The 57,671-nt window shown below is 34.5% G+C and carries 59 protein-coding genes and 1 other annotated feature (1 of these 60 running past the window's edge); of the genes, 17 read left to right on the top strand and 42 right to left on the bottom strand.

What is annotated here, in order from left to right:
* Positions 1-752 (top strand): transposase (locus H8911_RS00720; RefSeq protein ID WP_186998372.1); only part of this gene is annotated, 752 nt, incomplete at its 5' end.
* A gap of 412 nt (positions 753-1,164) precedes the next feature.
* On the opposite strand, the gene H8911_RS00725 is transcribed toward H8911_RS00720, so the two are convergent.
* On the bottom strand, positions 1,165-2,034 hold the full coding sequence (locus tag H8911_RS00725) for a DMT family transporter (RefSeq protein ID WP_186998373.1): 870 nt from the start codon (positions 2,032-2,034) through the stop codon (positions 1,165-1,167).
* Positions 2,035-2,090: 56 nt separating this feature from the next.
* Between H8911_RS00725 and H8911_RS00730 the strand changes: the two genes are divergently transcribed.
* The 7 genes from H8911_RS00730 to H8911_RS00760 all read left to right on the top strand — a co-directional run bounded on the left by H8911_RS00730 (position 2,091) and on the right by H8911_RS00760 (position 6,579).
* Positions 2,091-2,291: a hypothetical protein gene (locus H8911_RS00730; RefSeq protein WP_186998374.1), complete on the top strand. Its 201-nt coding sequence runs from the start codon at positions 2,091-2,093 to the stop codon at positions 2,289-2,291.
* 54 nt (positions 2,292-2,345) lie between these two features.
* Entirely contained in the window at positions 2,346-2,627 is a 282-nt protein-coding gene (locus H8911_RS00735; RefSeq protein WP_117924863.1) for a hypothetical protein, read from the top strand.
* Between the two features lie 8 nt (positions 2,628-2,635).
* Positions 2,636-4,375: a molecular chaperone HscC gene (locus H8911_RS00740; protein WP_186998375.1), complete on the top strand. Its 1,740-nt coding sequence runs from the start codon at positions 2,636-2,638 to the stop codon at positions 4,373-4,375.
* Positions 4,372-5,001 carry a J domain-containing protein gene (locus tag H8911_RS00745; protein ID WP_186998376.1) on the top strand — a complete coding sequence of 210 codons (630 nt, stop codon included), beginning with the start codon at positions 4,372-4,374 and terminating at the stop codon, positions 4,999-5,001. Before H8911_RS00740 ends, H8911_RS00745 begins: the two co-directional genes overlap by 4 nt.
* Positions 5,002-5,103: 102 nt before the next feature.
* Positions 5,104-5,289: a hypothetical protein gene (locus H8911_RS00750; protein WP_186998377.1), complete on the top strand. Its 186-nt coding sequence runs from the start codon at positions 5,104-5,106 to the stop codon at positions 5,287-5,289.
* A 59-nt stretch (positions 5,290-5,348) separates the two neighbouring features.
* On the top strand, positions 5,349-5,501 hold the full coding sequence (locus H8911_RS00755; RefSeq protein ID WP_186998378.1) for a hypothetical protein: 153 nt from the start codon (positions 5,349-5,351) through the stop codon (positions 5,499-5,501).
* Positions 5,502-5,646: 145 nt separating this feature from the next.
* Positions 5,647-6,579 carry an ROK family glucokinase gene (locus H8911_RS00760; protein ID WP_186998380.1) on the top strand — a complete coding sequence of 311 codons (933 nt, stop codon included), beginning with the start codon at positions 5,647-5,649 and terminating at the stop codon, positions 6,577-6,579.
* A gap of 38 nt (positions 6,580-6,617) precedes the next feature.
* Here the strand turns inward: H8911_RS00760 and cls are convergent, their stop codons facing one another.
* From cls to H8911_RS00795, 7 genes are all read right to left on the bottom strand, one after another.
* Positions 6,618-8,138, bottom strand: a complete 1,521-nt coding sequence (gene cls, locus H8911_RS00765) for a cardiolipin synthase (RefSeq protein ID WP_186998382.1) — start codon at positions 8,136-8,138, stop codon at positions 6,618-6,620.
* A 2,131-nt stretch (positions 8,139-10,269) separates the two neighbouring features.
* Positions 10,270-10,518, bottom strand: a complete 249-nt coding sequence (locus H8911_RS00770) for a hypothetical protein (RefSeq protein WP_186998383.1) — start codon at positions 10,516-10,518, stop codon at positions 10,270-10,272.
* Between the two features lie 55 nt (positions 10,519-10,573).
* Positions 10,574-11,419 (bottom strand): patatin-like phospholipase family protein, encoded by an 846-nt coding sequence (locus H8911_RS00775; protein WP_186998384.1) that lies wholly within the window; start codon positions 11,417-11,419, stop codon positions 10,574-10,576.
* Between the two features lie 49 nt (positions 11,420-11,468).
* Positions 11,469-12,380: a hypothetical protein gene (locus H8911_RS00780; protein WP_186998386.1), complete on the bottom strand. Its 912-nt coding sequence runs from the start codon at positions 12,378-12,380 to the stop codon at positions 11,469-11,471.
* A gap of 9 nt (positions 12,381-12,389) precedes the next feature.
* Positions 12,390-13,235, bottom strand: a complete 846-nt coding sequence (locus tag H8911_RS00785; RefSeq protein WP_186998387.1) for a DNA/RNA non-specific endonuclease — start codon at positions 13,233-13,235, stop codon at positions 12,390-12,392.
* 165 nt (positions 13,236-13,400) lie between these two features.
* Positions 13,401-14,132 (bottom strand): type 1 glutamine amidotransferase, encoded by a 732-nt coding sequence (locus H8911_RS00790; protein WP_186998388.1) that lies wholly within the window; start codon positions 14,130-14,132, stop codon positions 13,401-13,403.
* Positions 14,129-15,373, bottom strand: a complete 1,245-nt coding sequence (locus H8911_RS00795) for a MurT ligase domain-containing protein (RefSeq protein ID WP_367947724.1) — start codon at positions 15,371-15,373, stop codon at positions 14,129-14,131. Before H8911_RS00795 ends, H8911_RS00790 begins: the two co-directional genes overlap by 4 nt.
* A gap of 184 nt (positions 15,374-15,557) precedes the next feature.
* Between H8911_RS00795 and purB the strand changes: the two genes are divergently transcribed.
* Positions 15,558-16,988, top strand: coding sequence for an adenylosuccinate lyase (purB, locus tag H8911_RS00800; protein WP_186998391.1), 1,431 nt, complete (start codon positions 15,558-15,560; stop codon positions 16,986-16,988).
* Between the two features lie 28 nt (positions 16,989-17,016).
* Here purB and H8911_RS00805 read toward each other — a convergent pair whose 3' ends face one another.
* The 16 genes from H8911_RS00805 to truB form a co-directional block, all read right to left on the bottom strand.
* Positions 17,017-17,637, bottom strand: a complete 621-nt coding sequence (locus tag H8911_RS00805; RefSeq protein WP_117925638.1) for a M48 family metallopeptidase — start codon at positions 17,635-17,637, stop codon at positions 17,017-17,019.
* A complete protein-coding gene (locus H8911_RS00810; protein WP_117925639.1) occupies positions 17,637-18,470 on the bottom strand; it encodes an Mrp/NBP35 family ATP-binding protein in 834 nt (277 codons plus the stop codon). The genes H8911_RS00805 and H8911_RS00810 overlap by 1 nt, the downstream gene beginning before the upstream one ends.
* Before the next feature lie 3 nt (positions 18,471-18,473).
* Complete coding sequence (locus tag H8911_RS00815; protein ID WP_186998392.1) at positions 18,474-19,376, bottom strand: tyrosine-type recombinase/integrase; 903 nt, start codon at positions 19,374-19,376, stop codon at positions 18,474-18,476.
* A gap of 19 nt (positions 19,377-19,395) precedes the next feature.
* Positions 19,396-20,049, bottom strand: coding sequence for a tRNA1(Val) (adenine(37)-N6)-methyltransferase (locus H8911_RS00820; protein WP_186998394.1), 654 nt, complete (start codon positions 20,047-20,049; stop codon positions 19,396-19,398).
* Positions 20,046-21,215: a DNA polymerase IV gene (gene dinB, locus H8911_RS00825; protein WP_117925642.1), complete on the bottom strand. Its 1,170-nt coding sequence runs from the start codon at positions 21,213-21,215 to the stop codon at positions 20,046-20,048. Before dinB ends, H8911_RS00820 begins: the two co-directional genes overlap by 4 nt.
* Positions 21,208-22,842, bottom strand: coding sequence for a DNA repair protein RecN (gene recN, locus H8911_RS00830; protein ID WP_186998395.1), 1,635 nt, complete (start codon positions 22,840-22,842; stop codon positions 21,208-21,210). The genes dinB and recN overlap by 8 nt, the downstream gene beginning before the upstream one ends.
* A gap of 104 nt (positions 22,843-22,946) precedes the next feature.
* Positions 22,947-23,678 (bottom strand): TlyA family RNA methyltransferase, encoded by a 732-nt coding sequence (locus H8911_RS00835; RefSeq protein ID WP_186998397.1) that lies wholly within the window; start codon positions 23,676-23,678, stop codon positions 22,947-22,949.
* Positions 23,671-25,533 carry a 1-deoxy-D-xylulose-5-phosphate synthase gene (gene dxs / locus H8911_RS00840; protein ID WP_186998398.1) on the bottom strand — a complete coding sequence of 621 codons (1,863 nt, stop codon included), beginning with the start codon at positions 25,531-25,533 and terminating at the stop codon, positions 23,671-23,673. The genes H8911_RS00835 and dxs overlap by 8 nt, the downstream gene beginning before the upstream one ends.
* A gap of 88 nt (positions 25,534-25,621) precedes the next feature.
* Positions 25,622-26,470: a polyprenyl synthetase family protein gene (locus H8911_RS00845; RefSeq protein ID WP_222620920.1), complete on the bottom strand. Its 849-nt coding sequence runs from the start codon at positions 26,468-26,470 to the stop codon at positions 25,622-25,624.
* The gene (xseB, locus tag H8911_RS00850; protein WP_117925646.1) at positions 26,457-26,666 is read right to left on the bottom strand and encodes an exodeoxyribonuclease VII small subunit; all 210 of its coding nucleotides are present in this window, start codon (positions 26,664-26,666) and stop codon (positions 26,457-26,459) included. Before xseB ends, H8911_RS00845 begins: the two co-directional genes overlap by 14 nt.
* A gap of 1 nt (position 26,667) precedes the next feature.
* The gene (gene xseA, locus H8911_RS00855; RefSeq protein WP_186998400.1) at positions 26,668-27,999 is read right to left on the bottom strand and encodes an exodeoxyribonuclease VII large subunit; all 1,332 of its coding nucleotides are present in this window, start codon (positions 27,997-27,999) and stop codon (positions 26,668-26,670) included.
* Entirely contained in the window at positions 27,996-28,373 is a 378-nt protein-coding gene (gene nusB / locus H8911_RS00860) for a transcription antitermination factor NusB (protein WP_117925648.1), read from the bottom strand. The genes xseA and nusB overlap by 4 nt, the downstream gene beginning before the upstream one ends.
* Positions 28,374-29,270: a 5'-nucleotidase gene (locus tag H8911_RS00865; protein WP_186998402.1), complete on the bottom strand. Its 897-nt coding sequence runs from the start codon at positions 29,268-29,270 to the stop codon at positions 28,374-28,376. It abuts the gene before it with no gap.
* A gap of 34 nt (positions 29,271-29,304) precedes the next feature.
* Complete coding sequence (locus tag H8911_RS00870; RefSeq protein ID WP_186998403.1) at positions 29,305-29,634, bottom strand: Asp23/Gls24 family envelope stress response protein; 330 nt, start codon at positions 29,632-29,634, stop codon at positions 29,305-29,307.
* A gap of 38 nt (positions 29,635-29,672) precedes the next feature.
* Complete coding sequence (gene ribF / locus H8911_RS00875; RefSeq protein ID WP_244975702.1) at positions 29,673-30,650, bottom strand: riboflavin biosynthesis protein RibF; 978 nt, start codon at positions 30,648-30,650, stop codon at positions 29,673-29,675.
* Positions 30,650-31,474, bottom strand: coding sequence for a tRNA pseudouridine(55) synthase TruB (gene truB, locus H8911_RS00880; RefSeq protein ID WP_186998405.1), 825 nt, complete (start codon positions 31,472-31,474; stop codon positions 30,650-30,652). Before truB ends, ribF begins: the two co-directional genes overlap by 1 nt.
* Positions 31,475-31,753: 279 nt before the next feature.
* Here truB and H8911_RS00885 point away from each other — a divergent pair, with 279 nt between their 5' ends.
* Complete coding sequence (locus H8911_RS00885) at positions 31,754-32,335, top strand: hydrolase (RefSeq protein ID WP_186998406.1); 582 nt, start codon at positions 31,754-31,756, stop codon at positions 32,333-32,335.
* A 45-nt stretch (positions 32,336-32,380) separates the two neighbouring features.
* On the opposite strand, the gene aspS is transcribed toward H8911_RS00885, so the two are convergent.
* From aspS to H8911_RS00940, 11 genes are all read right to left on the bottom strand, one after another.
* Positions 32,381-34,117, bottom strand: coding sequence for an aspartate--tRNA ligase (aspS, locus tag H8911_RS00890; protein ID WP_186998407.1), 1,737 nt, complete (start codon positions 34,115-34,117; stop codon positions 32,381-32,383).
* Positions 34,118-34,119: 2 nt separating this feature from the next.
* The gene (gene hisS, locus H8911_RS00895) at positions 34,120-35,427 is read right to left on the bottom strand and encodes a histidine--tRNA ligase (RefSeq protein WP_186998408.1); all 1,308 of its coding nucleotides are present in this window, start codon (positions 35,425-35,427) and stop codon (positions 34,120-34,122) included.
* 38 nt (positions 35,428-35,465) lie between these two features.
* Positions 35,466-35,655 (bottom strand) — a binding site (T-box leader).
* A complete protein-coding gene (locus tag H8911_RS00900; RefSeq protein WP_117926353.1) occupies positions 35,655-36,389 on the bottom strand; it encodes a YebC/PmpR family DNA-binding transcriptional regulator in 735 nt (244 codons plus the stop codon). Its footprint overlaps the feature before it by 1 nt.
* A gap of 59 nt (positions 36,390-36,448) precedes the next feature.
* Complete coding sequence (locus H8911_RS00905) at positions 36,449-37,435, bottom strand: PhoH family protein (RefSeq protein ID WP_186998409.1); 987 nt, start codon at positions 37,433-37,435, stop codon at positions 36,449-36,451.
* A 12-nt stretch (positions 37,436-37,447) separates the two neighbouring features.
* Complete coding sequence (gene rpsU, locus H8911_RS00910; protein WP_003865021.1) at positions 37,448-37,627, bottom strand: 30S ribosomal protein S21; 180 nt, start codon at positions 37,625-37,627, stop codon at positions 37,448-37,450.
* A 78-nt stretch (positions 37,628-37,705) separates the two neighbouring features.
* Positions 37,706-39,148 carry a UDP-N-acetylmuramoyl-L-alanyl-D-glutamate--2,6-diaminopimelate ligase gene (locus H8911_RS00915; protein ID WP_186998410.1) on the bottom strand — a complete coding sequence of 481 codons (1,443 nt, stop codon included), beginning with the start codon at positions 39,146-39,148 and terminating at the stop codon, positions 37,706-37,708.
* A complete protein-coding gene (mtaB, locus tag H8911_RS00920) occupies positions 39,139-40,428 on the bottom strand; it encodes a tRNA (N(6)-L-threonylcarbamoyladenosine(37)-C(2))-methylthiotransferase MtaB (protein WP_199593293.1) in 1,290 nt (429 codons plus the stop codon). Before mtaB ends, H8911_RS00915 begins: the two co-directional genes overlap by 10 nt.
* 7 nt (positions 40,429-40,435) lie before the next feature.
* A complete protein-coding gene (locus tag H8911_RS00925) occupies positions 40,436-41,155 on the bottom strand; it encodes an RsmE family RNA methyltransferase (RefSeq protein ID WP_186998412.1) in 720 nt (239 codons plus the stop codon).
* Positions 41,155-41,883: a pseudouridine synthase gene (locus H8911_RS00930; protein ID WP_117926343.1), complete on the bottom strand. Its 729-nt coding sequence runs from the start codon at positions 41,881-41,883 to the stop codon at positions 41,155-41,157. The genes H8911_RS00925 and H8911_RS00930 overlap by 1 nt, the downstream gene beginning before the upstream one ends.
* A gap of 3 nt (positions 41,884-41,886) precedes the next feature.
* The gene (gene scpB, locus H8911_RS00935; RefSeq protein WP_117926341.1) at positions 41,887-42,432 is read right to left on the bottom strand and encodes an SMC-Scp complex subunit ScpB; all 546 of its coding nucleotides are present in this window, start codon (positions 42,430-42,432) and stop codon (positions 41,887-41,889) included.
* Between the two features lies 1 nt (position 42,433).
* Positions 42,434-43,165, bottom strand: a complete 732-nt coding sequence (locus H8911_RS00940; RefSeq protein WP_186998413.1) for a segregation and condensation protein A — start codon at positions 43,163-43,165, stop codon at positions 42,434-42,436.
* Positions 43,166-43,255: 90 nt separating this feature from the next.
* Between H8911_RS00940 and H8911_RS00945 the strand changes: the two genes are divergently transcribed.
* Genes H8911_RS00945 through H8911_RS00965 form a run of 5 tightly spaced genes read left to right on the top strand, consistent with a single transcriptional unit; the run spans position 43,256 to position 47,548 of the window.
* Positions 43,256-43,960, top strand: coding sequence for an N-acetylmuramoyl-L-alanine amidase family protein (locus H8911_RS00945; protein WP_117926339.1), 705 nt, complete (start codon positions 43,256-43,258; stop codon positions 43,958-43,960).
* A gap of 52 nt (positions 43,961-44,012) precedes the next feature.
* Entirely contained in the window at positions 44,013-44,525 is a 513-nt protein-coding gene (locus H8911_RS00950) for an NUDIX hydrolase (protein ID WP_117926336.1), read from the top strand.
* A 4-nt stretch (positions 44,526-44,529) separates the two neighbouring features.
* Positions 44,530-45,726 (top strand): ATP-grasp domain-containing protein, encoded by a 1,197-nt coding sequence (locus tag H8911_RS00955; RefSeq protein ID WP_117926335.1) that lies wholly within the window; start codon positions 44,530-44,532, stop codon positions 45,724-45,726.
* Positions 45,723-46,478 carry an alpha/beta hydrolase gene (locus H8911_RS00960; protein WP_186998414.1) on the top strand — a complete coding sequence of 252 codons (756 nt, stop codon included), beginning with the start codon at positions 45,723-45,725 and terminating at the stop codon, positions 46,476-46,478. The genes H8911_RS00955 and H8911_RS00960 overlap by 4 nt, the downstream gene beginning before the upstream one ends.
* Complete coding sequence (locus H8911_RS00965; RefSeq protein WP_186998415.1) at positions 46,475-47,548, top strand: metallophosphoesterase; 1,074 nt, start codon at positions 46,475-46,477, stop codon at positions 47,546-47,548. The genes H8911_RS00960 and H8911_RS00965 overlap by 4 nt, the downstream gene beginning before the upstream one ends.
* Before the next feature lie 2 nt (positions 47,549-47,550).
* On the opposite strand, the gene H8911_RS00970 is transcribed toward H8911_RS00965, so the two are convergent.
* The 7 genes from H8911_RS00970 to H8911_RS01000 form a co-directional block, all read right to left on the bottom strand.
* The gene (locus H8911_RS00970) at positions 47,551-48,585 is read right to left on the bottom strand and encodes a threonine aldolase family protein (RefSeq protein ID WP_117926331.1); all 1,035 of its coding nucleotides are present in this window, start codon (positions 48,583-48,585) and stop codon (positions 47,551-47,553) included.
* A gap of 62 nt (positions 48,586-48,647) precedes the next feature.
* Positions 48,648-50,198 (bottom strand): acyl CoA:acetate/3-ketoacid CoA transferase, encoded by a 1,551-nt coding sequence (locus H8911_RS00975; protein ID WP_117923897.1) that lies wholly within the window; start codon positions 50,196-50,198, stop codon positions 48,648-48,650.
* A gap of 21 nt (positions 50,199-50,219) precedes the next feature.
* The gene (locus tag H8911_RS00980) at positions 50,220-50,999 is read right to left on the bottom strand and encodes an enoyl-CoA hydratase-related protein (protein ID WP_117923895.1); all 780 of its coding nucleotides are present in this window, start codon (positions 50,997-50,999) and stop codon (positions 50,220-50,222) included.
* A 63-nt stretch (positions 51,000-51,062) separates the two neighbouring features.
* Positions 51,063-51,899 carry a 3-hydroxyacyl-CoA dehydrogenase family protein gene (locus tag H8911_RS00985; RefSeq protein WP_117923893.1) on the bottom strand — a complete coding sequence of 279 codons (837 nt, stop codon included), beginning with the start codon at positions 51,897-51,899 and terminating at the stop codon, positions 51,063-51,065.
* 20 nt (positions 51,900-51,919) lie between these two features.
* A complete protein-coding gene (locus H8911_RS00990; RefSeq protein ID WP_117923891.1) occupies positions 51,920-52,951 on the bottom strand; it encodes an electron transfer flavoprotein subunit alpha/FixB family protein in 1,032 nt (343 codons plus the stop codon).
* Between the two features lie 15 nt (positions 52,952-52,966).
* Positions 52,967-53,761 carry an electron transfer flavoprotein subunit beta/FixA family protein gene (locus tag H8911_RS00995; RefSeq protein WP_117571807.1) on the bottom strand — a complete coding sequence of 265 codons (795 nt, stop codon included), beginning with the start codon at positions 53,759-53,761 and terminating at the stop codon, positions 52,967-52,969.
* Between the two features lie 21 nt (positions 53,762-53,782).
* Positions 53,783-54,922, bottom strand: coding sequence for an acyl-CoA dehydrogenase (locus tag H8911_RS01000; RefSeq protein ID WP_117571806.1), 1,140 nt, complete (start codon positions 54,920-54,922; stop codon positions 53,783-53,785).
* A 288-nt stretch (positions 54,923-55,210) separates the two neighbouring features.
* On the opposite strand from H8911_RS01000, the gene H8911_RS01005 reads away from it, so the two are divergent.
* Together H8911_RS01005 and H8911_RS01010 are read left to right on the top strand one after the other, a co-directional pair.
* Complete coding sequence (locus tag H8911_RS01005) at positions 55,211-56,416, top strand: acetyl-CoA C-acetyltransferase (protein ID WP_186998416.1); 1,206 nt, start codon at positions 55,211-55,213, stop codon at positions 56,414-56,416.
* A gap of 135 nt (positions 56,417-56,551) precedes the next feature.
* Positions 56,552-57,671, top strand: partial view of an acetyl-CoA C-acetyltransferase gene (locus H8911_RS01010; RefSeq protein WP_117923889.1) — the 5' portion only. It continues 65 nt past the right edge of the window; the window shows 1,120 of its 1,185 coding nt (coding positions 1-1,120); it begins with the start codon at positions 56,552-56,554; its stop codon lies beyond the right edge, outside the window.

Here is a 57,671-nt window from a genome sequence, read left to right on the forward strand (position 1 = left end):
ATGTTCCAGATGAAGAAGATGTTGAAATAAAAGAATACATCCGTATGATTCATGATTTCAAAAAGGAATTAAAAAGAGTTAAGCAGGAAATCTGCGCATTTGTATTGCGTCATGGCTATCAATATGATGGTAAATCAAAATGGACAATTCGCTATATGAATTGGATCAGAGAATTGGAAATGTCAGAAATTCAAAGAGAAACCTTAAATGAATATATTGCAGAAATGGAAAATTTAAACGATAAAATCAATCGATTCATGAATCGTATTGATGAGATGTATCAAAGTGAAAGATACCATGAAAAGGTATCTAAATTAAGATGTTTTAAGGGTATAGAAACATTTGCAGCCATGACTATACAGGTAGAAACAGCTGATTTTGAACGTTTTCCAAGCGCAAAAGCATATGCATCCTATACTGGACTTACAACAGGAGAACATTCTAGTGGCGATAAAAATAACCGAATTGGTATTACAAAGCAAGGAAATACAGTGATTAGAAAAACACTGGTAGAATGTGCACAATCTTTGGTGAAAGGAAACGTATATGCGAAAAAATCACAAGGGTTAAAAAGTCGTCAAAAAGGAATGGATGTAAATATTATTGCATATGCGGATAAGGCAACAGAACGTTTGAAGAAGAAATACCAAAAATTGATTGAACGAAATGTGCCTAGAAATAAGGCAATAGTCGCTGTAGCTAGAGAGTTAGCATGTTTTATTTGGGGAATGGAAACAGGAAACATCCATTAAAATAAAAAATAAGTGAAAGGAGATGTGAAGAAAGACTTTTAGAAAGACAAAGGATTGATGATATAGAGGAACTTCGTAAATAATGAAACAGGTCTGATTATTTACGATTCACCTCTTAAGGCAATAGTGGTACACGAATCAAATCGCGAGGAGGACTGTACGAAAAAGCTATTGATCCACGATATGAGATTTACAAAACCTGCTCGACGGACCATTAACCTTAGGTACCCAATCCACGAATAACAGAGTGGTTAACTGTCGATAGATTTGTTTAGGAGTTCCTCTATGTCATCAATCTAAAACTGAATATTTTTAGAATATGAGTGTAATTTTGTCTTGACAAAGGTCACTTCATAACAGGTGATGAAAAAGAAGCTGAATCGATTTTAAGGGAAATTAAAAAAAGAATCGGTTAAGATTCTTTCTTCTTGTATTCAGATATAATTAATCCGGATAAAGTAAGTATGGTTCCAAGAACAATACATGGCGTAATCTTTTCATGTAGGATAATTACTGAAAAGATAATTGTGGCAATGGGGTTTAAATATACATATTGATTGGTTCTAACACTTCCTAATATGGAACAAGAATAGTTCCAAATCACAAAACATCCTGCACAAGCTACTACACCTAAGAAAAGTAGATTTAATAGATTGAGTGGGATTAGAATCTCATCCATGGATACATCAAATCCTAATATTGGAAGGCTGATTGTCATAAAGAAAAGTCCCCGCGCAAAGATTCGTTTCGTATTTTGAATGGAAGTATGTCCTAATTCATTGACTTTCTTTAATACAACACTATAAATAGCCCACATGATGGCTGCCACAATGGTAAGAATATCTCCTTTTGGAGATAGGTGCATTTGTTGGCCATTGAAGCTAATGAAGAAGATTCCAATAAAGGCTACAATAAATCCTACCACAAAGTTCATTTTAAAAGGCTCATCCTTAAAACATAAATAGGCAAGTATCGAAGTAAAGAATGGAGCTATCGATATTATGACACCTACATTTGTGGCATATGTATAGACTAGAGCTGTACTTTCTATAAAGTAATATAAGAAAACACCGGTTAATCCACTTAGAATATACCAAATCTCATCTTTTCTATTTTTTAGTTTTAATATTTTAGGACTTAAAATGCATAGCGTTAAAAAACCAATTAAAAAGCGTATAAATAACAGTTCAATGGGTGTGAAACTATCTAAAAGAATCTTACTCGATACAAAGGTAGAACCCCAAATCATAATGCACACAAAAGCTAAAATATGTCCGATCATTGTTTTATTTTTCATGCCAAATAATTATAACAAGAAAGTGAAGGGAAGTGTAAAAAATGAAGAAATTAGATCCTGTTGTCATTATTGTCGATGTGTTATTACTTATTGGATGTGGATGCATGTTCTTATATGGAAAGATGTCTGCTCATTCATTGTTTATTGTTGGTCTTGTTTTGATTGCACTTTTAGTCGTTTATCTTTATGTCACAAACTATAAAGATAATCATTATGGAGGTAAATTCCATCAAGACTTTTAGGCGGTAGAAATACCGCTTTTAATATGCTATATTTAGATTAAAGAAGGTAACTTTATGGGCGGATTGTGCGTATTACTATTAATGATGTTTTGTGTAGGATGGATCTTATGTGTGTTTTTTCTATCGATGTTGATTCCACTATTGATCCTCTATAATGGAATTGTTGGTATTGTATGTTTTATTCTATATTTTGTATTACGCAAGAAATCTGTCTTTACCAAATATACAGAAGGCTATAAACATGTATTATCATCCATACTAAAATATGGATTGATTGTTTATGGAAGTATTTCACTTGTATTTAGTATCATTTTAGCTATTTTAAATTTTTGTTAGGAGAGAATATGACAATATTAGGCGTAGATTTAGGAACAACCAACAGTTTAGCGGTTGTCTATAAAGAAGGAAAACCCGTATTGATTCCTAATGCGTATGGTGAATATGTAACTCCAAGTGCTGTCAGTATTTTGGATGGTAAGATTGTTGTTGGGAAATTGGCCAAGGAAAGACTCATTACGCATCCAGAATGTAGTGCATCTTTGTTTAAGCGAAATATGGGCACAGATGTTACTTATACATTAGATAAGAAAGAGTATGATTCGGCAACACTTTCTTCTTTTATCTTGAAACAATTGATTGAAGATGCGCAAAATTATTTACATGAATCTATCGATGAAGTTGTGATCAGTGTTCCGGCTTATTTTAATGCGCGTCAAAGACAAGATACAAAGCGAATAGGCGAACTTTTAGGAATTAAAGTGGAGCGTTTGATCAATGAACCAAGTGCTGCAGCCATCGCATGCCATATGGACGATGAATATGAAACATTCGTCATGTTTGACTTTGGTGGAGGAACTTTAGATGTTTCGGTTGTCGACTGTTTTGAAAATGTGATTAGCATCAATGCGATTAGCGGAAACAATCATTTGGGTGGTACAGATTTTGATCGAGCTATGGCCGAATACTTTTGTTTCAAAAATGGGTTAAACTATAATATTTTGGATTTATCATTCCAACAAAGTATTTTACGTGCTTGTGAAAAAGCCAAAATTAAGTTGAGTACACAAAGTGTGGCTGAAGTATCTTTAGTTCATTTAAATAAGAATTATAATTGTATATTTGATGAAAATGTATTATTTAATACTACACATTCCTTACTAGAATCTTGTAAAAATGTGATTGGTAAGGCCGTAAAAGACAGTGGTTTTTCAGCTAGTGAGCTTGATAGTTTGATTCTTGTAGGAGGCTCAAGCAAAATGCCGGTACTTCAACATTATTTATCAGACGCTTTAAATATTCCTGTATTAAAAGAAGAAAACATGGATTCTTTAGTTGCGCTTGGACTTGGAAAATACATTGGTATTAAACAAAGGGATGAAAATATTAAAGATGTAGTTGTGACGGATATTTGTCCTTTCTCCTTAAGTACTTCTACTTACAATGAACAAAATCCAGGCTTAGAATTATCAACCGTGCTTATTCCTAAGAATTCAGTTTTACCAACAAGCAAAAAGATGACTTTGCGTACCGTGCATAAAGGGCAAACCAAGGTCAATATTAGTGTGTTTCAAGGGCAGGCTATGTATGCGAAAGAAAATTTATTTTTAGGCCAAGCTTTTATTCATGTTCCTAGAAATATGCATGATTATGAATCGTTCGATTTAATCTATTCGTATGACATTAATTCTATGTTGTATGTAGAAGCCATTGTACATTCTACCCAGGAACATTATATTTTTAGAGTATCAAAAGGCGATGTGTTAGAAAAAGTAGATGCTTCTGTTCGTTTGGATTCCATCAAAGAAGTATCTTTAGCTTTATATCAAAATAATGAAGTGGATGCTCTGCTTGCTCGTATTGAAAGAATCTATCAAGAAGTGGATGAGGAAACACAAGATTATTTAATGCGTCTTCATTCAGAATTCACAAAAGATATGGAAACTTTGATCAACAATATTCAAAAAAGGAAACGTCTTATAAATCAAGTTTCACAAATCTTGAATCAAATCGAAGAAAGTCAAAATGTAGATTCTTTAGATATCTTTAGTCAAGAAGAGGATGAAGAAGGAGAATATTTAGCATGAATGCGTGGGAAATATTAGGAATTGAGCCTACAAAGGATAAAAAAGAAATAAAAAAAGCTTATGCGAGACTTTTAAAACAGTATCATCCTGAAGAGAATCCGGAAGAATTCAAACAAATTCAGGCTGCTTATCAACAGTGTCTACACCCAGATCAAGAAATAGAGTCTGTTTCATTTGAACAAAATAAACAAGATATTCAAACACAATCCATTTTGACTAAAGAGGATACAATCATTCCTCCACCTATTCCTAAAGTAGAAACATTGTTTGTGAAGAATGAAAAGGATATTGTTGTTTATCAGGATATATTGAATTCGATTGAAAAAAGTTTGCCTAAAAAGATTGGGTCTAAAGAGATTGTACAAGTTTTTACAGAACCTAAAATCATGCCGTATTTAGAGGATGAATTGTTCTGTAGAAGATTAGAAGACATCTTTTTATCTCGTAAATTAAAATATATTAAGAATTTTAGAGATCCTATTTATATGTATTTAGGAAAGTATGGTATGTCAAAATTATCAAATGCGATGGATTATTCAAATGTCCCATTATATAAAAGGCCAGCCTTTACAGCTTTTATTGTGGTTAGTGTCATTCTTTTAGAGGTGATATTGGACATTCTTTAACAATCACAAGAAAAAAACAAGAATCTTCATTTGTATATAATGTATGATATGATCAACTCTAAAAGGCTAGAAATAGCCTTTTTATTATGTTAATGTTTACTTATGAAAACATATTTAACTTTAGGAAAATCAATTCCTCATAAATCAAATTATGATGGATCCTTATACAAGTCTTATGTAACTTCATTTTTTTCGTATACCAAATCACATCATACAATCAATGATTTCTATGACGAAGAAGGGAATGTATATATTCCTGAAGTTTATTCATTCTGTGAAAAAAAGTAGATCCAGACACAAATGAATTATTTGTTCGTACTGAATTCGAATTTGAAGATGATGAAGATATGGATGCTTTTCTTCATAAACTCCTCTACTTTAAAGAGCCAGAATGGTTTCATGATTTAACACATGAAGAAATTGTACAATTGAATTGTGTTTTTGAACAATATGAACCTGTTTTAGGATCACTTATCGAAAGAAAAACGGCAAATCAATAGAGCATTCTGGTGATTATGCACTATGTGATGGCACTCCATATGGATGTAAAAGATATACAAAACTAATTGTGGATAATTTACTTAAACAAGTGATTGATTCTTTTTGAGAATTCTAATAAGCTATTATTAAAGGAGAAATTTAAATATGCAATATGGATTTGGAGTAGATATTGGTGGTACTACAATAAAGATTGGATTGTTTTCAGTGGATGGAGACTTGATGGAAAAATGGGAAATTCCAACAAACAAAACAGATAATGGAAAATATATTCTTACTGAAATTGCTGATTTTATTAATCGTACTATTGAAACGAAAGGTATCGAAAAAAGTGATGTGATGGGTGTAGGTTTAGGTGTACCAGGACCAGTAAATAAGAATGGTTTTGTGAGTGTATGTGTGAATTTAGGATGGAATTCATTGAATGTTGAAAAAGAATTTCATCAAATTTCAGGACTTAAAGTTAAAGTAGGTAACGATGCCAATGTGGCAGCTCTTGGTGAAATGTGGCAAGGTGCTGGGAAAGGATATCAAGATGTATTAATGGTTACACTTGGCACTGGTGTTGGTGGCGGTTGTGTTTTAAATGGACAGATTGTTTCCGGAATTCATGGTGCTGGCGGAGAAATCGGACACATGCCTGTAAGGGATGATGAGAAAACTCCATGTAACTGTGGAAATCATGGATGTTTAGAACAATATGTTTCAGCTACTGGAATTGTTACTCAGGCTAAGAAGATGTTAGAGAATGATAAACGTCCTTCTAGTTTACGTGATTATGATTGTTTAGAAGCTAAACACATTTATGACGAGGCTAAAAAAGGGGATGTCATCGCTAACGAATTAGTGGATTCCACTTGTAAAATTCTCGCAAAGGCATTGGCACAAGTCTGTAGTGTGATTGATCCAGAAATCATTGTGATTGGTGGTGGCGTTTCTAAAGCTGGAGATATCCTAACTTCAAGAATCAGTACATTCTTTAAAGAGTATGCATTTCATGCATGTAAAAATACACCAATCGTTTTGGCTAAACTTGAAAATGATGCCGGAATGTATGGTTGTGTAAAATCATTATTTTAATTCTACTAAAAATGCAAGGATTCAGCCTTGCATTTTTTCTATAATAATGGTGAGAATATACGAATAATGCTTAAAAATAAACCTTTCACAATATTCACATGGGTATCTTCTACTTGAATTTTTTTACAATGTTCTAATGTATCAAAAAAGTTTTGTTTCACATCCATGATCTTCTTAGATTTATACAATAAAGTGCCATTTTCAAAGTGTAGGTATAAGGAGCGATAATCTAAGTTGATTGTTCCTACTGTGGCATATGTATCGTCACAAATAAAGACTTTTGAATGTACAAAACCAGGCTCATATTCATGAATTTTAACGCCGCCTTGAATTAATTGTTTATAATATGTAGTTCCCATATCATGTACTATCTGTTTATCGGCAATACCGGGCATGATGATTCTAACATCAACACCTTTTTTAGCGGTATGAATTAATGTATTGATCATTTCTGAATCAATGATGAGGTAGGGGGTCATTATATATACATATTTATTGGCACTATTTAATAAATCCTCATAAACGGATTGTCCCGTCAATTCTTCATCTAACGGAGTCTCTGCATAAGGTGCAATATATCCATCAAACAAAGTTTCATCTACAACATCTTCATTTTTGAAAACAGAATAATCAAAGTCTTCATGACGTAAAGCGTTCCAGTTTGTTAGAAACATTACTAAATAAGACCAAACGGCTTTACCTTTAATACAAATGATATTGTCCATCCAATGACCATGTTTTACTTTCTTATTGATATATTCATCAGCTAAATTCGCGCCACCACTAAAGGCAACTTTACCATCAATAATCAAAATTTTACGATGATCACGATGATTCATAATCGTATTAATGATTGGGGAAATACGATTAAAAGAAACAGCTTTGATTCCTTTTTTCTCTAATTGTTTCGCATAAGAAGCGGGAAGTGTACCTAAAGATCCCATATCATCATACATGATACGTACTTCTACACCTTGTTTTACTTTTTCTTCTAAAATAGAAAGAATCGAATTAAACATAAACCCTTCTTCAATGATGAAATATTCCATAAAAATATAGTTTTCTGCCTTTTTTAGTTCTTCTAACATGACATTAAATCCATTTTCGCAGGGTGCATAATATTCAAAATCCGTATTTCGATAAATAGGGAAGCCCTCTTCATGTAAGAAAGCAAGCTGTGAGACATAGTCTGGATTATCGTTACGAATTTCATCAATAATCGATTCATCTTGTATATAGTTGCTAGATGCCTTTTTTTGTTCTTTAATAATATTGCGGAATGTTTTTCCAAACAACAAACTTAATAACATCAATACATACACAAATGTACCAAAGACAGGAAACAACATAATCAGAATAATCCACATAAGATCTGAAGACAGATGTCTACTTGTACGTACGATATTTAATACGATTAAAATGGATAGAATGTGTAAAACAATTTCAATAAAGACAAAAGACGTTGTTAGCCATTTAAATAGATTACAATATAATACAATTTCACCTAATGCGATGATAACTAAAGGAATAATTCTTCCAAGCCATATTTTTAATTTCATAAATATCCACTCATTTCTAGCATAAAGTAATATACCATTTTCACGAACAATAAAAAAGAGCCAACTATGATTGGGTAGGTCATGCTGGCTCGAAAAAATACATACCGAACAGGCCTAATCAGAAAGGAAAAGAAAAAACCTATCGGCAAAACATAGTATACCACTCGTGTTTTTGATTTAAAAGAAAAAACAATAAAAAATGAAACCCACACTAGGTTTCATAAAACAATTTATAAAAAGAGGAGAGAACTAGTGTATTAGTGTTTTTTTGAGGAGACTAGTTCTCAATCGACTGTTAGATGGAATCACACATGAGATAGTTGGCGTTGATTATGTGTGACGTATTATTATTGTTTGTTGGCTTATAAACATTCATCTAACTGTCGAAATTATACCATGTTTATCTGAAAAATAAATTGACATATGTCATATTTTTGAAAATATTTTCTGAAATATAGACGTTATTCCTTTATATAAGGCAACATCAACTTATTAATTTCTGAAACAGTTTTATTGCGAATTAAAATATCCGTATTCGAAGCTATTGTATATCCATACAATAAAGCAATCATACATTAATCAAGATCTTCACCTGACATCACTTCAAACACTGTTGATGTAACGCTTTGACTAGATAGTTGAAAAAAGAACTTTCAAATACATCTTTATGATCGGCTGTTAGATATCGTATTATACACTTATAGTTCGTGTGGAATTGGTTATGGAAGCGTTTAATGTAAATTTTAGAATCAATTCCTGTGTACTTATTTGTTCAATAGAAACGAATTTACCATCACGCTTAAATGTAAGTCCTGCAGTGTTGCTGATGTAAAAAATTAAATGAATTATATAATTTGTACATTAAACTTGTACTTATTAACAAAGTAAAAGACCAATGCGAAAGAAAGGGTTTAAAAATTGCATTGGTCTATATATGCTAGATAAAATTGAGATGAGTTAAATAAAAAGGTTTCTTTATCTAGCATTGCCTAGTATATCACTATGTATTTGTGTTTGCAAACGATATGATTCTGATGAACTACTACACCTGATACGTTATTATGATGTGGTATTTCTGTGTGGTTTAGCCAAACCAGGCTTATGATTCTATATTTTAAACAAAATGTAACAAATCAATTTGTAGGAAAACGTTTGGGAGTTTGTTACTATGGAAAACATGAATAAACCTAAAAAAAGTATGATTTCAAGCAGAATCCATACTTCTTTAATGCCTATAACAGTTTGGCTTATCCAAGCATTAAAAAGAATAGAAAGATATGCCAAATAATATATATTTATTAGAGCATTTATTATGAGAATTAATATGCTAACATCTTGGAAAAAAGCTACTTAATTTAAAGAAATGTCTCTCCAAAACTAACAACTTCCATTATTGGTCTTTTTTTATGCCTTTTAGCTCGTTTTCCTTAAACTAAGCGTTACTTTTATAAAAATGATTCAGTAAAATAAACACATTTTCCTTAGAACAAAGAGACTTTATGTTTCTTTGTTCTTTTGTGCTTTCACAAACAAATGAAGCAAACTTTGGAAGTTCTTAGTTTCATGAAGTGAAAACAAATCTTTTTCGTAAACGTAACGCTTAGTTTCATGAAAACACTATAAGAACTAATACTATATAAACTTATATAATATAAACTATGTCAAGTTGAATAAATTAACCTATGTCTAATTATATAAGATATACTTATTAAGAAGATAAATATACTTATAAAAGACTATACATATACAAGATATTACTTAATAAGAACTTATTAGTTTGTCTGTTTCAGAAAAAATTTAAAAATTCGAGATATATTATGGACTAACTTCGCATAATATATCTTATGTTATATTTATAGAATTGAAATAAAGCAAATTTTTAAATTGGTCTACTTATTTTAATTTGTTTAAGATGACTTGAAATTCAAAAATATGTTTATATTTAAATTTTAACCCTCATTATGAGTTTTATATCACTATTATTTGAACAAATACATATAGTTATACGTTTTTTGATGTTTCACGAAAAATCATAGAGTCTTATTAATTTCCATAATATCGCATTCTCTGATTTGAATCGAAACGTACAAATGTCCATCTTTTTGATTTTCACGGCAAATCAAAAAGTCCACTAATCACGTGTTCTAACGTAATATAAAGATCCTAATGCGACTTCTATAATAATATATGGGACAGCCATTAAATAAGCGGAATACGGATGTAGATCATCAGCAGCATACTGCATATCATTGATTTTTAGTTTGCCAGATTTGATTTCTTCAATCTTCGTTTTATACATATGAACACGATACGGACAGACTACAGCTAATACAATCATGATTAATAATAAGATGCGTCCTGGTTTTTTAAGGAAACTCATTTGTATCACTCCTAAATTTTTTATTAGTATATCACAAACTAACATGTGAAACACTTCACAAATATTTTTTTAATTCTTCCAAACTATTCAACGCATCACGTCTACCTATGTCATAAATTTCTTGTAGATGACTTGGATCTTTTTCAATCATCGCACACGCAATTGGTTTAGAAGGTCGAATCACAAATATCTGTCCTCCCCTTTCAAGCTTATCGATTTTATCTAATGTTTCATTATATACAATATGTCTATTTTCTAAATCGTGTTGTAGATTTGGATATTCCTTAAATGCCTTCTTTATAAGATTTATATATTTCATTGGCTTTTTTCGATAGGTATGATCTCTTGTCAAAACTACAACTGTCTTCTTTGTTCTTTCCAACATCCAATCCACTGGAATCGAATCTGAGACACCACCATCTAATAATTCATATTCATCTAATTTAACAGGCTTTGAAACAATAGGAATCGATGACGATGCACGAATCCACTCAATATCTAGAGCATCTCCATTTTTAATTTCATGATATACAGGTTTTCCCGTACAAATATCTGTACATACAACGGTAAAACGCAATGGATTCTCTTTAAATACCTTTGTATCAAACGGATCCAATATCGTAGGCACGACCCCATACGCAAACTCTTTATTATAAAGATCTCCCGTTTTAATAAAACTCCTTAATCCTGAATATCTTGGATCTCTACAAAAACGCTTGTTGTAGCGCAAAGCTCTTCCAATCTGTTTAGATTTGATGTTGCAGCCAAAGGCAGCGCCTGCAGAAACTCCAACAACCTGGTTAAAATCAATGTGATTTTCCATAAATACATCGATTACACCACTAGTATACATACCTCGAAAGCCTCCGCCTTCAAGAACTAATCCTTTTTCTTCTAACATATACATCACCACAAAGATTATAAACAAAGTGAACCAAAAAGAAAAGGACTTAATCAAGTCCAATCTTAAATGTGTTTGATTTTCCAAATGCCTTCGAATTCATATGAACCACAAAAGGCTTGGTGCTTTTATCCGTAAAATCAGGTGCTGCCTTTTCAAAATGGAATTCAATTTCTGTATTTACAGTCTGTTTTTTATCCAAGAAATACAATACATACCCAGTTACATCCGCTTTAAAACTTTGTGTTTTAGGCGCCATACCATTCGTTGTAAAATCATGACTTTTGATTTCATCCATATTTGCGAAATCATACTTGTTACTAAGATCGACACCTTCTAAAGTAGCACTCGGCGTTAAATATGGAACAATGATACGAGAATCCGTTTTATTCTTATAAGTAATCTTAATATTTTTTAATACTGTTTCCCCATTCTCATATACATAACTTGCTTTAGATGCATCTACACCAATCTGAAGTGTATCATCCTCAAAGAAAGTATATTTTGTATTCTTTGAATCGTTAACATTTTTATCACTAGCCTTACGAATATCAAAGGCTTTAAAAGGCAAGAACTGTTTCTTGTTGTTAAAAGAAAGACCCAAGTTTTTTTGATCATTGTTTGGAAATCCAATATATCCATAAATATACGTGTTTTGTCCCTTATTGATGATATAAGAAGGCGTAGACTGATATTTATCAATGACACTAATATCTTTTTCGTTGTCATCTGTTACGGTATAAATTAAATTCTTTGTGTCATACGGCTTTTTACCCTTATTTTCAACACTTGCCAAATAATAGTAGTACGTCGAATTATCTGTATCATTTGTGATGGTTAAAACATCCAACAATTGACAAGAAACATTCTTCTTTAATTCCACATTATTTTCTGGTTTAGAACAACCAAATAAAGATAAAGATAAAACACATACACACAGCATATATACTATTTTTTTCATGTTATTCTCCTATGGATTGCAGTTTTTACAAGGCGAATACCCCTGAGCGATTAATACATCTCTAGACTCACTTGACTCCAACTTATTTACATCATTCATCAAACGAACACTTGCACAAGTTGGCTTATGAAACTTATGTGTTTTTACATTTAAAACATAAGTAGAAGTATCCTCTGTAACTTTATATTCCTTTATAATATTGTCATTTGAGCGACTTGAATCGCCCGTTTTATAATCAATTGTGATACCTGGCTGTACGTTATAACAAAATACATTAAACGATACACCTTGTCCTTTATCTTCTACAGAATACGCCTCAATCTGTACACCATCCACAATCAAATTATCACCATCATAAATAGGTGTAACCCGATATAAAACATGATGATTTGTCTTTTCTATGTAGTCAGATACTTCATTTTCAAACGGAAGCATACCCTCTACATTTAAATAGCGCGTACCCGTCATTAAGTTTTTACGATTCGCATTCTCACCCGTTAATTGATATCCAATCAAATGACAACGATTATATAAATACTTCCCATCAATTCCCTTATAACGCACTGTATGCCACCCTGCAGGCTTTACAGAACCAATACTTTCTCGCTTTTTTGTTGGCATTAGATCCTTCGACACATTCGCATACGCAACCTGTGGCCGATCTAAAGAATCTAGATTCGAGTACGATTCAAAACTCTTTGTATTCATATCCTTCGAACTAAATACAGGCTCATTATCATGTATTTCTACATAAGGATTGCCACTATATTCAGGTATCTCATCAATCTCATAAGCCGATATAGGCGTTATCAATGTCGATAGAACAATGAACATGGATATAATAAATTTTCTCATACGATTCCTCACATATTTGACATATATAATGTCAATATAACTTATATACTAAAACCATGAAAGGAGTGAGTGATAAAAAACATAGTACTTCATTATCGTTCGAGTCAAAAAATATAATAAACCCCTTATGTACTATGTTTTTAGATGTCTTATGACATCTTTTTTTTATATCTCTAATTTCTTAAATACAGCCTCACGAGCCATCTTTTCAAACTTATCTTCCAATGGCTTTAAATCACTATATTTAAAATTCGGATTTCTTTTTTGTAGTGCTTTTGAAATCACAAAATCAGCCACCTCAGGATTTTTTGGAAGTAAAGGACCATGCAAATAGGTACCTAGAATCTTTCCATCATAGAATCCTTCATAACCTGCATTAAAGCTGTTACCACAACCCTTCACAACTTTTCCTAAAGGATGCGTTACATTTAATGTTTGACCCCCATGATTTTCAAAACCAACGATACGCGTTTTTAAACCATCTAAATTTGCATCAATCACAACATTTCCAATACAACGACTACCAGCTTTTCCCGTATCCGTATAATAATCATAGAACTGTAAACCAGAAATCTTCTCATTGTTGGCTGCAATATAATATTGACCAAACAATTGATAACCACCACAAATCAAAAGCACAAAGGTCTTTTCATCTATGGCCTTCTTTATATTTTCTTTACGCGATAATAAATCTGGAATTAAACTAATTTGTTCCTTATCTGCACCACCACCTAAGAAAATCAAATCATATTCACTTAAATCTTTTTCTTCACCAATACCACAAGTATCCAGTTCAAAAGGAATACCACGATCTAAACAACGCTTCTTTAGAACCATCATATTTCCCTTATCCCCATAAAGATCCATGATATCATGATACATCCAAACTACTTTCATAGACCCATCTCCTTCTTGATCGCATTACGCGTAGGAAGTAATGCTGTATATGTCGCAATCGAATATGTCGTACGCTTTGTAGCTAATGCGGCTTTTACGGCAATATCCAAAGTATCGACAACACTTAAAGGACCTTTATAACCACCATAATAGATTCTTAAAGCCATATCATTTGCACGAAGACCCGTACAAATAATTTCCTTTGTACTATCCTTCATAATCTTTTCAAAGAAAGTATCATAGATCCAACTAACGTCCGTACCATCCTGCTCACGATCATTCAATACGATCACAATTGTCTTATCCGAATCATCTTTTTCAATGACCTTCATAACTTCATTGGCTCCTGTAGGATTTTTAACCAAGTTTAAAATACAAGTTTGTTCCTTTGATGTGAATGTTTCATTTCTTCCCGCAGGCTGAGGCGCATGACTAAATACAGACTTAACACAATCTTGTGAAATACCATAATTTTTTGCGACATTCAATACAACGGCACAATTGTACATAGAATACATTCCTTCATATGGAGATTTATAATGTATTCCATCACTCGAAAATGTTTCTTTATCCAAATCAATATCTTTTAAACAAATGTCCATTTCCGGCGTTTGAAAATCACACTTTGAACAATGGAATTTACCAATATGTGAATATTGATAATAACTGTATTCAAGTCTTGCCCCACACTTAGGACAAAATTTTCCTTCACTTGCCTCTTTTGTCGTTGTAACCGAATACTTGTTCTCATCCATTCCAAAACAGGAGAATGAAGCGTTTTTCGCTACTAAATTGAGTCGTACGACATTGGGATCATTCGCATTTAAAATCATTCGACCCCTATATGCAGGCAATACCTTTTCAATCGAATCAATCAACTGTTCCATTTCACGAGCACGATCTAATTGATCACGAAAGAAATTATTGACTACAAAATCTGTAACCGGAATAAATGGAAGAATATGTCTTACATTCAATTCATCGCATTCTAGCACAACCGCATTGGCTTTGATTTCACCATTTAGTTTTGCGTGAGTCAACAACGTAGTGACAATCCCTGCCTTCAAGTTATCTCCCTTACGATTGGAAATCACGTTATATCCAGCCTTTTCAAACAAGTCTGTAATCATATTGGCTGTACTCGTCTTTCCATTTGTACCCGTAACCAAAATGACAGGACCATTAAATTTTAATTTCGATAATATATTCGCATCGACTTTACAGCCGATCGACCCAGGCATCGATCCACCCCTACCAATTAGGTGTAGCACCCAGGCACTAAGCTTTGTAGATAATATAGATAAAGTTTTCATAACTACTCCTTTTCCATACTCCCTTATTATACAACAATTGAAGTTGAATTTAAAAATTGAAACACATATAATATTGATGTTAGGAAAAAACTAACTAGAATAGGTGGAACAAATGAACGAATATTACCAATCTCCTCTTTCACAGAGATATGCATCTAAGGAAATGCAGGCATTATTTTCAAACGACAAAAAATTTACGACATGGAGAAGACTTTGGATTGCTCTTGCGGAGTCAGAAAAAGAACTTGGATTAGACATTACCGAAGAACAAATCGAAGAATTGAAAGCACACGCTTTAGATATCAACTACGATGTCGCAAAAGCCAGAGAAAAAGAAGTACGTCATGATGTTATGTCACACGTATATGCGTATGGAGTACAATGTCCAAAAGCTAAGGGAATCATTCACTTAGGAGCTACTAGCTGCTACGTTGGTGATAATACAGATTTAATTATCATGCACGAAGCTTTAGAGCTTGTACAAAAGAAAATCGTCAATGTATTAGAAAAATTAGAAGAATTCGCATTAAAATACAAAAATATGCCATGTCTTGCGTTTACTCACTTCCAGCCAGCTCAGCCAACCACTGTAGGTAAAAGAGCTAGCTTGTGGGCACAAGACTTATATATGGACTACATTGAAATCCAACATTTATTAGACAATAAAAAATTATTAGGATGCAAAGGTACAACAGGTACACAGGCAAGCTTTATGGAATTGTTTGAAGGAGATACAGACAAAGTTAAAGCTTTAGACAAAAAGATTTGTGAAAAATTAGGTTACGACCAATATTTCGCAGTCAGCGGACAAACATATACTCGTAAATATGATACACAAGTATTACAAGTTTTAGTTCAAATTGCACAAAGCGCACACAAATTCAGTAATGATATTCGTTTATTACAACATATGAAAGAAATCGAAGAACCATTTGAAAAATCACAAATCGGTTCAAGCGCAATGGCCTACAAACGTAACCCAATGCGTTCTGAAAGAATGGCAGCACTAGCTAACTACATCATTGCCGATTCCATCAATCCTGCAATTACGGCAAGTACACAATGGTTTGAAAGAACATTGGATGATTCCGCAAACAAACGTATTTCGGTTGCCGAAGCCTTCTTAGCTACGGATGGATTATTAGATCTTTACTTAAATGTAGGTGATGGTTTAGTTGTATATCCAAAAGTTGTAGAAGCTAACTTATTAAAAGAACTACCATTCATGGCTACAGAAAATATTATGATGGACGCTGTTAAAGCCGGTGGAGACCGCCAAGAATTACACGAATTGATTCGTCAACACTCAATGGCAGCCGGTCGTGTAGTTAAAGAAGAAGGTAAACCTAACGATTTGATCGACCGTATTGCACAAGATCCAAAATTTGGAATGACAAAAGAACAAATTCTTTCCATCATGAAACCAGAAAACTTCGTTGGACGTTCTGTTCAACAAACAGAAGAATTCTTCAAAGACTTCATTGATCCAATTCTAGCTAAAGAAAGAGATGCATTAGGAATGCATGCCGCAATTAACGTATAAAAAATGAGAGCTCAAGTTGAGCTCTTTTTTAATACAAATTTGGGATTGGATTCTTTTTATTTTTCTTCATGATCTCTTTATAGTTTGGCATCCAAGTGCAAAGTAAATCATAGAATTCTTTTGAATGATTCAAATGATACAAATGTGCTAATTCATGAAGAATGATCGCATCCACAAATTCTAAAGGCATAAATATAAGATTCACATTGAAACAAATCTTATGTTTACTTGGTGTGCAGCTACCCCACTTACTTTTATAAAAGCCATATTGTAAAGAAATATCCTTTATGTGCAATTGTTCGCAAAAGAATTCAAAACGAAGATCAATATACTTTTGGGCATTCTGCTTCAAAAATAGTTGAATCAACATTGCATCTGGATACAAATATAAATCATAATCTTCAACATAACACTTTCGTTGATCAATATAATGTAATCTATATTCGTTACCCAATAAAGGAATCTTATCATTTTCTTTTGAAACAGTATACTTGCTTAATTGATTCTTGATCCAAGTTTCTTGTTCTTTGACAAAATCATCAATTTCCCTTTTAGAAACATAGAAAGGAGCGCTCACCTGAACGACTCCTTTGATTACACGTATTTTTATTTTTTTACAATTGGACTTTCGATGAAGTACATACTCCATTAGGCAATATCTTCTAAGACTTCAGTCGCAATATCACTTACATACGCATCTACTTTTTCTTGTTGTTCTTTAGAATATGCATCATATTCATTGATATCACGAATCAAATCCAACATAGGAAGTGTTCCATATAATTTTGTACAAGTTGAATTACACAATGCTTCCACATCTTCCTTCTTGTAGAATTCAATTCTTTCACGACAATTTGGACATTCCAAATACGCCATATTTTCGATGATACCAAGAACTTTGACTTCCATTTTCTCACACATGTGACAAGCTTTTTCTACAATCATACTTACCATTGGCTGAGGTGTAGATACCATCACAACACCCTGCACTGGAATGGACTGCATAATTGTTAGAGCAACATCTCCAGTTCCAGGAGGCATATCAATCAATAAGACATCCAAATCACCCCAAACAACATCTGTATAGAATTGTTTAACAACCCCACCAATGACTGGACCACGCCAGATAACTGGATCAGATTCAGATTGTACCAAGAAGTTTAAAGACATAACTTTAATACCTTCTTTTGATTCAATTGGAATCAATTGCTGCTTTTCATTTCCATACGCATGCTGGTTTGTCAAAGCTAAAAGTCTAGGAATACTAGGACCTGTAATATCCGCATCCATAATCCCAACTTTTAAGCCTTTTTTTGCCATGGCCTTTGCCAACATAACTGTAACAGTAGATTTGCCAACACCACCCTTACCAGACATTACAGTGATAATATTTTTTATGTGGTTATCTGGATTCGATTGAATTCCACATGTTTCACTGTTCTTACCACATTTTCCTTGAGAAGGACAACCTTCACATGACATATACTATTCCTCCTTTTGTTTTTCTATTTTTTGAAAACAACGATCATATACACTTGTTAAACGCTGATCTTGAATATGCGTATAAATCTGCGTTGTTTGAATATTTGAATGTCCCAATAACTCCTGCACGATTCTAAGATCCGCATCCCCATCTAAAAGGTGTGTCGCAAACGAATGCCTGAAACTATGCGCTGAGATTTTAGGGTTCAAATTTAATTCATTTACTTTATTTTTGATCATTAAATGCACATATTGCCGAGTACAACGACGGGCTAAACGATTCACAAAAAAATACGAAACATTCTTTACATCCCAAACACTACGAATAGAATCTAAATAGTATTTCATCTGTGAAATACAATACGAAGAAATCGGAATCACACGTTCCTTATCCCCTTTACCTTTGACCTTTAAGATGCCTTCTGACAAATGCACATCATTCAACTTTAACTCACAAAGCTCACTTACACGCAAACCACAAGAATATAATACAACTAATATCGTTTTATTATATTGATCAATCTCATTGTCTTGAAAAGATGAAAAAAATTTCTTAACCTCATCCACCGACAAATAAACAGGCAGATGCTTTGATGATTTCATCCCATGAATTAATAAAGATACATCTTTGACTTCAGGATGCGCAATCGATATCTGCAAATGAAAAGAATGAATACTCGCAATCATACGATTGACACTCGAGGTAATGTGATCTTCGGCATAGACATTCAAAAAGTCTTCGATATCCAAAACAGAAATGTTTTCGCACAACAAAATATTTCTTTTACCTAAGAAATTTAAATACACCTCAATATCATGAAGATACGATTGTTGCGTTTTCTTTGATTTTCTTTGTAGAACATTCAAATATAAGCGGTAATCCTCAAATGCATCTTTTAATTCCATAAAAATATTATAACACAAATCAAATATAAATTGGTTCTAATACCTTCATATCACAATTTGATTCTTTAATTGCTTCAATCAACACCGATTTTACTTGGTTGTCACGATGATCATACGCAAACTGCAAGTTACGAATATTAAAGTGATTCGCATACAAAACCTTATTGATCTCATTTAAACGATTCGGACGATGCACCATATAAAAGCGCCCATAACTCTTCAATAATCGATTCGCATGAAAGACCAATTGTTCCAAAGTCAAATTCTCTTCCATTCTTCCTAAATGGCGAAAATTTAATTGTTCCGGAAGCTGATTGGCATCCATTTTAAAATATGGCGGATTGGAAACAATCACATCAAACAATTCATCTTCATACCTTTGTATTGGCTGATTGACAATTTTTACAGGATGCTTGATAAACATATCCGCATTCTTTTGAGCAACCTTACTAGTCTGTTCTAATATTTCAACACCCACAAGTTCTTTGACATTAAACTGATCAAAATAAACGAGTAAAGCCGCATTATTGGTACCAATATCTAAAATGCGCTCCTGCTTTTTTAAATGCACAAATTTAGCTAAAAGTTTCGTATCCGTATTAAAACGAAAATGCTCTTTATCTTGATATAACTTCAAGTTTTCATCCATAAAATAATCTAAAGTTAAACTCAACTGGCATCCTCCTTCTTCAACAAATCACTCGCCTTTATAAAACATTTACTATCCATTTTTTCATTCAGACGATTCAATATAAAATCCGTATTTTCTTGTGGAGCTTCAAATAGATCAATCTGTTCTACAATCTGTTTGACATCTTTTAAAGACCCAATATGTACACCTATATAGCGATAGCCAATGGGTTCAAAATATTCTTCTAACAATTGCCTGCAAGCCCCAAAAATCATAGGATACGTATTCGCATACTGACTTAGATTCATACTATGACACACATTATGAAACGTTGTATCTCTTAAAGTTAACGTAACAAGTTTTCCTTTTTGGTTTTCTTGCTGCATCTTATGCGTTAGTTCTCGAACGATATTCTCAAGACAACTATTCACTTCATCAATTGAATATAGATCATTGGAATATGTTCTAGAAATCGAAATGCTCTTTTGTGTAGTCGAATAACATAGAGTCGCACTCGAATTCCCTCTTGCCTTTTGAATCAAAGAATAAGATGATTTACCAAATCTATGTATGATCTTTTGTTCATTCTTTTCATCCGCAAAATCACCAATCGTATAAATACCCATTTCATTTAAAATAGGCACGCTCTTTTTACCAATGCCATTCATTTCATGAATCTTTAAAGGCCATAGTTTTGTTGAAAGCTCCGACTTTCTTAAAACCGTGATTCCTTTGGGCTTACGCATGTCACTCGCCATTTTCGCAAGAAAACGATTGGGAGCAACACCAATCGAACAATTTAAATGACACTTTTCATAAACACCATTTTGAATTTCAAACACAAGATCCAAAGGCCTTTTATAACGCTTAATAATATCCGTTACATCCATGTAACACTCATCTATACTCGCCGGTTCAATTTGATGGGTAAATGTCTTTAAATACGCAAAAAACTGAGCTGACATGGAACGATAATAGCCATAATCACCTTGGATCAATACTAAATCTGGACATAGACGCAAAGCCTCATAAACAGGCATCGCACTATGTACACCATATTTTCTTGCTTCATAGTTTGCAGTTGAAATCACGCCTCGTTTTGAAGTGGAGCCTACCGCAACCGGAAACTCTTTTAAATCCGGATTCTTTATTTCTTCACAACTCGCAAAAAAAGCATTTAAATCAATATGTAATATGACTCTAGCCATGAATCTTCACCCATAGATCTTGCATCGATTCTTTCGCTTTTTGACTCGCTTCCCCACTTGTCATTACAGCTAATTCTTGAATCGTTTTGTCTTGATCAAGTTCTTGTACACTTGTGATGGTTTCACTTGCGGATGTCTTTTTATTGACCAAATAATGCGTATTGGCATAGACGGCAACACTTGCCAAGTGGGTAATACATAAAACTTGGTAATTTTTGGATAAAGCCTTCATCTTAGCACCCATAGCTAAGGCAACTTTACCACTCACACCCGTGTCAATTTCATCAAAGATAATCGTTTCAATGCCATTCGAAGCTTGGAACACCACTTTTAATGCCAACATCAATCTTGAAAGTTCTCCTCCAGATGCAGAAGCACTTAAACTTGAGAAATCCTGTCCTGGATTCATAGAAACTAGAAATTCAATGTCATCAATTCCATTGTTTGATGGTTTCTTTTCCATACAAGAAATCATAAAGCGAGCATTTTCTAACATCAAGTCTTTACAATGTTCCATCACTTTTGATTCGAGTTGAGAAAAGACTTCTTTCCTTTTTAATGACAATGCATTTGCCAACTTCATATACAACGTAAACGATTCTTCTTTTTCTTTCTCTAATTTATCAAACACATCCTGACGATGAATAATTCGATCAATCTTATCTGTGATACTCTTTTTAGACTCCATTAAACTCGTATATGAACCACCATATTTACGATATAATTTCTTGATCAAATATTGACGACTTTGCAGACTATCCAAATCTAAAGAATCATTAGAATGTGTATCACGCATATGCTTTAATTCTTCATCCACACTTTGTAAAGAATAATATAAATTTTTGAATGATTCTTCATAGTCATTTAAGATGGGTGATTTTGAAGCTTGTTTATATAAAGTATATAAAGAATCTAACGCTCCGTTTTCTTTATCAATTTCATATAGACAAGACGAAAGATCCTCTGAATTTTTATACCAGCTGGTTGCCTCATGAATCTGATCATTTAATGCATCCAATTCATTTTCTTGAACGTTCGCATTCTCAATTTCATCCAGCTGCGCTGTTAAAAATTCCAATTCGGCATCCGAAAATTCTTCGCTTTTTATAGTTTCTAATTCATGTAAGACATTTGAGTACTTCACATACGCTTCATTTACAGAAGCTTTCAAACCCATAGTCTTCGCATAACTATCCAACAATTCCATTTGAACAGATGTATCCATTAAACGGTACGTATCCATTTGCGAATGTATATCGACCAATAGATTGACGATCTTACGTACAAAAGAGAGTGTCGTAATCTGTTGATTGATGCGTACGGTACTCTTATTATTATTTAAAACAGTACGTGAAATAATCACTTGATCATCAACCTCAAAGCCATTCTCTTCTAAGATCGCATTGACCTTTTCATTCGATGTTAAAACCATCGATAAGATTGCCTTATCTTTTCCATTACGAATCACATTTGATTTAATACGATCTCCGCTCAAATAGCCAATCGCATCAATCAATAATGATTTACCAGCACCTGTCTCCCCGGTAATCACACTCATTCCATTTTTAAAGTCTATGATACAAGATTTGAATAACACATAATCTTTTACTGACAATTGTTCAATCACAAAACCACCTCATGTCTACTTAATATTTTAACTTAAATCCAAAGGAAAATAAACGATTATAATCCATGTGAACACGAAAACAAAAAAATAAGAATATCTTCACATTAAGATATTCTTAAATCTTTGGCATACACCATATATTCCTGATTGCCACTTCTTCCTTCTAGAATACTTGGCATCGCTTCAACACTTCCATAATATTGAAATAAAATAGATTTTACATCTTCAACGATCTTTAAGGCAAGTTTAGAATTCTTTAAAACTCCATGCTTATTCAAAGCAGTAGGACCACACTCAAATTGCGGTTTTACAAGTATGGCAATATGGCGAATGGATAAAACACGTAATATATGTTCCAATATGGTCTTACAAGATATAAAACTAACATCCATACACATAAAATCAATAGCCTCATCAAACCATTCCGGCACAATTTCACGAGCATTGTGCCCTTCCATTTTGATGACACGACAATCTTGATCTAATTCTTTGGCAAGTTGAAGATGTCCTACATCTAAGGCATATACTTTTTTAGCTCCATACCGAAGGCAAACATCTGTAAATCCACCTGTACTCGCTCCAATATCTAATACAACCTGATTTTGAACATTCACATTATACTTATCTAAACAACCCTTTAGCTTAAAGGCACCACGAGATACAAATTCATCTTCTGTATGTGTTACGATAATATCATCTTCATCCCCAACTAAAAAACTAGCCTTTGTGATGACTCTTCCATTGACACTTATTTTACCATCTTTGATCATATCCTGTGCTTTTGCACGAGACGATATCTGATTAAGTAATGCTTTATCTAAACGAATCTTATCCATGTTTTTCTAATTCCTCAAATAAACATTCTGTGCTAATACCTTCTTGAATACGTAAAGATCGAACTGAACCATGACATACATAATGATCATCAATACCTAATACATGAATCTTTTCATCCAATGTATTCATGTATTCTAAAATAGCACTCGATAAGCCACCCATCTTAATATCCGTTTCATAAACTGTAATAGGAAGATTTAATTTTAATAAATCTTTCATCATAACTTCATCGATTGGTTTAAAGAAACGTGCATTGACAACAAGTAAGCCAATCTGATTTTCTCTTGACTTATTGATCACATGATCCACATCTGGTCCATACGTGATCACAATTTGCGTTGGGGTTCCAACCACAAATTTTTCCCAAGTACCAATTGGAATCAATGAGTACGACTTGTTTTTTGCGTATCTTACATTTCCTCTAGGATAACGCACACAAAATGGCTTCTTAGAGGCAAAGGCTGTATAAATCATATTCTGTGCTTCTTTGGCATCTTTAGGCTGAGATAAGACAAGATTTGGTATACTTCTAAGCATCGCTATATCAAAGACACCTTGATGCGTTTCACCATCATCTCCTACTAAACCACAACGATCGATTCCAATCACAACAGGTACATTCATTCTAGCCATATCATGATTCACTTGATCATAAGCTCTTTGAAGGAAAGACGAATAAATACTCACAAAGGGTTTTAGTCCACCTAAAGCCATAGCACAAGCCATTGTCACGGCATGCTGCTCTGCAATTCCACAATCAAAGAATCGATCTGGATAGCGTTTTTGAAATTCTAATAATTTACTACCCTGCGCCATAGCGGGTGTGATTGCGACAATACTTTTATCTTTTTCCGCAAGATCCATAACCGTATTTGAGATCACCTGTGACCAGGAAATTTCATTTGGTGGAAGTAAACTCAAAGATTTTCCCGTTACGACATCAAACGGACTTACTCCATGCCACTTACCAACCTTGTCTTGTTCTGCAAATTTATAGCCTTTTCCTTTTTGCGTTAAAACATGTATGACAATTGGACCATCATGTTCTTTGGTAGCCTGCAAAACTTTGATCAGACTTGCGATATCATGACCATCGACAGGACCCATATAATCTAAGTTAAACTCCTTAAATAATGGGGCATCGATCACTTCATCTTTGATCTTATCACGGAAATGTGACAATGTATTTAATACGTTAGCTCCTAATTTATTGGATTTTAAGTTATTTTTTACATCATGTTTTAAATCGATATATAAGTGAGAAGCACGCATATCTGTAATTCGTTTTTCAACACCACTATAATTTTTTGAAATCGACATATTATTATCGTTAAAGATGATGACCATTTTCTTTTGTTTAGAACCAATATCATTTAAAGCCTCAAGTGCCATACCACCCGTTAATGAGCCATCTCCAATTACGGCAATAACTTGATAATCCTCGTGCATTAAATCACGTGCAATCGCATAGCCTAGGGCAGCAGATAAAGAAGTAGAAGAGTGTCCTGCTTCCCAACAATCATACTTACTTTCACTTCGCTTTTGATATCCGGAAAGCCCACCTTTTTTACGTAATGTCGCAAATTGAATGGACCTGCCTGTTAATATTTTATGTGTGTAACATTGATGTCCTACATCAAAAATCATTTTATCTTTTGGTGAATCAAAGACATAGTGCATCGCAACTGTGACTTCGACGATTCCAAGATTACTTGATAAATGCCCGCCTGTTTTCGAGATCGACTCGATTAAAAAGGTTCGAATATCACTGCACAATTGTGTAAGCTCATCGATTGACATATCTTTGATTTGACTAGGTGACTCAATGTCATACACTTGACTAATCTTTCTCATTTTATAACCCTCGTTAAAAAAACTAGTCCGCTAAAGACTAGTTTTAGCTATTATTAATATACCCCTTTTTTCAAAGAAATTCCATATATTAATATGTACGCTTTAATAAAGTATCCAATACTTTTGACAGTGAAGTCACATCACAGCTCACATATCCCAATTCTTTACGAATTGTTTCATCATAGCTTGCGACCATATCCCTAGCACCTTGAAGTCCTAATAAATATACAGCTGTGACTTTATGATTATCTTCATCGCTTAATGATTTTCCAACAACTTCTTCACTACCCGTAACATCTAAAATATCATCCTGCATCTGGAATTCTAGACCTAAGACAAGACCTATCTTACGGAAGTGTTCCACATCATCGAATTTATTCGCTAAGATACATCCACAAACCAATGGTAATGTTAATAATTTGCTAGTCTTGTAGTGATCAATTTCCTGTAAAAGTGCAAGTGTTGGATTTAGATCATTTTCAGACTGTAAATCTAAAGTTTGTCCATAAATCATGCCATCAATCCCGGAATACCAAGAAAGAGCCTTTACTAAAGCCACTTTTTGTTCAGCACTACATTCACTATCCAATGCAACTTCAAATGCCTTCGTCAATAGTCCATCGCCTGCAAGAATGGCAGTTGCCTCATCATAAGCTTTATGACAACTTGGTTTACCACGACGCAAATCATCATTATCCATGGCTGGAAGATCATCATGAATCAATGAATATGTATGAATCATTTCAATGGCACAAGCACAAGGATAACCAACTCTAGCATCGATTCCATAGCCTTCTAGTACAGAAAACAGCAAAGTAGGACGTACACGCTTACCCCCATTCATCAATGAATAGGCCATCGCATCTTTTGTACGACTATCATCATTTTCATGTACTCGCATCAATAAATAATCTTCAAATTCTTTATTCACCATCATCTTGATTCACCTCCATCAACTGATCCATTTTTGTTTCAAATTTTTTTAATTGTTTTTCGCATTGCGCACTCAATTTCAAGCCTTCCTCAAATAATGACATGGCCTCTTCAAGCTCCAATTCATTATTATTTAACAAAGTCACGATTTCATCCAATCGTTTCATCGCCTCTTGAAATTTCATTTGTTTAGCGGCCATTTTATTCCTCCTTAGTGGATACAACACATGAAGTGATCACACCATCATTTACTCTTGTCACCATTATATCATCACTTGCGACATCTTTGACATTCTTAATAACTTTATCTTCAATCTTTGAGATACTATAACCACGAGAAAGTACCTTTAAAGGTGAATAGGCATCCAATAAAGCACAATTTTTTTGTAAAGAATGTCTAGAATTTTGTAGTAAAACTTGCATATTCGATCTTAATTTTTCAGGCACCATAGAAAGTTTATTTTCTTGTACCTTTACTACATTCATCATACGCAAATGCATCTGTTGCGTATAATTCTTGATGACATTTTTCTTTTGCAGCTCTATCTCTAGTATATGTTCAAATTGTGTATTGTAGCCATCTAGTTTTAATTGTTTTTCTATAATAAAAGATTTTGGGTCCTTCAAATACAGATGATTCTTATACGAATCCAGTTTTAACTTGTTGTGATTTAAAATCATAGACATGTTTTGCCTCAACAATTCTGTATCCTTTAAAATTTGAGTCATCACTTCATATTGATCCAAAGTCACCCATTGTGCAGCTGCTGTAGGGGTAACACTTCGATGATCACAGACAAGATCACATAATGTTGTATCCACTTCATGACCTACACCACTGACAATATATGTATTTAAACTGTAAATCGTCTTTACAAGCTGGACATCATTAAAACAGAACAAATCTTCAAAGCTTCCTCCACCACGAACAATCAATAAGGCATCATGATTATGTGTATCAGCCTCTTTCAAGGATTGAATCAAACTTTTAGGTGCAAAACTACCTTGCACTAAACTAGGATATAAAGTGACCTTCATCATCGGCCAACGTCTTTGAATGGTTGATAATACGTCTTGTAAGGCAGCAGCCTGTGCCCCAGTTACAACACCAATATTTTCAATATAGTCAGGTTTAGTCTTTTTATGACTTTCATCAAAATATCCAGCCCTTAAAAGATCTTGTTTTCTTTTTTCAAATTCAAGATATAAATCACCTAAACCATCTTGTTTCATTTGACGAATCACAAGCTGAAGACTGCCCCTTTGCTCATACACATTAATGCTTCCTGAAACTAAAACGCGCATACCTTCTTCTACATTGAAGTTTAAACGTGATACATAACTTGAAAACATAACACAACTCATTTCTCCACTTTTATCTTTCAAAGAAAAATAATAATGTCCCGATCTGTGTTTTGTCAGGTTGCTGATTTCACCCTGAATCCAGATGCCATCCAGATCCATGGTTTGTGTTAAAACATTTTTAATGCGAGCAATAACACTAGAAATACTTACAACCATTTCATTTCTCATAGCTGGTCAAGAACTCCATTTAATAATTTATAAGAATTATCATCGCAATACTTTTTAGCCAAAGTAATCGCTTCGTTGATTACAACAGCTTTCGGTGTATCGTTTGCCAAGATTTCCTGGAAAGAAATTAAAAGAATGGCTTGTTCTAACATACTTAAACGATCAAAATCCCAGTCATCACGTAATAATTCATTGATTTTTTGTTCAAAAGCTTCTTTGTTTTCAACAGTTCCAATTGTTAAACTATATAAATATCCATCAATGTCATTTGAACCTTTCATTACATCAAATACACATTTACGAATATCCTTTCCTAATAATAAGTGTTGATACACACTTTGCATCGCAACTAGACGTTGTTCATGTCTATTCATCTACATTTCTCCTTCTTTATATGGTACGCGCGCACTTGGAACTACATCACTTGCAGGCCCGGCATGCACATCTTGATCATCAAAAAATATATTGGCGCCAAAACAAGCTAATACATCCGCTTTTTTAGCTCCTTGCATAAAGAATACTTCATCTACGACAATATTCCATGCTCTTAAAGTTTTTATTACACGAACACCCGTATCTTTGTTTCGTGCTGTCACAATCGCTGTTCTTAATACATTTAAATCTTTAGTTTCATTTTGAAGCCAAGATAAACTCTTTAGTAAAGAAGCCATTGGACCTTTTTGTAAGGCAACATCCCGGTTTAAAATCTCATTTTCATTGAATGCTTCTAAACCATGTTCCTGATAGATCTTTTCCGATTCAGCCGAAAATAATACGGCATCCGCATCGAAGGCGATACGAATCTGATTATCAGGAAAACTATATTTAGTATCTCTGGCATAAATCATACCGGCCGCAAAGCCTGCATGAATCGCATTAGATACGTCATTTTCATTACACGATAAGAATAAATCGACACCAAACGCCGATAAATAACGACTGATGTCTTCTCCACCACTCAAAACCATTCGACCAATGTCCATATCATAATACTCAAGTGAGTGAATGATACGCAAAGACGTATCCGCACTGTTTCTTGACATCACAATAACTTCAACAAGTTTTCGATTCGCGAGTTTATTGATGTTTAATAAGTTTTTAACTAACACAAAACCACTACCCGGACTTAACACATCATTTTCGTGAACAATTTGATAGTCACGATATGCGTCTAATCCTTCTTTTTCAAAAACCTCATTTTCTTTTTCTAAGTTAAATAAAGCTCTTGAACTAATACCTACCACAAGATAATTTTCAAAAGATACACTCATAAAATTGAAAAAAGGAAACCTTTGAAAGATTTCCTTAAAAAATAAATCCAGTCACCTGAATTTCAATCGCTTCAGGTTTAAAGTCTGTCATATAAGAAATACTTTCAAAGATCTTGTTTTGTAGATTTAAACAAACATCACTTACATTTGATTTGTGGTTCACTTTTACAGGAATTGATAAAGTCAATTTATTGCCCTCTACACGAGTGACAATTCCTGTCTTAAATGGTTTTGTTCCTTCGGCAATCTGAACATTTTCATCTTCTTCGATCACGTTCTTTGCGATTGTAGAAAAAACTGATTTATTTAAAGAAATAACACCATATTCATTGCCTGGTTCTAGCTCGATATATTCTTTCGCCATATTTTCACCTTCACTTCTCTTTTAGTATACCAAAAAAGTTATTTAAACTCAAAAACTTTCGCATCCCAAAGTGATGCGGTTTTCGCAACATATTGCTTTTCATACAAAATTACATTTTTACAAGTAACAATATCACTCTGCAACTGTTTCTTTAAGGCTTCAAAACCATCAAAACGAATCTCATTCCGCGTCTTTTTCAAGAAGAAAAAGCGTACTTGTCGTTCATAAATATCTTGATCAAAATCAAAGATATGCGCTTCAATAGAAATTTTTGTATTTTCAAAAGTAGGATTATTTCCCACATTGATCATAGCCCCATAAAATGTATCATCCACATATACAAAGCCTGCATAAACACCACTGGAAGGCATTAAATAATCGGGATTTGCCCCAAGATTTGCGGTTGGAAACTTCAAGAGTGTGCTGCCACGTTTAAAGCCATGCTCAATCACACCTTCGATTGAATACATATAGCCTAATAATTCATTGGCTAAATCCATCTTGCCACTTTGAATTAGTGGCTCAATGCGACTGGATGAGATTTTTTCGTTTTTCGAATTTACACTGGCAATCACTGAAACATCAAAATAGTTTTGTGAAGAAATTGTATCAACATTCCCTGTATTTTTTGAAGCATATTTAAAATCAAATCCACAAGTAATATGTGCTACATTCATCTTTTTTAACAGTATATGAAAGGCATCAACATCTAAAGCAGCAAAATCCTTAGAGAAAGTAATGACATACATCACTTCAATACCCATCACGCTTGCCAAGTGAATACGATCTTCTAACGTTGTGATATGACGACATACACAATCTGGAAAAAAGATTTTCCAAGGATCTGGATCAAATGTGATCAAACCACTTTGAATGTTTAACTCTTTGGCTTTGGCAATACAATTCTCAAGCAATGCCTGATGCCCTGTATGTAGGCCATCAAAGAAGCCTATACAACAAGAACTCTTTGGCAAATTTTCTTGTACATGTAAATAATCAATACGAATGACTTCCATTACCATAGACCTCTTTTACTCTTAAAAATTCCTTCACGCTCTTTTTCATAGATTGCGATAGGCTCACCTGCATCTACAATACATACTTCTTGATTTTGATTATCTAAACGAATGCGTTTTCCTTGGTACACATCTTGAATCGGTTGATAGTCAATCTTATCTAAATGATCCAATACATAGATTGAAGGATATAAGACAGGTTCTTGTGTTTCAAGATCTTCTAGTGTTTGAGCCTGATCAATTGTAAAGCGACCAACTTTAGTTCGTCTTAAACTTTTCATACAACCTAGATTATTTGTGTTTAAAGCCAAATCACGACAAATACTACGAACATACGTTCCACTCGAACATGCCACTTTAAAACTGTAGTCACCAAGATCTTCCATCGAATAAATTTCAATATCGCTATAGACTTTAGGAACTTCAAGTCCCTCTCTTTGATAGTCCATTAATTTTTTCCCATTCACTTTTTTATTGGAAGTCTTTGGCACCAATTGATGGTTCTTACCAACAAATTTTTGAAGTTCCTCTGAAAAACAAAAATCCAAATTCATTTCTTTTTCAACTTCCACTTCACCCCAAATATCATCGGTTGATGTACTTTTACCAAATTCGATCTGCCCAACATATTCTTTATCTGTATCACTTAAAAACTGTAATAATTTACACGACTTTCCACAAAGAACAACTAAAACTCCGGTTGCGTTGGGATCTAGTGTACCTGTATGTCCAAATTTTTTTTGTTTATATTTTTTTCGAAGCCAATTCACAACATCATGGCTTGTCATACCATACGGTTTATCAATAATTAAAATTCCATCCATAATTTCACCTTTTATATTTTACTTGTTTTTAAGGGTACTTGCAACTATGCACATCTGGCACTAAAAAGTCAAGACTTGTATTCTAATATGAAGTTCGTTATTATAGAGGTGCCTAAGGACATTAATTTTTCCTACACTCGAGATAAGGGAAATCGGATGTTGAATTGTTGTGTTGAAGACCCGCTACGCGTGGGGATCCTAATGCTATTCACAGATTACCCACCTGTACTTAACAGGGAAAGATCTCATGTTCTTGGGCTTTTTAAATAGGTAAAAAGTATGAACGCAAAAGAAGAATTTATTCAAATATATAAAGAAAATATCCAACGTGAAGGTGCCGATACCTTTCTAGAATTCTTAGAAGGAGTTCACTCTGATTTTTTTACGGCCCCTGCAAGCACACGTTTTCATGGCAACATGGAAGGTGGTCTTTGTGAACACAGTGTACATGTGTATCATTGTTTAAAGGACTATTTATCAAGACAAAGAGTTCAAGATACGTACAATATGCGCTACAGCGATGAAACCATTGCTCTTGTAGCCCTACTTCATGATGTATGTAAGATCAATGTCTATAAAAAAGGTACAAGAAACAAGAAAATCGATGGTGAGTGGCATCAAGTGGATGTTTTTGAATTTGAAGACAATATTCCATTTGGTCATGGTGAAAAAAGTGTCTATATGATTCAGCCATTCATGCGTATAACTCGTGAAGAAGCGTTTGCGATTCGTTATCATATGGGATTTTCTGGATGCGACCCAGTCAATAATGTGGGTAAAGCTTTTGAATTATTCCCGCTTGCCTTTGCGCTAAGTACTGCCGATATGGAGGCTACATATTTTTTAGATAAGCAAGTCTAGATGACTTGTTTTTTTTATACAAAAAGACAGGAAAAAATTCCTGTCTTACTTTGTTTCAATACCCAATTCTTTTAATTGTGCTGGATCTACAGGACTTGGTGCCTGTGCCATTAAATCCGATGCACTTGCTGTTTTAGGGAATGCGACGACATCACGAATGTTGTCTGTACCAGCTAAAATCATAGTTAAACGTTCTAGACCAATACCTACACCTCCATGAGGTGGAGTTCCATATTGGAATGCATCCATAAACCAGCTGAATTTTTCATGTGCTTCTTCTAAAGTCATACCGATAGCTTCAAATACTTTTTCTTGAAGCTTTTGATCATGAATACGAATGGATCCTGATAATAATTCATAGCCGTTTAACACTAAGTCATAAGCTCTAGAATAACAATGTGCTGGATCACTCAACAATTTATCGACATCTTCTAAGTTAGGTGATGTGAATGGGTGATGAGCCGCTACATAACGGTTTTCATTTTCATCATATTCAAACATTGGGAAATCAGTAACCCATAAGAATTCATAGGCATCTTTGTTGATCAAATCTAAATCATGACCTAATTTCACACGCAATGCACCAAGTGAGGATTGAGCCACTTTCTTCTTATCCGCTACGAAGAATACAATATCATTTTCTTCGATATTCAACATTGTACGCAATGCTTCTTTTTCGGCATCGGATAAAACTTTTGTGACACTTCCCGCAAAGCCTTCCGCTGTTAATTTTAAGTTGGCAAGTGCTTTTGCACCATATACTTTTACATAATCTTGTAGTTTATCCAATTGTTTTCTTGAGAACTTGTCCGCCCCATTTTTAACATTCATAGCCTGGATGATGCCACCTTCATTTAAGCAATTTTCGAATACTTTAAATTCAGTGTTTGCGAATACTTCACTGACATTATATAAAGGCATGTCAAAACGTAAATCTGGTTTATCTGAACCATATCTTTCCATACAAGTATCATATGGAATACGTTTAAATTCTGGTAGTTCAATACCTTTGATATCTTTGAAGATTTCTTTCATCAAACCTTCTGTCATTGACCAAATGTCTTCTTCGTCCACAAAACTCATTTCAATATCGATCTGTGAGAATTCAGGTTGACGGTCTGCTCTTAAATCTTCATCTCTAAAACAACGAGCAATTTGGAAGTAGCGATCCATTCCCCCGACCATCAATAACTGTTTGTATAGCTGTGGCGATTGTGGAAGTGCATAGAATTCCCCTTTACTAATACGACTAGGCACTAAATAGTCACGTGCACCTTCTGGAGTCGAACGACATAAAATAGGTGTTTCCACTTCTGTAAAGCCATATTTAGCTAAGTAGTTACGAACTAATAAAGTTATACGGTTTCTTAAGATTAGATTCTTTTGAAGAACTGGTCTTCTTAAATCTAAATAACGATATTTTAAACGAGTATCCTCTAAAGCATCTGTTTCATCCGCAATGATAATTGGTGTGGTGATAGCTGTATTAACAATTTTTACTTCACGAACTACAACTTCAATTTCCCCCGTTTCAAGCTTAGGGTTTTTGTCTTTTCTTTCAACAACCGTTCCTTTTACTTGTAGTACATATTCATTACGTACATCACTGATTTGTGTTGCTATATCTTCATTGAATACAAGTTGTGTAATACCATAACGATCTCTTAAATCGATAAAGACCAAAGCTCCAAAATTACGGCGTTTCGCAACCCAGCCACATAAAGTGACTTCTGAATTTACATCTTGAAGACGCAATTCTCCATTGTTATGAGTTCTATACATTTCTATTCTCCTTCATGTTCGTGATGATGATTTTCTTCTACTAATAAAGAATCAACATATGGAATCAATTCTTCAACACTAATAGTTTCTTGTTCTTTATGTGCAATATTTTTAACTGTGACTTTCTTTTCTTCTAATTCCGATTTACCAATCAAAATCGCAAGTTTAGCCTTGGCGCGATCCACAGCCTTAAATTGTGCCTTAAAGCTTCTTTCCATCATATCCATATCGCAACGATATCCATATGCTCTAAGCTCAGTCAACACTTCAAAAGCATAGGTTCTAGCTTCTTTATCAAGGCACATTACGTAAGCATCTAATGCCGGTTTTTGTTCCAATTCAATACCTTCAGCTTCTAAGGCAATCAATAGACGTTCCATACCTAGAGCCCATCCAATACCACTCATGCCTTCGGGTCCACCAAAATATGAAATCAATCCATCATAACGTCCACCTGCTAAAACTGTGGATTGTGCACCCATTTCTGAATTCATAGATACAATCTCAAATACTGTATGAGTATAGTAATCCAATCCACGAACCAACTTGTCATCTACTTCATATGGAATTTCTAATTTATCTAATAATTCGCATACTGTATTGAAGTATTCTTGACTGGTTTCATTTAAATAGTCTGACATCTTAGGTGCATTCTTCATGCATTCATGATCATGATCTACTTTACAGTCTAAAATACGTAATGGATTTTGTTCATAACGACGTTTACAATCTCCACACAACTCATCTACATAAGGAGCAAAATATTCTTTTAATGCACTACGATAGTTTGCACGAGACTCATCATCACCTAATGTATTTAGACATACTTTAATATCATTTAATCCTAGTGATTTAAGAATTGAGAATGCAAGTACGATTGTTTCTACATCGACATAAGGACTTTTAACACCTAAAGCCTCTACACCAAACTGGTTAAAAATACGCATTCTCCCTTTTTGAGGACGTTCATGTCTTGACATAGGTCCCATATAATAGAATTTTGCGGGTAGATCAGGATTTGCGAACATTTTATTTTCAACAAAACTACGAACAACACCTGCAGTTCCTTCTGGACGAAGTGTTAATGATGTTTTTGAGTTTTCAAGTTTAAAAGTATACATTTCTTTGTTTACCATGTCACTTGAATCATTTTCTCTTTTGAAGACTTCTGTATGTTCAAAAATAGGTGTACGAATTTCATCATAATTGTACATGTAACAGAAACTTCTTAATGTTTGTTCAAGAGCTTGCCATTTATAGGATTCATTTCCAAATACATCCTGACAACCTCTAGGAATTTGATATGCCATGCGTTTTCCTCCTTTAAATAAACAAAAAAACGCCCTGATATAAGGACGTTTTAAACGCGGTACCACCTTATTTTATACGTAAAGTATACACCTCAAGTCTTAACGCGACGAACGGTTGGTTTTTGTCCAACTCCTCCAAAGTGTCCCAATAAGTATTCTACGAAAATTTTCACCAACCATTTTCTCTCTACAGTATATCCTTATTTTCTTCTTTTTCTTAGGATTAATTATTCAGCTTCATCTAGGTTTGAAACATTGTGATATACATTTTGTACATCATCAACTTCATCTAGTAAAGTAACTAAACGTTTAAATAAAGTTAAATCTTCACCGTGAAGTTCAACTTCTTCATTTGGAATCATCTTATCTTCTAAGACTTCAAATTTAACATCAGGAATCAATTTTTCAACAACAACTTTTGCGTCATCCAATTGTGTTGGATCCACCGTAATTGTCATATATCCTTCTTCGATTTCAATGTCATTTAATTCGATTTCTGCTTCTAATAAAGCATCCATCATAGCTTCTTCATTATCATATTGAATAACGATTACACCTAAGTGTTCATATCCAAATGATACAGATCCACCAACACCTAATTTAGAGTGCGATTTATTAAAACAAGCTCTTAAGTTTGCGATTGTACGGTTTGCATTATCTGTCAAACAATCAATGATGATTGTAGATCCAGCACCCTGTCCAAATCCTTCATAACGAGCACTTGAATAACTTTCATCTGCACTACTTTTCGCTTTTTCGATAGCACGCTTGATTACGTCTGCAGGCACGTTGTTTGCCTTTGCACGATCAATCGCCTTCTTTAAAGTTTGGTTCATATCTGGATTAGGGTCACCGTTCTTTGCAGCAACTAAAATCTCTTTAGAATATCTTGAATAAATTTTTGCCTTCGCATTGGCTGTCTTCTGCATTGCTGCAGCACGAACCTCAAAATGTCTTCCCATAGATTTATCACCTTTCAATTTATTTTTTACAGTTAATTATTATAACAGTCAAAGTCAAATTATTCAACCTTGGCATAACGTTCAATAATTTTTTGAACCAATGGATTTCGAACTACATCACTATTTTCCAAATGAATAATTGAAATACCATCAATATGATCCAAGATTGTACAAGCCTGCATCAAACCTGAATCCTTTTTCTTGATCAAATCAATCTGTGTAACATCTCCCGTTACAACCATTTTACAATTTTTACCCATACGCGTTAAAAACATCTTCATCTGCGCACACGTCGCATTCTGTGCTTCATCCAAAATCACAACGGCATCATTTAAAGTACGTCCACGCATAAACGCTAAAGGCGCAATTTCAATGACTTGTTTCTCCACATATTTTTCAACTGTTTCTAAGCCAAGCATCTCATTTAATGCATCATATAAAGGCCTTAAATAAGGATCTACTTTTTCCTTCATATCGCCAGGTAAAAAACCAAGAGATTCCCCTGCCTCAACAGCTGGACGCGTAAGAATGATTTTTTCGACCCGTTCACTCTTTAACATACTCACCGCATAAGCTACTGCAAGATATGTTTTACCGGTACCAGCAACACCTGTCGCAAAAACAATTTCATTATGACGCATCGCATCACATAAAATAGCTTGTCCAATTGTTTTTGGATAAATCATTTTACCTGTTTTCGTCTTGCATACAGCCTGTAGCTGATGAGCCTTAAAATCTTTTAAACGATTTTTAAAAGCCAAAGAACAAATATAGCTTACATCTTGTGAATTTAAACGATGCTGCGTATCAATAATTGAAAAACAAGCCGCAATGACTTCTTCTACTAAATGTGTATCTAAAGTCTCGTTTACTTCCACTTTGATTTTCTGGTCACGAATCATACATACAGATTTAAAGCATTTACTCAACATATCCAAGTTGGAATCTTGAAATCCTGCAAAAATCTGAATCTCTTCAAATGTTCTGTCGGAACAATCAAATTCAAAAAAAGCCACAAATCTCCTCCTCAAGAAAAAAATCTGCATTAAAAATGCAGATTATTTACCTCTACGTGCTTTACGTGCAGCTTCAGATTTTAACTTTCTGCGTACACCTGGTTTTACGTAAAATTCTCTTTTGCGCGCCTCAGCAAGGGTGCCATTACGAGAAACCTGACGTTTAAATCTTCTTAAAGCGTCATCAAGTCCTTCGTTTTCTTTAAGAACTACTTTTGGCATATTCACAAACCTCCCTTCCCAAGATTAGCAAAAACATTATATCAAAGATTTCATATAATGCAAGCACAATTTGATTTTTTAAGCTAAACTTGCCTTAATACACTCTTTAGCCGCTACATTGTCGCCAACCCAAGGGGCTCTTCCATTTTCACGATAGATAAAGCTTTCATCACCCTTACCAAGAAGCAATACCGTATCTCCTTCTTGGGCTGAGCTGATTGCCTGATGAATGGCTTCATAGCGATCTTGTACAAACACATGTGGTGTATCTTGAATGCCTGACTTGATTTGTTCGGCAATTTCTTTAGGATCTTCATCACGAGGATCGTCTTCTGTCACTATGATATAGTCACAATATTTATCGGCAAGTTCACCAAAGACTTTACGCTTGTGTACATCACGTTTACCAGCTGATCCAAATACCGCAATCAAACGATGACCTGGCATTGTGACACTGCGTCCAAACTGCATCATTTTTTCCATACCATCGGGTGTATGTGCAAAATCAACGATTACGTTGTATGGCTGACCACAATCAATACGTTCCATACGACCTTCAACTTGGGCAATATGCGCACATTTTTCAATAATTCTTTCTAAATCATAGCCTGTTTCATTGAGCGCTGCAATGGCAGCTAATAAGTTATAAACATTAAAGTTACCCACTAAATTTGTCTTAACCGGATACATATGACCTGAATATACCAAGTCAAATTGCGTACCTTGTGAACTCATCTTAATATTAATAGCACGATAATCTGCTTCACTATTTATCGCATAAGAAATAACACGTGCTTTTGAACAATCCTTTAAAGCTCCATATTTTTCATCATCCTTGTTAATTACGGATACGCCATCTTCTTTGACTAAGTTTTTAAACAACAAAGACTTCGCTTCAAAATAATTTTCCATTGTGCCATGGAAATCCAAATGATCATATGTAAGGTTTGTGAAAATCGCACAATCAAAAGAAATACCATCGACACGATGTTGAGCCAAACCATGACTCGATACTTCTAAAGCACAAGCCTTCATTCCACAGCGAACCATGTCTGCCAATTTAGACTGCAAGAACAATGCGTCTGGCGTAGTCAAATTTGGTTGCAACTCAATATCACCATATTTAATCGCAATCGTACCAATATAGCCACATGGCGTTTTGTCGTTGATAATATCACGAATGATATTTGTGATTGTTGATTTTCCATTTGTGCCCGTTACACCATACATCTTCATTTTATCACTTGGACGAGCATAGAAAATACGAGCCACTTTATTCATGGCATCATTGACATCTTCTACACGAATATATATAGCACCAGGTGCCATATTCAATAATTCTTTTGAATGTACAATACAAACAGCTCCATTTTTTATTGCAGAATCAATAAAATCATGGCCATCATTTGTAAGTCCTGGTAAACAGAAGTAAATATTTCCCGGACGAACGGTTCTTGAATCAAAACTTAAACCCGTAATATTGACTGTCGGTGCATTTTTAAATAGTTTGCTTAATCGCATACATCATCCTTCTTTCCATAGTACGTACCATCTTCAATACGATCCCATTCGATAGTGATTCTACCACTTAATGGTGTATCACTCAATATCTTACAAGAATGATATTGGCTTGTATAACCAGTATAATAGCCATCTTGTTTTCTTTCAATCAAGACTTGTACAGGATTAAAACGCTTCATGTCACGTTCTCTGCAAGCATTCGAAAGTTCAAGTAAACGAGCCACTCTAGCTTTTGTGACATTTCCATTGATTTCACCCTTTAAAGTACTAGCCTTAGTACCATTACGCTTACTATAAGGGAAAACATGGAAGAAGCTTAATTCTAGATCCGCTAGATTTTCATATGTCGTTTCAAATTCTTCATCACTTTCCTGGACAAAGCCTGCAATTACATCCGTTGAAATTGAAATATTCGGAATACAAGAACGAATATAGTTGATTTTTTCTTTAAATTGCTCAATTGTATATGGACGATTCATACGTTTTAACGTTTCATTACATGCCGATTGTACCGGAATATGCAAATGATGACACATACGAGGATTCTCTTTCATTAACGCAATCAATGCATCGCTGACTTCCGTAATTTCTATACTTGAAATACGATAATACACAGAATCTGGAGTATTTTCTAATAAGGCTTTCATTAATTTAGCTAAATCGTATTCTCCATCATCATAACGCCCCGTATGAATACCAGTTAACACAATTTCTGTATGTCCTTTATCACATAAATCTTTAGCAATTTGAATCACCTGTTCATGATTTAAACTACGCTCTCTACCACGCGCAAAAGGAATCGCACAATAGGAACAGAATTGATTACATCCATCTTGTACTTTTAAGAAAGCTCTATGCATCGATTCAAAACAATGTACGGGCATAGCTTCAAAATCTTTAAATTGCGTAACCTCATTGACAACGTCAATTTTTTCATGATCCTTCAATGCTTTTTGGATTAAATTCACCAATTCATTTTTTTGTTTAGCACCAATCACAAGATCAGCATCCAAAGCCTTTCTTTCATCTTCACTTGCGAACTGCACAAAACATCCCACAACAACACATAATGCATCTGGATTCATTCGTTTGACATAATGAATCTTTTGACGTGATTTGCTGGCGGCTGTGTTTGTGACAGTACACGTATTGATGATACAAATATCACACGCTTGATCCGGTGATACTTGTTCATATCCTAATTCTTCTAATTGAGCTGCATAGTATTGTGACTCATACGTATTTACTTTACAGCCTAGTGTAATAATTGAAAATTTCATTTTCCCCTTATCCTTCCACATGATTTTGGTATTCAATAGCTGTCAACACATAACAAGCAGCCGTTTCTGCACGTAAGATGTTTTTACCTAGAGAACAATTGTCAAAACCAAATTCATTTAATACTTGAATTTCACTCTCTTCAAATCCACCCTCAGGCCCAATACATACAGTAATGGATTGTGGATTGTCTTTTAAATAATGGGCCATATGTTTTGAAGGATCATTTTCCTTTTCATAGGCCACTAAATTACATTCACTCTTATAATTTGATAGATCCTTTAACGCAATCACAGGCTCTAATTCCACTAACGTATTTCGATTGCACTGTTTTGTAGCTGCAAGTAAGATTTCATTCCAACGAATGAGTTTCTTTTCAGCTTTTTTTTCATCCAGTTTTACCACTGTATTCTTCGATACAAAAGGAACGATTTTATGAACTCCAAGTTCACAAGCTTTTTGAAGCATCCATTCGAACTTATCTTGTTTGATCAAAGCACAACATAAGGTGATCGATTGATTTTCTTCAAAGACATCCACCATGGAATCAATCACTAAATTAGGCTTATTTTCAACATGTCCAAAGAATACCCCTGAATTTTTAGTAACAATACGAATCTTTTCTTTTGATGTCGTACGAAGTACATCAAAGATGTGGTGCGCTTGTTTAACATCTAAACAAATTACATCCTGTACCGAAACATTTTGATCTAAATAAACTTGTTTCATTATTTTTGTTCGCCTTCCATACTTAAGCGATTCAATTGTTTGATTTCATATGGTTTTAGACGACGATATTCTCCGGCTCTTAAATCCTTTACGTCTAAGAACGCAAACTTCACTCTGTGCAAACGACGCACTTCATGGCCTAATGCCAACATCATATTTTTAACCTGATGATTTTTTCCTTCTGAAATCGTTAATTCGAATTGGGTACGATTACGAGTTAAATCTTTTTGAAGCACAAATACTTTTGCTGGTTGATACTTTTCTGTCTTAGTTTTTAATCCTCTTCGTAATTGTTTGATGTCATCATCACTTAAGATACCTTGAAGATTAACAACATATGTCTTTTCTAAGTGATATCGAGGATGAATCATATGGTTACAGAATTGGCCATCATTTGTAAGTAATAAAACACCACTCGTATCATAATCCAAACGTCCTACAGAGAAGATTCTTTGGTTTTGTGGCATGTAATCCAATACGGTTTTTCTGCCCTTGTCATCACTACTTGTGCATAGGCAACCTTTTGGTTTATTCATGATATAGTATACTTTTTCTTCTTTCGAAATCATATTTCCATTGACTTCTATACTATCCTGATTGGATACTTTTGTACCTAAAACGTCACATACTTTTCCATTGACTTTAACTTTACCATCTAAAATCAATTCTTCGGCTTTTCTTCTTGAACAAATACCTGCTTGGGCAATTACTTTTTGTAGTCTTTCCATTATCTATTCTCCTTCAAATAATTCTTCACTATTGTTTCTAGTTTGAGGTAGTTCCGGCAATTCTTTTAGATCTTCCAATTGAAAAGCATCCAAGAATTCATCGGTTACACGATATAATAAGGGCTTACCAATCGCATCTAAACGATCTTTCGCTTCAATCAAGCCACGAGCCACTAATTTCTTTAACATCATTTCACAATTTACACCACGAATCTCTTCAATTTCAACACGCGTAATCGGTTGTTTATAAGCTATAATAGCTAAAGTTTCCATGGCAGCCTGCGAAAGAGTGGGTTGTTTATATTCTTCAAATAATTGTTTGCCATAAGGATATACAAATTCTTTTGTGACAAACTTAAAACGATTCGCATATTCTACAAGTTCAATACCTTTTGAAGAACTCGAATATTCTTTTTTTAACGCATCCAACAAAACACGTATATCATCCATTTCTAAATTTTGTAGACCATGCATCATCTGATCCATAGTCAAGCCTTCTTCTCCACTTAAGAATAAAAGACCTTCTAATATTGCTTTCGCATTATCCATTCTATAAATCCTCTCTTGCGACCCAAATCATCTGCGTCTCATCAATGGAATACGTCATCCATTTTTCATGTATTAAATCTAATATCGATAAAAAAGTCACAATCACCATATGTAAGCTTGTACAATCTGCACATAGATCTTGAAATGAAATAGACCCCTCAAGATGTTTCATTCTCTCTTTGATTTGTACAGCTCTTTCTTCGATTGATAATTCTTTGATTGTGATCTTTGTTTCATACGGTTGTAAAAGCTCCATACGCACAATACAATGGCGCATTGCCTTCATTAAATCATAAGGTGATTGTGTTTCTAAAGTATCACTTTCAACAGGTACTTTCCATTCTTCCACTAAACTAGAAACGGGACGCGAAAAATGCAGTTGTCTTTGTTCGTAATCTTCCTTTAAGGCAAGACTTACTTCTTTATATCTTTGATATTCCAATAATCTTGCGACCAGTTGATCACGCTGATCTTCTTCATATTCTTCTTCTACCTCAACCGTTTCTCTTGGCAGAAGTTTCTTTGACTTATATGCGATTAGACTTGCCAACTCTGACAAATATTCGCTAGCTACTTCTAGATGCATATTTTGCATGGCATGAATATAATCAATATATTGTGTTGCCAAAACATTCATATCTAAGTCAAACAGATCCAATTTATTTTCTTTGATCAAATGCAGCATCAGATCCAAAGGACCTTCGAACTGATCTAACGTTATTAAAAAATCCATACTATCACCCATATTAGCCATTATAACAAATTTTAAAAAGCTTTTCATCTCTAACGAGTAATGTTAGAATAATTGGGCAGGAGGTATTTCATGCGTAGAGCCATTCTCTTTTTAGTTTTTGCGTTGTTTTTAGCGATGGTCATTCAGCCAAATTTAAATAAACAAATTAAAGAAAAATCAAAAATCGATGTTCCTGAACAAACCAATTCGACAATTATTACCAATGATACAGTTGACAATTCGCGCTGCAAATCGAAAGCTGTCATCTGTATTGATGCAAGTCATGGAGGTAGTGATGCAGGATATACAAGTGATGGACAGACGAGTGAAAAAGATCTAAACCTGATTATTGCCAAGAAGATTGGAGACAGCCTAGCTTCGGTAGGATATAACGTCGTGTATACAAGAAGTGATGACTCTTCTCTTTCAACAGAAGATCGTATTACTTCAATCAATTCGCAAAAGGCAAAGTATTTGATTTCCATTCAAATGAATTCAAGTTCGGATTCTCTATCCAAAGGCTACTCCATTTTTACGCAGCCTAACGATAATATGATTCAGCTTGCCAAAAAACTTGCCCAAACCATGAATTCCATCAACCTATCGCAATTTGAAGGTATTGATTCGGATCATTATGAAAACTTCCCTATCTTATATGATAGTCAAATTCCTTCGATTCTATTAGAACTTGGATATTTAAGCAATAGTGAAGACTACACAAAATTAACGGATGAAACTTTCCAACAAAAGATTGCGAATGCGATCACAGAAAGCTTTTTAGATCAAATCAACTAACACTCTTCGGAGTGTTTTTTTGTGCTATAATTAAAAGAAAAAGAGGTAATTTATGGAAGAAAAATTAATATATAAAGGAATTATTTTTGATTTGGTCCAAAAAGATGTTGAAATCAAGAATAAAACCTATAAAAGAGACATCATCCGTCATCCAGGTGGTGTAGGTGTGATTTGTATCGTTGATGGTAAGATCTTGCTTGTAAGGCAAGAGCGTCCAGCTATTGGTAAAGAAACATTAGAAATTCCGGCAGGTAAACTCGAATATGGTGAAAATCCAATGGAATGTGGTCTTCGTGAATTAAATGAAGAAACGGGTATGGCTTGTGATAAGCTAGAATTATTATTAAGTTTTGTATCCACTCCAGGCTTTTGCGATGAAAGAATCTGGATTTATAAAGCGATCAATCCAAAAAAAGCGGATATAAAACTTAGCTTAGATGAAGATGAAGAAATTGATACTTTGTGGCTAGATTTAGAAACTGCCTTTGAGTATACAAGAAACGGAAAGATTGATGACGGGAAGACTGTGATTGCGATCAGTCAAATGATGGCAGAAAGGAATTAAGATTATGAATTTTGTGGTGATTTCACCAAACTATCCAGAAAGCTACTGGATGTTTTGCAGGGGTTTAAAAGAAAATGGAGCTAAAGTTTTAGCCATTGTTGATACACCCTACAATCAATTGAAACAAGAATTAAAAGAATATTGTGACGAGATCTATGTCGTAAAAAGTTTCCATGATTATGATGAAATGGTCAAAGCTTGTGGTTATTTTACATTTAAGTATGGAAAGATTGACTGGATTGAATCCAATAATGAGGCTTGGTTGGATTTAGATGCACGTCTTCGTGATGATTTCAATGTGAAAACAGGTTTTTCTCTAGAAAGAATTGAAGAACTTCAATCTAAGTCACAAATGAAAAAATATTATAAAGAAGCTAATGTTCCAGTGGCAGATTATAGAGTACTACATACACTTAAAGATGGCTTAGATTTTGCCAAACAAGTAGGCTATCCATTAGTCATGAAACCCGATCATGGTGTAGGTGCAAGCATGACTTACAAGATCATGAATGCTGAACAATTAGAATCCGTATATATGCAGACAAAGGATCATGTGATGATTCTAGAACAATATATCGATGGAGATGTCTTTACCTTAGATGGTATTTGTGATGAAAACGGGGATATTCGCTATTTAAATAGTTTAGAATATGTCGGTAATTGTATGGATTCTGTGCTTTACCAACAAAGTATTGGTTGTTATACAACTTTTGAGATCAGTGATGAATATCGTGACATTGTACAAAGAACAATCCATGCGTTTAAAATCAAGAATCGCTTCTTCCATTGCGAATTCTTTCGATTGAATCATGATGTGCAAGGTTTAGGCGAAAAGGGACGTGTCTTTGGTTTAGAAGTGAATTTCAGACCACCAGGAGGATTCTGTCCGGATTTAATGAATTATGCCGGAGAATTGGATGTTTATCGTTTATGGGCCGAAGTCATCTTGAAACAAAGTGCTTCTTATTCAAAGCTTAGAAGATATTCGGCTGGTTTTGTAGGAAGAAGAAACTCCATCAAATATCGTTTTACAGTAAAAGAAGTGGAAGAGATGTTTAAAGAAGATATGATTGAAGTCTTATATCTTCCTGAAGCTTTTGCGGCTGCGATGGGCGATGTCGCAATTGTTGCCAAATTTACAAGTCCTGCAAGGCGAGATGAATTCTTTAAGAGTGCATTAAGAAGGAAGGATCGATTATGATCGTTGAAAAAGAACTTTTCATGACAAAGCTTAATGACACAAGAAAAATCTTTATTTATTTACCCGATGACTATGATACAAGTAATAAACAATATCCTGTTTTATATGCCTTTGATGGACACAATATCTTTTTAGATGCATATGCCACTTATGGCAAGGCTATTCATATTCAACAACATATAGAAAAGCTAGGTATCGATATGATTGTTGTTGGACAAGAATGTAGCCATGTTGGAAATAATCGCTTAAAGGAATACGCTCCCTACTCTTTCTATGATCCGGAATATGGCTCTTTTGAAGGTCAAGGAGAAGAAACGATGGATTTTTTCGTACATGAATTAAAACCTTATATAGATGATCACTATAGAACCAAAAAAACAAGAAAGAATACATTTATTGGTGGAAGCAGCTGTGGTGGTTTAATGGCTTTATATGCAGCCTATGCCTATTCCAATGTATATTCAAAGGCCATTGTGATTTCTCCTTATGTATTAGAAAGTATGGATGCGATTCTGAAAGATATCCATCAAAGTCATATACAAAAGAACACTTCTATCTATCTATCTTGGGGTTCAAATGAAACAAGCTTGATGCATGAATTTGTTTGGCAAACAAAAGCTTGTACAGAAATTGGCAATGCCCTGTCTAAAAAAGGAGTCAACGTCTTGTACAATGTAATTCCTGAAGGAAGACATTGTGAGGAAGACTGGGAAAAAGAATGTGATACATTCCTTCCTTTCTTGGTACAATGAATCGAAGTGTAGTGATTCAAAAGCTTGAAACAAAAGCTAAACGTAAGATTGTCATTAGTGATATCCATGGAAATTTAGATTTATATTTAAAATTATTAGATCAAATTTCTTATAAGCCCAATGAAGATTGTTTGATTCTTTTAGGAGATTTAATTGAAAAAGGAAAAAGAAATCTAGATACCCTGCATTATATTATGCACCAAGTACAAAATGAAGATGTACATTGTATCATGGGAAATTGTGATTTTATTGCGAAGAATGTTCTTTATTCGTATCGCTTAGATTTTTTAAAACATGTGCTTGGTTTTCGTAAAGAAAGTTTGATTCATGAAATGGCAAGAAATCTAAATTTTGAGATTACACATAATAGTAATATGGCAAATGTTTGTCAGATTCTAAGAAAGCACCATTTAAAAGAATTATGTTTCTTAAATGATTTACCTCATGTTTTAGAAGATGAAGACCATATTTATGTGCATGCGGGCATTGAATCAAATGAAAATTATGGAACCGATTTTAAACAAGTCATGACCCATGCCTTCTTTTTAGAAACAAACGAAGTTTTCAAAAAGAATGTCGTAGTAGGCCATATGCCTGTAACCGAATATTGTACGCATATTGCCTCTTTTGATCCTATTTATGATGCAAAACATAATATTTATAGTATTGATGGTGGTAATATGGTGAAATATGGCGGTCAATTAAATGCCCTTATATTTGAAGACAATACCGTAAAAATGGATCGATGTGATTTTCTTCAAGAAAGAAAAGTCATTCATGATGTCAAATATCATACACAAATTCCCTTCTTTATTACTTTTAATCATGGTAATATTCAAATCCTTGAACAACATTCGATACAATCAAAAGTATATTGTCCCTACAACAATCGTACATTCTGGGTTGAAAATGAATTTGTGACAAAAGACATGAAGGCGTATGATTATACAAATTATGAGATTCCATTAAAAAAAGGCGATACCGTCAAAGAGGTATTCGCCTATCAAGATAAAGTTCAAATCAAAAAGAATGGTATACTAGGCTGGACCTATCGTTCGAACCTAGAATGATACTATTCTTTTTTTTCGATTGCTTGTTCTAAATATGTGATCAATGCATTGACTTCATCTTCACTTGTGTGCCAACTTGTTACGAATCGAATGACATAGTGATCATCGCATTTTTCCCAGATTTCAAAATCAATGTTTTCACTTAAGAATTGGTATTGTTCCTTTGATACATTCACAAAAATCTGGTTTGTATCACTCTTCATGAATAAGGCATAGCCAAGTTCTTGTAGTTTAGATTGAATTTTCTGTGCTAAAACAACCGATTGCTTGGCATATCCAAAGAAAGCATCGTGCTCAAATAAGCCTAAGAATTGAATACCTAAAAGCCATCCTTTGGCAAGCATTGCTCCATTTTGTTTCATCACAAAACGGAAATATGGCTTTAATTCAGGATTGGAGATGACAACAGCTTCTCCCATTAAAGCTCCATTTTTTGTACCGCCAATATAGAATACATCACAAATATTAGCCAGGTCATTTAAAGTATAATCTACAGTGGATAAGGCAACACCTAGTCTTGCACCATCCATCATTAAATATAGACCTAATTCATCGCAAACCGCACGAATGTTTTTTAATTCATCTAATGTATACACCGTTCCGTATTCTGTGGCATTGGAAATATAAACCATTTTTGGATAAACCATGTGTTCATATGAGAGCATGTGTGCATCAAATACTTTACGAATATCGCTAGGATTGATCTTTCCAGCATAATTATTTACCTGAATTACTTTATGTCCTACAGCTTCAATCGCACCCGTTTCATGGGTGGCGATATGTCCTGTATCACAGGCAATCACGGCTTCAAATGGTTTTAAGCAAGCTTTGATGATGGTTTGGTTAGTAATCGTTCCTCCAACTAAAAAGTGGATATCTACATCGTAGTCTGGAATATGTTTTTTAATGGTTTCTTTGGCATTTTGACAAATCTCATCCATACCATACCCAGTAAAAGAATGACCGTTGGTAGTATTCATATATTCCATGATTTCTGGAATACATCCTTGGCCATAATCATTTCTAAAAAATAACATCTTTATCAACTCCCAAAACCATTGTAGCACAAAAAACAGGTCATTTGACCTGTTTATTCAATTTATTCTTCTTTTAAACCCATGATTTCATCCGTAAATAGACGTGCATCCATCAACTTCAAATCTTCAGCGATGTATGGCTTAAATTCCATTTGATCTAATACATCTTTTTGTAAATCTACACCTGGAGCGATTTCGATCAATGTTAATTTACCATCAATTAACTTAAATACGGCACGCTCAGTGATATATAAGATTTTTTGACCTGTTTCATTCGCATAATCTGCTGAGAAAGTAACCTGTTCAATATGGTTCTTGAATTTTTTGATTTGACCTTCTTGATCAATTGTCAATTTACCATTACCAATTGTTTCTTTTAAACCTTTAGCTGTGAATGTTCCACAATAAACAACAACTGGTGATGTTTGGGTAATATTAATAAATCCACCACATCCAGCAATTTTTGGTCCAAAACGAGAAACGTTGATATCACCTTTTGGATCACATTCAGCAAGTCCTAAGAAAGCTTGGTCTAATCCACCACCATCATAAAAGTCAAACTGATATGTTTGGTCAATGATTGCATCTGGATTTGTACATGCACCGAAGGCAGTTCCATTCATTGGAACACCACCAATTCCTCCAGCTTCTACAGTCATCTTAAGTCCTGGTAAACCTTCTTCATTGGCAACATTTGCGATACCTTCTGGCATACCAATTCCCAAGTTGATAACAGCTGATGGATCCAATTCCATAGCAGCACGACGACAAACAACTTTACGTGCATTTAAGGGCATTGGTTCAATTGAATTAACTGGTACACGAATTTCACCACAGAATGATGGATTGTATGGATCTGAGTAAGTTTGCCAGTGATTTTCTGGATTTGCAACCACGATTGCATCAACATAAATACCAGGAATCTTAACATCCATTGGTTTTAATGAACCGCGTTCTACGATTTTTTCTACCTGTAGAATAACTTTACCACCACTGTTTTTAACAGCTTGGGCAATACTGATTGAATCAAGAGTAGCTGCTTCTTTACACATTGAGCAGTTTCCATCTTCATCGGCATATGTACCACGAATTAAAGCAATATCCAATGGGAATGATTTATAACGTAACCATTCTTCTCCATCCATATTGATTAATTCAACTAAGTCTTCTTTAGTGCGTTCATTCATTTTCGCACCTTCTATACGTGGGTCAATAAATGTTTTCAAACCTATTTTAGTGATAACGCCAGGACGGTGTCCAGCAATTTCACGGAACATCAAACTAATGGTTCCTAGTGGTAAGTTGTATCCTTCTACTTTATTCTCAAAAACTAATTTTTGGAAAGTAGGAATCAATCCCCAGTGACCACCAATAATTCTTTTTAACAATCCTTCGTGACCTATGTGGTTCAATCCAAGATCAGGTGTTCCATCTCCTACACCTGCAGAGAACATAACTGTTAAATCTCTAGGGTGTCCAGTTTCTAAGAAACTCTTTTCAATGGCAACACTAAGTTCTTGAGGGTGACCCATCCCAATAAATCCACCAACACCAATTTTATCGCCATCTTTGATCAAACTGATGGCTTCTTGGGCTGACATTACTTTTGACATTTAAATCATCCTTTCAAATAATTATTTGTTTTTAAATTCTTTTTCTTTTACTTTGTTTACGAAGCATTCCATTCCGTAAGTTTGATCTTCTGTTGCGAAGCAATCCGAGAAATCTTTTACTTCGATAGCGATAGCTGAATCCATATCTGTTTGAAGTCCAGCGTTGATTGCTTTTTTAGATTGAGCAACAGCAATTGGAGCGTTCTTGCAGATTCCATTAGCCATCTTTAAAGCAGTTGCCATTAATTCTTCTTGAGGAACGACCGCATTTACTAATCCAATAGCCAATGCTTTATCTGCTTTGATATTACGAGCTGTAAAGATCATTTCTTTAGCAATTCCAGCAGGTACTAAACGAGCTAAACGTTGAGTTCCACCAAAACCTGGAGTAATACCTAATCCTACTTCTGGTTGTCCAAATACAGCATTTTCAGCCGCAATACGAATATCACAAGCCATGCTTAATTCACATCCACCACCTAATGCAAAACCATTTACTGCTGCAATTACTGGGCAGTGTAAAGTTTCAATTTGACGGAAGATTTTGTTTCCGTAAGCTCCATATTCAGCAGCTTCTTCAACAGTTTTGTCTTTCATTTCAGCAATATCTGCACCAGCAACGAATGATTTGTTTCCAGCACCAGTGATAACTACACAATAAGTATCTTTATCTGCTTCTACTGTATTCACAGCTTCTTCTAAGTCGTTTAATACAGCTGTTGATAAAGCGTTTAATGCTTTTTCACGATTAATTGTGATAATTGAAACGTGACCTTGTTTTTCTAATAATACGTTTTCCATGATTGTTCTCCTCTATATTTAAATAAAAAGTGAAACAACGAGTGTTTCACTTTAGTTATTTCACTAGTTGTAGCTGTAGAATCCTTGTTTAGTTTTTTGACCTAATTTTCCAGCACGAACCATTTTCTTTAATAATGTACATGGACGATATTTTGGATCTCCTGTTTCAGTATATAATACTTCCATTACATCTAAAACAATATCCAATCCAATTAAGTCACCCAAAGCCAATGGTCCCATTGGGTGGTTAGCTCCAAGTTTCATAGCTGTATCGATATCTTCAACACTTGCCAATCCTTCTTGGTAAATGAAGCAAGCTTCATTGATCATTGGAATTAAGATACGGTTAACTACGAATCCAGGTCCTTCAGCAACTTCTACTGGAGTTTTCCCTAATGATTTAGAGCATTCGATGATAGCTTCTTTTGTTTCAACTGGAGTGTTTTCACCAGAAATAACTTCAACTAATTTCATACGATCAGCTGGGTTAAAGAAGTGCATGCCGATAACGTTGTGTTTGATTCCATTAGCAATTTCAGTAACACTTAAACTTGAAGTGTTTGTTCCGAAAATGCAGTCTTCTTTACAGATTTCATCTAAAGTCTTGAATAAGTCTTTTTTGATTTCCATTTTTTCAAGAACAGCTTCAACGATTAAATCGCAGTCAGCTAAGTCTTTGTATTCACCAGCAGTTAAGTTAGCTTTGATACCTTCTGCTTTTTCAGCAGTCATTTTTTCACGAGATACTAATTTATCTAATTTAGCACAAATTTTGTTGATACCATTTTGCGCCCATTCGATTTTAATATCACACACAGTTACATTGTATCCAGCTGTAGCAAATGCATTGGCAATACCTTGCCCCATTGTTCCAGCACCAATAACACCTACATTTTTCATTTTAAATATGCTCCTTTTTATTATTCAGCTTTTGCAGCTTTAATTGATTCTACTAATAAAGGTAATACAGTTGCGCAATCTCCAACGAATCCCATGTTAGAAATATTGAAGATTTCTGCTTGAGGGTCACGGTTGATAGAGATGATCAAATCTGATTTATCCATACCTGCACAGTGTTGTACAGCTCCAGAAATACCGCAAGCAATATATAATGAAGGACGTACAGTCTTACCTGTTTGACCTACCTGACGATCTTTGTCTAAGAATCCATCTTCAACAACGGCACGTGTACAGCAAACTACTCCACCTAATTCGTCAGCCACTTTTTGAAGTACATCTAAGCAGTTTTCAGCACCACGACCAGCACCTACTAAGATGTCAGCTTTTGTGATATCTACATCAGCTTTAACTTTTTCAATTACTTTTTCTACGAATACTTGAGGATCTGTTGTTCTCCAAGTTGGTGTAAATTCTTCAACTTCACCAGTACGAGTTGTATCTGCTGGAGCCAATTCGAATACTTTTGGTCGAATTGTAGCCATCTGTGGACGAGTATCTTTACATACGATTGTACCAAATAAGTTACCACCGAATGTAGGACGAGTTACGTCTAATAATGATTCACCATTTTCTTTAGCATATTCTAAGTCTACTTCGATCTTAGTAGCATCTGCAGTTAGACCTACATTTAAACGAGCAGCTACACGTGGTGCTAAATCACGTCCTAATGGAGTGGCACCAGTTAACATTGAATCTGGTTTGTGAGCTAAAACAACTTGTGTTAAAGCATCAGCATAGAATTGAGTTGAATAGTCTTTTAATAAAGCATCATCAACAACGATTACTTTATCAGCTCCATGACTAATAACTTCTTGAGCTTTTTCTTTTACATTTTCTCCAAGCAATACACCAACTACTTTGTATCCAAATTCAGGGATAGAAGCAACTAGTTTTCTTGCTTCTGAAATAAGTTCATAACTTACTTCTGCAATGTTTCCGTTTTCTTGTTCAACGAAAACGAAGATATCTTTAAATTCTTCAAATCGAGCCATTCTACTTCATCCTCCCTACTTTGTAATGATTTGCTTTTCTTTCAAAGTCTTAGCAATCATATCTGCAGTTTCCTGCTCAGACAATGTGAATACTTCTGTTTTATCAGTAACGTCTTTTGTGAAAGTAGTTTTAACTGATGTAGGAGAACCTTTGAAACCAACTGTTTCAGGATCAATTCCTAACTCAGCATTTGTTAAAACTTCAATCTTGTCTTCTTTACACAAGTCAACGATATTATCACATTGCATGTAACGAGGTTTGTTCATTCCGGATAATGTTGTGATAACACATGGCAACTTAGCAGTTACGATTTGTTCAACATCTTCTAATGAACGTTTTACTGTGATTGAATCTTCTTTTACTTCTAAGATTTCATCTACGTAAGTAATTTGAGGAATATCCAAACGTTCAGCAGTTTGAGGTCCTACCTGAGCAGTATCACCATCGATAGCTTGACGACCAGCGATAACTAAGTCGAATCCTACTTTTTTCAAAGCAGCAGCTAAAGCAATACTTGTAGCACATGTATCAGACCCACCTAATACACGGTCTGTTAATAAAACACCTTTGTCAGCACCCATAGCAACGCCTTCTTTTAACATTTCAGCAGCTTTAGGTAATCCCATTGTCATTACGACAACTTCAGTGTCAGGGTTTTTATCTTTTAATTCCAATGCAGCTTCCAAACCAGCTAAATCATCAGGGTTTGTGATTGCAGGAACACCGTCACGAATTAACGCACCCGTTTTTTTATCAACTGTAATTTCAGTTGAATCCGGAACTTGTTTTTCTAAAACAACGATTTTCATTTTTCAACACCAATTCCTTTCTTACTTCAACATAGCGCCAGAGATAACCATACGTTGTACTTCTGAAGTACCTTCGTAGATTTCTGTAATCTTAGCATCTCTAAACATTCTTTCTACTGGTAAGTCACGAGTATATCCGTATCCACCTAACAATTGGATAGCCTTAGTTGTAACTTCCATTGCTGTTTCAGCAGCGAATAATTTTGCTTCAGCTGCTAATTGAGTATAAGGACGACCTTCTTGTTTAGCAGTAGCTGCAGAGTATACTAACCAACGAGCTGCATCAGTTTTTGTTTGCATATCAGCTAATTGGAATTGAGTGTTTTGGAATTTAGCGATTGGACGACCAAATTGTTTACGTTGTTTTACATAAGCAACTGCTTCGTCGATAGCACCTTGAGCAATTCCTAATGCTTGAGCAGCGATACCAATACGTCCACCATCAAGTGTCTGCATGGCAATCTTGAATCCCATACCTTCTTTTCCTAATAAGTTTTCTTTTGGAATACGTACATTATTGAAAATTAATTCACATGTAGCAGATCCACGAATACCTAATTTCTTTTCGTGAAGACCGAATGTGAATCCTGGAGTTCCTTTTTCAAGAATGAAAGCAGAAATTCCACGAGTTCCCTTTGTTTTGTCTGTCATGGCAAAAATTACATATACATCAGCTTCTCCAGCATTTGTAATGAAGATTTTTGTACCATTGATAACATATTCGTCACCATCTAATACAGCTGTTGTTTGTTGTCCAGCAGCATCTGTACCGGCATTTGGTTCAGTTAAACCAAAGGCAGCTAATTTCTTACCTGTACATAGATCAGTTAAGAATCTTTGTTTTTGTTCTTCAGTACCAAATTGAGCAATTGGCCAAGTACCTAATGAAGTGTGAGCTGATAAAACTACACCACTTGTTGCACATGTTTTAGACAATTCTTCAATTGCTAAAATGTAGCATAAATAATCTGCGCCAGCTCCTCCATATTCGCGAGAATAAGGAATACCAAGCATCTTAGCTTGACGCATCACTTCTACAGATTCCTTAGGGAATCTTTCGTTTTCGTCAACATCCGCTGCGTTTTCTTTTACTTCGTTTTGCGCAACTTCTCTGAACAACTTTTGCATCATTAATTGTTGTTCTGTTAAATTGAAATCCATAAATGAAGTTCTCCTTTCCAGTTTTCTTGAACTATTCGAATTAGGACATCGATAGCATGAGAAAGTATGTTAAACTTTTCACACAGTCATATTCTACATACTTTTTTGAGTGTCGTCAATGATTTTGTTAATATTTTAACAAATTGTTTTAAACACATATTCTTATTAATATATATAAAGTATTTTTAACATGTGAAAATATAAACAAGTGGTTGACATCCCCTATTTTAAGGACTAGACTAAGCATGTAAAGTAAATCTCGATTCAGAGTAGAAAGTAGGTATACAAATGAGAAAAGCTTATATTGTTGCTGCGAAACGTAGTGCAATTGGTACTTTTTTAGGAAGTCTAACAGATGTTGATTTAGCAACTGTTGGGGCTACAGTTTTAAAAGAAACTATTAAACAAGCAAACATTGATCCAGCAAACTTGGATGAAGTTATTATTGGTAACGTAATCGCTGCAGGTTTAGGACAAAACATTGCTCGTCACGTTGCATTCGATGCAGGTATTCCTGTTGAAGTATGTGCACAATCTATCAATATGTTATGTGGTTCAGGTTTGAAAGCCGTTATGGAAGCTACACTTCGTATTCAAGCTAACTTTGGTGACTTATATGTTGCTGGTGGTGTTGAATCTATGACACGTGCTCCATTCATGTTGAGCTACAAAAACCGTACAGGAACTAAAATGGGAGACCAAAAATTAGTGGATGCTATGTTACATGATGGTTTAACAGATGCAATGTATGGAATTCACATGGGATGTACTGCAGATAACATTGCTAAAAAATACAACATTTCACGTGAAGCACAAGATGAATTTGCATTTGCTTCTCAAGAAAAAGCTTTAGCTGCTATTGCTGCAGGTAAATTTAAAGACGAAATTGTTCCTATTACTTATAAAACTCGTAAAGGTGAAGTAATATTCGATACAGACGAACACCCTCGTAAAACAAGCTTAGAAAAATTAGCTAAATTACGTCCAGCCTTCAACGCAGATGGAACTGTAACTGCAGGTAATGCTTCTGGTATCAATGATGGTGCTTCATTTACAATCGTTGCTAGTGAAGACGCTGTTAAGAAATATAACTTAACACCAATTGCTGAAGTTATCGGATTTGGACAAGGTGGAGTTGATCCACGAGTTATGGGATTAGGTCCTACTCCAGCTATCTTAAATGCATTAAAATATGCAGATCTAAAGATTGAAGATCTTGACTTAGTTGAATTGAATGAAGCATTTGCTGCTCAATCATTAGGTGTTATCCACGAATTAGAAGAAGCTACAGGTATGGATCGTGAAGCATTCTTAGCTAAGACAAACGTAAATGGTGGAGCCATTGCTTTAGGTCACCCAGTAGGTGCTAGTGGAAACCGTATCTTAGTTTCATTGTTATACGAAATGCAAAAACGTAAATCAAAAATTGGTCTTGCTTCCCTATGTATTGGTGGAGGACAAGGTGCCGCTGTTATCGTAAAAATGTGCGATTAATCAATAAGGAGACGTGTTCTCCTTATTTCTTTAAATTCACTTGTGAATTTTTTAATTTGTGATTGATTTTCATCATTCACTATGTTAAAGTTTAAAAGGTAAATGACTAATAGTCTTACATGGAGGAATATTAATATGACAAAAAAAGTAGTTTTAGCAGGTGCATGTCGTACTGCTATTGGTAAAATGGGTGGAGCTTTAAGTAACACTCCAGCTGCTGAATTAGGTTCTATTGTTATTAAAGAAGCATTGAACCGTGCAGGTGTTAAACCTGAACAAGTTGACGAAGTATTAATGGGATGCGTTATCCAAGCTGCTCAAGGACAAAACGTTGCTCGTCAAGCTAGTATCAAAGCTGGTCTACCAATTGAAGTTCCTGCCGTAACATTAAACGTTGTTTGTGGATCTGGTTTGAACTGTGTTAACCAAGCTGCTGCAATGATCATGGCTGGTCAAGCTGATATCGTTGTTGCTGGTGGTATGGAAAACATGTCAATGGCACCATATGCTATGACTAAAGCACGTTTCGGTTACCGTATGAACAACGCTACTATCGTTGATACAATGGTAAATGATGCATTAACAGACGCATTCAACCACTACCACATGATGATCACTGCAGAAAACATCTGTGATCGTTGGAATTTAACTCGTGAAGAATTAGATGAATTCTCAGCTAACTCTCAACAAAAAGCTGAAAAAGCAATGGCTGAACACAAATTCGATGATGAAATCGTACCAGTTCCAGTTAAAGTTAAAAAAGATATCGTTGAATTTAAAGTGGATGAAGGACCTCGTCCAGGAACAACTGCTGAATCATTATCTAAATTACGTTGCTGCTCTGGTAAAGAAGGTGGAATGGTAACTGCTGGTAATGCTTCAGGAATCAATGATGGTGCTGCTGCAATCGTTGTTATGAGCGAAGAAAAAGCTAAAGAATTAGGTGTTACACCAATGGCTACTTGGGTACAAGGTGCATTAGCTGGTGTTGAACCAGAAGTAATGGGTATTGGACCGGTTGCTGCCACTCGTAAAGTTATGGAAAGAACTGGATTAACAGTTGATGATATGGACTTAATCGAAGCAAACGAAGCTTTCGCTGCACAATCAGTTGCTGTTGCTAGAGACTTAGGATTCGATATGAGCAAAGTTAACGTTAACGGTGGCGCCGTTGCATTAGGACACCCTGTTGGAGCTAGTGGATGCCGTATCCTAGTTACTTTACTTCACGAAATGCAAAAACGTGATGCTAAGA

This window comes from Holdemanella hominis (genome assembly GCF_014306155.1).
Taxonomy (GTDB): Bacteria; Bacillota_I; Bacilli_A; order Erysipelotrichales; family Erysipelotrichaceae; genus Holdemanella; species Holdemanella hominis.

Excerpts from the sequence above, each read along its gene's own strand:
- H8911_RS00930 (WP_117926343.1), bottom strand. The coding sequence starts at position 41,883 with ATGGAAAGACTACAAAAAGTAATTGCCCAAGCAGGTATTTGTTCAAGA.
- H8911_RS00750 (WP_186998377.1), top strand. The coding sequence starts at position 5,104 with ATGAAAACATATTTAACTTTAGGAAAATCAATTCCTCATAAATCAAAT.
- H8911_RS00740 (WP_186998375.1), top strand. The coding sequence starts at position 2,636 with ATGACAATATTAGGCGTAGATTTAGGAACAACCAACAGTTTAGCGGTT.
- aspS (WP_186998407.1), bottom strand. The coding sequence starts at position 34,117 with ATGTATAGAACTCATAACAATGGAGAATTGCGTCTTCAAGATGTAAAT.
- H8911_RS00940 (WP_186998413.1), bottom strand. The coding sequence starts at position 43,165 with ATGGATTTTTTAATAACGTTAGATCAGTTCGAAGGTCCTTTGGATCTG.
- scpB (WP_117926341.1), bottom strand. The coding sequence starts at position 42,432 with ATGGATAATGCGAAAGCAATATTAGAAGGTCTTTTATTCTTAAGTGGA.
- H8911_RS00735 (WP_117924863.1), top strand. The coding sequence starts at position 2,346 with ATGGGCGGATTGTGCGTATTACTATTAATGATGTTTTGTGTAGGATGG.
- H8911_RS00815 (WP_186998392.1), bottom strand. The coding sequence starts at position 19,376 with ATGGAATTAAAAGATGCATTTGAGGATTACCGCTTATATTTGAATGTT.
- H8911_RS00745 (WP_186998376.1), top strand. The coding sequence starts at position 4,372 with ATGAATGCGTGGGAAATATTAGGAATTGAGCCTACAAAGGATAAAAAA.
- H8911_RS00970 (WP_117926331.1), bottom strand. The coding sequence starts at position 48,585 with ATGTTATTTTTTAGAAATGATTATGGCCAAGGATGTATTCCAGAAATC.
- H8911_RS00960 (WP_186998414.1), top strand. The coding sequence starts at position 45,723 with ATGATCGTTGAAAAAGAACTTTTCATGACAAAGCTTAATGACACAAGA.
- H8911_RS00990 (WP_117923891.1), bottom strand. The coding sequence starts at position 52,951 with ATGGCTCGATTTGAAGAATTTAAAGATATCTTCGTTTTCGTTGAACAA.
- H8911_RS00760 (WP_186998380.1), top strand. The coding sequence starts at position 5,647 with ATGCAATATGGATTTGGAGTAGATATTGGTGGTACTACAATAAAGATT.
- xseA (WP_186998400.1), bottom strand. The coding sequence starts at position 27,999 with ATGAGAAATGAAATGGTTGTAAGTATTTCTAGTGTTATTGCTCGCATT.
- rpsU (WP_003865021.1), bottom strand. The coding sequence starts at position 37,627 with ATGCCAAAAGTAGTTCTTAAAGAAAACGAAGGACTTGATGACGCTTTA.
- H8911_RS00725 (WP_186998373.1), bottom strand. The coding sequence starts at position 2,034 with ATGATCGGACATATTTTAGCTTTTGTGTGCATTATGATTTGGGGTTCT.
- H8911_RS00900 (WP_117926353.1), bottom strand. The coding sequence starts at position 36,389 with ATGGGAAGACATTTTGAGGTTCGTGCTGCAGCAATGCAGAAGACAGCC.
- H8911_RS00795 (WP_367947724.1), bottom strand. The coding sequence starts at position 15,373 with ATGCCTGGGTCGATCGGCTGTAAAGTCGATGCGAATATATTATCGAAA.
- H8911_RS01005 (WP_186998416.1), top strand. The coding sequence starts at position 55,211 with ATGAGAAAAGCTTATATTGTTGCTGCGAAACGTAGTGCAATTGGTACT.
- H8911_RS00790 (WP_186998388.1), bottom strand. The coding sequence starts at position 14,132 with ATGAAAGTAGTTTGGATGTATCATGATATCATGGATCTTTATGGGGAT.
- H8911_RS00950 (WP_117926336.1), top strand. The coding sequence starts at position 44,013 with ATGGAAGAAAAATTAATATATAAAGGAATTATTTTTGATTTGGTCCAA.
- H8911_RS00985 (WP_117923893.1), bottom strand. The coding sequence starts at position 51,899 with ATGAAAAATGTAGGTGTTATTGGTGCTGGAACAATGGGGCAAGGTATT.
- H8911_RS00810 (WP_117925639.1), bottom strand. The coding sequence starts at position 18,470 with ATGTCATGTGAAGGTTGTCCTTCTCAAGGAAAATGTGGTAAGAACAGT.
- H8911_RS00780 (WP_186998386.1), bottom strand. The coding sequence starts at position 12,380 with ATGAAAAAAATAGTATATATGCTGTGTGTATGTGTTTTATCTTTATCT.
- dxs (WP_186998398.1), bottom strand. The coding sequence starts at position 25,533 with ATGAGAAAGATTAGTCAAGTGTATGACATTGAGTCACCTAGTCAAATC.
- mtaB (WP_199593293.1), bottom strand. The coding sequence starts at position 40,428 with ATGAAATTTTCAATTATTACACTAGGCTGTAAAGTAAATACGTATGAG.
- H8911_RS00835 (WP_186998397.1), bottom strand. The coding sequence starts at position 23,678 with ATGGATAAGATTCGTTTAGATAAAGCATTACTTAATCAGATATCGTCT.
- H8911_RS00845 (WP_222620920.1), bottom strand. The coding sequence starts at position 26,470 with ATGATGGTGAATAAAGAATTTGAAGATTATTTATTGATGCGAGTACAT.
- purB (WP_186998391.1), top strand. The coding sequence starts at position 15,558 with ATGAACGAATATTACCAATCTCCTCTTTCACAGAGATATGCATCTAAG.
- H8911_RS00980 (WP_117923895.1), bottom strand. The coding sequence starts at position 50,999 with ATGGAAAACGTATTATTAGAAAAACAAGGTCACGTTTCAATTATCACA.
- cls (WP_186998382.1), bottom strand. The coding sequence starts at position 8,138 with ATGAAATTAAAAATATGGCTTGGAAGAATTATTCCTTTAGTTATCATC.
- H8911_RS00730 (WP_186998374.1), top strand. The coding sequence starts at position 2,091 with ATGAAGAAATTAGATCCTGTTGTCATTATTGTCGATGTGTTATTACTT.
- ribF (WP_244975702.1), bottom strand. The coding sequence starts at position 30,650 with ATGGAAGTCATTCGTATTGATTATTTACATGTACAAGAAAATTTGCCA.
- H8911_RS00955 (WP_117926335.1), top strand. The coding sequence starts at position 44,530 with ATGAATTTTGTGGTGATTTCACCAAACTATCCAGAAAGCTACTGGATG.
- xseB (WP_117925646.1), bottom strand. The coding sequence starts at position 26,666 with ATGGCCGCTAAACAAATGAAATTTCAAGAGGCGATGAAACGATTGGAT.
- H8911_RS00785 (WP_186998387.1), bottom strand. The coding sequence starts at position 13,235 with ATGAGAAAATTTATTATATCCATGTTCATTGTTCTATCGACATTGATA.
- dinB (WP_117925642.1), bottom strand. The coding sequence starts at position 21,215 with ATGGCTAGAGTCATATTACATATTGATTTAAATGCTTTTTTTGCGAGT.
- H8911_RS00870 (WP_186998403.1), bottom strand. The coding sequence starts at position 29,634 with ATGGCGAAAGAATATATCGAGCTAGAACCAGGCAATGAATATGGTGTT.
- H8911_RS00770 (WP_186998383.1), bottom strand. The coding sequence starts at position 10,518 with ATGAGTTTCCTTAAAAAACCAGGACGCATCTTATTATTAATCATGATT.
- H8911_RS00995 (WP_117571807.1), bottom strand. The coding sequence starts at position 53,761 with ATGAAAATCGTTGTTTTAGAAAAACAAGTTCCGGATTCAACTGAAATT.
- hisS (WP_186998408.1), bottom strand. The coding sequence starts at position 35,427 with ATGGCATATCAAATTCCTAGAGGTTGTCAGGATGTATTTGGAAATGAA.
- H8911_RS00755 (WP_186998378.1), top strand. The coding sequence starts at position 5,349 with ATGGATGCTTTTCTTCATAAACTCCTCTACTTTAAAGAGCCAGAATGG.
- H8911_RS00885 (WP_186998406.1), top strand. The coding sequence starts at position 31,754 with ATGAACGCAAAAGAAGAATTTATTCAAATATATAAAGAAAATATCCAA.
- H8911_RS00945 (WP_117926339.1), top strand. The coding sequence starts at position 43,256 with ATGCGTAGAGCCATTCTCTTTTTAGTTTTTGCGTTGTTTTTAGCGATG.
- H8911_RS00975 (WP_117923897.1), bottom strand. The coding sequence starts at position 50,198 with ATGTCAAAAGTAATGTCAGCCCAAGAAGCCATCAGTTTGATCAAAGAT.
- H8911_RS00915 (WP_186998410.1), bottom strand. The coding sequence starts at position 39,148 with ATGCGATTAAGCAAACTATTTAAAAATGCACCGACAGTCAATATTACG.
- H8911_RS00805 (WP_117925638.1), bottom strand. The coding sequence starts at position 17,637 with ATGGAGTATGTACTTCATCGAAAGTCCAATTGTAAAAAAATAAAAATA.
- H8911_RS00965 (WP_186998415.1), top strand. The coding sequence starts at position 46,475 with ATGAATCGAAGTGTAGTGATTCAAAAGCTTGAAACAAAAGCTAAACGT.
- H8911_RS00905 (WP_186998409.1), bottom strand. The coding sequence starts at position 37,435 with ATGCAGATTTTTTTCTTGAGGAGGAGATTTGTGGCTTTTTTTGAATTT.
- truB (WP_186998405.1), bottom strand. The coding sequence starts at position 31,474 with ATGGATGGAATTTTAATTATTGATAAACCGTATGGTATGACAAGCCAT.
- H8911_RS00925 (WP_186998412.1), bottom strand. The coding sequence starts at position 41,155 with ATGAAACAAGTTTATTTAGATCAAAATGTTTCGGTACAGGATGTAATT.
- nusB (WP_117925648.1), bottom strand. The coding sequence starts at position 28,373 with ATGAATAGACATGAACAACGTCTAGTTGCGATGCAAAGTGTGTATCAA.
- H8911_RS00865 (WP_186998402.1), bottom strand. The coding sequence starts at position 29,270 with ATGAGTGTATCTTTTGAAAATTATCTTGTGGTAGGTATTAGTTCAAGA.
- H8911_RS01000 (WP_117571806.1), bottom strand. The coding sequence starts at position 54,922 with ATGGATTTCAATTTAACAGAACAACAATTAATGATGCAAAAGTTGTTC.
- H8911_RS00775 (WP_186998384.1), bottom strand. The coding sequence starts at position 11,419 with ATGTTAGAAGAAAAAGGATTAGTTCTTGAAGGCGGAGGCTTTCGAGGT.